Below are 57,671 nucleotides of genomic sequence, written 5' to 3'. Positions count from 1 at the left end.
GTACCTGTGCGCCTGCACACCGAACACGGTGCTGTCCGCGCTGAAGCCTTTGCCGGCGGACATGGCGGCTCCGGATTCGTGGCTTCCCTACCTGCAGTGGACGGAATCGCGGTCCTTGCCCCTGGAACCGACGCCCCCACCCGCATCCCAGTGATGCTGTTTTAAAGAAAGAAAGACTCAACATGAAATTTACCCATCTCAATGCTGCTGGCCAGGCCTACATGGTTGACGTTACGGAGAAGCAGCCAACCGTTCGGAATGCAACCGCGCAAGGTGAAGTCGCTTGCTCGCCTGAGGTGATGAAGGCACTGCGTGAAGGCACCGTACCGAAAGGCGACGTGTTAGCCGTTGCACGCGTCGCAGGCATTTCGGCTGCGAAGCGCGTGCCGGACTTGCTGCCACTCGCCCACACGATTGGCGTACACGGTTGCGCGGTAGACGTGGAGTTACGCGAAGACCACGTTTTCATCGAGGCCACCGTTCGCACGGCGGACCGCACCGGTGTCGAGATGGAGGCGCTGACCGCTGTCAGCGTTGCGGCACTTGCCATCGTGGACATGGTCAAGGGTGTCGACCGCTCGGCATTTGTGCGCCGGATGGGAATCGTGGCCAAGTCTGGTGGCCGCTCTGGCGACTGGTCGCGCGAGCTTCCCGAGGCATAGCATGCGAGGTGTGCGAGACGTGCAACACGAGTGGAAGGATGTCGGCATCATTGTTCTCGCTGGGGGACGCTCGACACGAATGGGCGCCGATAAAGCCCAGGTGAAAGTGAATGGCACCCGCCTCGTTGATGCGGTGTGCGCCCGCATTCCTGATGATGTGCCGCGCATCGTCGTCAGTCCGAAACCGCTGGGAATGCCTACGGTGAGTGAGGATCCGCCGTTCGGGGGTCCCGTCGCAGGGATTGCTGCAGGGCTCTCGCGTATCGACGCCCCCTTCGTCGCTATCGTCTCCGTCGACGCACCACGATCCCCTGAACTGATCCCGGTACTCTCTCGAGCCGCTCGCGACGGTGCGGACGTTGCGGTCGTTGAAGCTGCGGATGGGTATCTGCAACCGTTATGTGCGGTGTGGAACCGGGCCTCCTTAGTAGCTGCACTCGACGCTGCGGGCTCACGCGACATTCCCGCGAAGCGCCTCTTCGACGCGGTTGAGCACATAGTACGAGTCCAGGGCACTGGCGCTGAGCGCGACTACGATACGCGGTTGGAACTCGACGAGCTTGGGGACGTCGAGTTTCCCGCTACCGAGTAGCGTCTGGTTAGCGAACCCACTCTGTCAGACTCGGCCACAGCGCAAGGATGACACCGAGGGTGTCTCGCACGCCACCGTGCGAACTCGGGGCGTTGACGATGAGGCTTGCACCAGGCTCCCGGGAAGTGAGACCAATGAGGCCTCGGCAAAGTCCGGCGCGCGGTGAATGCTCCAGCCCGTCGATCAGTACTTGGGTTTCGATGCCGTGGAGCCGTGTGGAGATGAACTCTTCGCTTACTTCAGGGGTGAGGTTTCGGGGCCCCAGTCCGGTACCACCACAGGTGAGGATGAGCGAGTTCCCGCCTTCCACCGCTTGTGCCATTGCATTGCGGAGCGCTTCGTCGCCTTCTGGAATAATCACGGGTTGTGCGACCTGAAATCCAGCTTCAGTGAGCAACCGACTAGCTTCGGGGGACGCTTTGTCTTTTCGCTCACCCCCAAAAACCCGGTCAGAAACGACGATAACTACCGCTGTAGGGTCCGTTGTTTTTTCCATGAAGTGTTCCTTCCCTGCACAAACACCAGCATCTGTACAAATCACCGAATTACGACACACACATGTTGCGTAATTATACACGGCTTTTGTCGTGGATAAGTTGATAGTATCAGTTCAACGCCACTATCCTTAAACGTAGTTGCGGGTTTTTCGAATACTTTTATTTACCCGGAGCACATAGACCTTTATCGCATTTTTTGAAGAGGATTTCACCCCATGTCCAAGCTCGACACCTCCCAACGGGTACTCACCGGTTGGGACACTGAAGATCCAGAAAAGTGGGACGCCGGAATCGCATGGCGCACACTTTGGATCACCACAATTTCGATGTTCTTCGGGTTCGTCACCTGGTACATCGTTGCGGCGGTCGCGCCGCGCCTCAATGAGATCGGGTTCGACCTCACTGCTGCACAGCTTTACTGGCTTACTGCAGTCCCAGGACTGGCGGCTGGTATCTTCCGCCTGATTTGGATGTTCTTGCCACCAGTTCTTGGTACCCGAAAGCTCATTACGCTTTCGACAGCACTCTTCCTCATCCCACTGGTCGGCTGGTATTTTGCGGTCCAGAGTCCTGAGACTTCATTCGCGACGCTCATGATCCTGTCCTTTATGACAGGTATCGGCAGCGGTATCTTCTCAGGCTTTATGCCGTCGACGGGGTACTTCTTCCCGAAGGCAAAGTCCGGTACGGCGCTCGGCCTCCAGGCAGGCCTGGGCAACCTCGGCATGTCGTTCGTGCTGTTGCTGGCACCTTGGCTCATCGGCACCACGATGATCGGCACGATCGAGGCTTCGGATGGTTCAGGTACCGCGATCAACGTGCATAACGTTCCGGCCTTCTTCGTCCCTTGGGTCATCATCATGGTCATCGTGTCCTGGCTGATGCTGAAGGACGTTCCGGTGAAGGCAAACTTCCGCCAGCAGATCGATATTTTCGGAAACAAGAACACTTGGATCCTCACCATCATTTACGTGATGACGTTCGGCGCCATCGCCGGATTCGGCGCTCAGCTCGCACTGTTGATGAAGAACTCCTTCGGCGACAACGCGACGAAGCTGCTCGGTTGGGCATTCATGTACGCCCTGCTCGGGGCCCTGGTTCGCGCTCTGTGGGGCCCACTGTGCGACAAGTACGGCGGTGCAATCTGGACGTTCGTTGCTGGTGTTGGCATGACGGTCACCACTGCAATTGCCGCAATTTTCCTTGCCCGTGGTGGTGACGCCGCGGCACCGTTCTTCTACACCATGCTGGCCATGTCTGTCTTCGCTGGCATCGGCAACGCTGGCACTTTCAAGCAGATGCCAATGATTCTGCCGAAGCGCCAGGCAGGCGGTGTTATCGGGTTTACCGGCGCGATCGGAGCATTCGGGCCGTTCATCGTTGGTGTGCTGCTCACGCTGATGAGTGCGCCCACGTTCTTCTGGGGCTGCGTAGTTTTCTTCACCTTCGCTACGGCACTCGCATGGATCTACTACGCCCGCCCGAACGCACCGTTCCCTGGCTAACAGCCATTTCATTCACGACCCCGTTTTCTCACTTTCATTCAAGGAGATTGTGAACCATGACTGATGCGACACAGTCCAACCCGCTGTTTAAACTTGGTGGGTTCGTTCGCAAAGGCGACGTCACGCCTTCCGGCCAGCAAATTTTCCTCGAAGGTGGCCGCCAAGCCGACGTGTTCTACCGCAACCGTTGGTCCTTCGACAAGATGGTGCGCTCCACACACGGTGTGAACTGCACCGGTTCCTGTTCCTGGAAGGTCTACGTCAAAGATGGCGTCATCACCTGGGAATCCCAGGCCGTTGACTACCCCACCACTGGCCCTGACTTCCCAGAGTACGAACCTCGAGGGTGCCCACGTGGCGCATCCTTTTCCTGGTACACCTACTCGCCTACGCGCATCCGCTACCCGTACGTGCGCAGCGCATTGCTGGAGATGTACCGCCACGAAAAGAAGCAGCACGACGGCGACCCGGTACTCGCCTGGCGTGCGATCCAGGAAGACCCAGTCAAGCGTCGCGCCTACGTCGGTGCCCGCGGCAAGGGTGGCCTGGTGCGCGTTGCTTACGAAGAAGCCGTCGAGATCGCCGCTGCAGCACACGTCTACACCATCAAGCAGTGGGGCCCGGACCGCATTGCAGGTTTCACAGTGATTCCTGCGATGAGCCAGGTCTCGTACTCTGCTGGTACCCGTTTCTTGGGGCTGATTGGCGGCGCGATGCTGTCCTTCTACGACTGGTATGCAGACCTTCCCCCTGCCTCCCCGCAGACATTCGGCGATCAGACTGACGTGCCAGAGTCCGGTGACTGGTTCAACTCTTCTTACCTGATGATGTGGGGCTCGAACATCCCGGTGACCCGCACCCCGGACTCCCACTTCATGACCGAAGTGCGCTACAAGGGCACCAAGATCGTCGTGGTCTCCCCGGACTACAACGATGCCGCGAAGTTCGCCGACGAGTGGATGCGTATGTCGCCCGGTACCGACGGCGCACTCGCCTTCGCAATGGGCCACGTCATTTTGAGCAAGTTCCACGTTGCTCAGCAACCGCAGTACTTCATGGACTACATGCTCAAGTACACGGATGCACCGTTCCTGGTGGAGCTCGATCAGCTCGAGGACGGCACGTTCGCTCCCGGAAAGTTCCTTACTGCAGACAAGCTTGAGGACGCCACCCTGGCCAATAGCGATAACGCCCAGTACCGCCTGCTCAACATTGAAGCCGACGGCACCGTTGTCGACCCTGGCGGTACCATCGCAGACCACTACAAGACCGATCCCGGTAAGTGGAATCTCCGCCATGACAACGCCAACCCTGTGATGTCGATGGCGGACACCGACTCCTACGGCACCGCCGAAGTGTGCTTCCCACGCTTCGATATGGACGCTTCTCGCGAGGCTTTGGACTCGGACGGCCCGATCGGCGCTGGTGTCTACCGCCGCGGTGTCCCAGTCCGCGAGGTCGGAGGCCGCACCGTTACCACCGTGTACGACATCATGCTGGCACACTACGGCGTGAACCGTCCGTCGCTGCAGCTGCCAGGCTCCTGGCCGGCCGACTTTAACGACGCCTCCGAGGTCGGCACGCCCGCATGGGCAGAAGAGCTGTCCAATGTTCCTGTTGCGCAGATCGAACGAATCGCCACCGAGTTTGCACAAAACGCGTTGGACTCGAAGGGCCGTTCCCAAATCATCATGGGCGCGGGCGTGAACCACTACGTCCACGCGGACTCTATCTACCGCACTTTCCTTGCGCTGACTTCCATGTGTGGCACCCAGGGTGTCAACGGCGGCGGTTGGGCGCACTACGTGGGCCAGGAGAAGCTGCGTCCTCAGTCGGGTTGGAGCCAGTACGCGTTCGCGAATGACTGGAACCGTCCACCACGGCACATGATCACCACCGGTTTCTACTACCTGACTACGTCCCAGTGGCGTTACGACAACTCGAAGGCCTCAAGGATGGCCTCGCCGCTGGCACGTAAGGGCGCGTCGGAAGATAAGTACCTGTCGGAGACACTGGTCGAGGCCATGAAACGTGGTTGGATGCCGTCGTACCCGCAGTTCAACCGCAACCCACTGCTGCTTGCTGAGCAGGCGAAGGAAGCGGGCATGGACGTGAAGGACTACGTCGTCGACCAGTTGGAGTCGGGCCAGATGGAGTTCGCTGCGGAGGATCCGGATGCTCCGGAGAACTGGCCTCGCATCCTGCTGAACTGGCGCACGAACCTGATGGGATCGTCGGCGAAGGGCACCGAGTACTTCCTGCGCCACATGTTGGGCGTTGATTCGGATGTCTCCGCGGAGGAGCTGGCCGAGGGTGAGCGCCCGAAGTCGATTCGCTGGCGCGAAGAGGCACCGATGGGCAAGCTCGATCTGATGATGACTACGGACTTCCGTAACACCTCAACCACCCTGGTGTCAGACATCGTCTTCCCTGCGGCTACCTGGTACGAGAAGAACGACTTGTCCACGACGGACATGCACCCGTTCATCCACACCTTTAACGCTGCGATCAACCCGCCGTGGGAGGCTCGAAGCGACTGGGAGATCTTCCGCGATATGTCCGACGCTGTTTCCCGCATGGCCGGCAAGTGGCTGGGAGTGCAGACGGACGTCGTCACTGCGCCTATCTCTCACGACGCTCCGGATGAGATCAACCCGAACATGGCAAACGGCGTGGTGCCCGATGTCAAGGAAGTCGGCATGGTTCCGGGCCAAACGATGGCAAAGTTGGTTCCAGTTGAGCGTGATTACACCAAGATCTTCGAGAAGTGGATGTCTTTCGGCCCACTGACCGAGAAGGCTGGCACGAATGTACACGGCACGCCGTTTAACGTCGAAAAGCAGGTTGGTGAGCTCTTCGGCATGAACGGCGTCGCTGAAACTGCCTCTGCGGGTGACCGGCCTGCACTGAACTCCGCCGTGAAGGCAGCACAGGCGATCCTTCACCTTTCGGGTGTGTCCAACGGTGAGGTTGCGCGCAACGGCTTCGAGAATCTGGGCAAGATGCTCGGCTCGGACACAAGCGAGTTCTGGGAAGGCACCGAGGACGCCCAGATCGTCTGGGACAAGGTCAAGGAACGCCCGCAAGAAGTCATTACCTCTCCTGAGTGGTCCGGCGACAAGCGTGATGGACGCCGCTACACCGCGTTCTCCCTGAACCTGGCGATGGATAAGCCTTGGAACACGCTCTCCGGTCGTATGCACTACTTCATCGACCACGACTGGTTCATCGACTACGGCGAGCAGCTTCCTGTGTTCAAGCCACCGCTTGACCGCATGCGTCTCAACGGCGAGACTCGCCCAGGCGAGGTCCTCAAGGGTGAGGACGGCAACCCGGAGATCACGGTGCGCTACCTCACCCCACACAACAAGTGGTCGATCCACTCCCAGTACTTCGACAACCTCCACGTCCTCTCCATCTCCCGCGGTGGGCAGGTTGTGTGGATGTCTGACACGGATGCACAGAAGATCGGTGTCAAGGACAATGAGTGGGTTGAGCTCTACAACCGCAACGGCGTTGTCTCGGCGCGTGCTGTGGTCACCCACCGTATTCCGGAGGGGACGGTCATCATGAACCACGCGCAGGAACGCACAGTGGGCACACCGCTGAACGAGCGCTCCGGCCGACGTGGCGGCACGCACAACTCGCTGACCCGCATCACCATTAAGCCACTGCATGTGGCTGGTGGCTACGGTCACTTGACTTACGGATTCAACTACATTGGCCCAACCGGCAACAACCGCGACGAGGTTACCCGCATCCGTCGTCGCTCCCAGGAGGTGCAGTACTAATGCGAGTAATGGCGCAAATTGCCATGGTCATGAACCTGGATAAGTGCATCGGATGCCATACGTGTTCGGTGACCTGTAAGCAGGCATGGACCAACCGTGAAGGCACGGAGTACATCTGGTTCAACAACGTTGAAACCCGTCCCGGCGTGGGCTACCCGCGCTCGTGGGAGGACCAGGACAAGTGGAAGGGCGGCTGGAAGCTTGACGGCAGCGGCAAGCTCAAGCCACGCCAGGGTGGGCGTATCAAGCGTCTGGCCACTATTTTCCACAACCCGAACATGCCGACGATCGAGGACTACTACGAGCCGTGGACCTATGAGTACGAGAAGCTCATTAGCGCCCCGGCTGGGCAGAAGACGCAGCCGACTGCGCGTCCGAAGTCGCAGATCACCGGCAAGCCAATCGACACAATCTCCTGGTCTTCGAACTGGGATGACAACCTTGGTGGCTCGACTGCGACCATGGACGAGGACCGCGTCCTGGAGAAGATGAACCTGGAGGTCAAGAAGGAAATTGAAGAGTCCTTCATGTTCTACCTTCCGCGCATCTGCGAGCACTGCCTGAACCCAACGTGTGTGTCTTCCTGCCCGTCGGGCGCGATGTACAAGCGCACGGAGGACGGCATCGTCCTGGTCGACCAGGACAGCTGCCGTGGCTGGCGCATGTGCGTCTCGGGCTGCCCTTACAAGAAGGTGTACTTCAACCACAAGACAGGCAAGGCCGAAAAATGTACGTTGTGCTACCCGCGTATTGAGGTTGGCCAGCCGACGGTGTGCTCGGAAACCTGCGTGGGCCGCCTGCGCTACCTTGGTGTGCTGCTCTACGACGCGGACCGTGTTGCCGAAGCGGCGTCGACACCCGATGAGAAGGATCTGTTTGAGGCACAGAAGTCGCTCTTCCTCGATCCACGCGACCCTGAGGTCGTCCGCGCGGCGACCGAAGAGGGCATCCCGCACTCTTGGATCGAGGCGGCGCAGAACTCCCCGATCTACGATCTGATTTTCACGTACGGTGTGGCGCTGCCGCTACATCCAGAGTTCCGCACGCTGCCGATGGTGTGGTACATCCCGTCGCTGTCGCCGATCGTCGATCAGGTGACCAAGACTGGTGCTGACGGCGAAGACCACAAGGTACTGCTCAGCGCGATCTCCAACATGCGTATCCCGCTCGAGTACCAGGCTGGCCTGTTCACTGCGGGTGACACCGTCCCAGTCGAGCTTTCGCTGCGTAGGCTCGCCGCGATGCGTTCCTACATGCGCGACATCAACCTGGGCCAGCCGACGAACGAGGCGATTGCAAGCGCAGTCGGTATGACTGGCAAAGACCTGGAAGCGATGTATCGCCTGCTGGCGATCGCCAAGTACGACGACCGCTACGTCATCCCGACCACCTCGCCGGAGACCCCGCGTGGTGTTGCCTCACTGGATCCGTTTGGCGGCGTCGACCCTGCCAGTGGCGACCTGATGGCCAACCTGGGCATGGGTGCGCCGAGCGCCTGCCACGAAGAGGCCGACAACGCGCAGCCTGGCAAGGTGTCACTCATGTCGTGGACCGGCGACCGCCCTGACGCGATGTTCCCCACCGCGTTGAAGACTCGCGAGCCGAAGACTGCAAGCGAGAACTACCGCCCTGCTGCTCCGGAAGCATCGACTCCAACGCCGAACCCGGTTGAGGAAGGACCGAGTGCTGACGGCAACATCGCGCGACGCGAGGGTGAGCAGTAATGAGCACCCGAACCCAAATCGGGGTTGTACCCGAGGAACTAGTGGCACCAGTGGCGTGCGATACGCAGCAGCGTCAGATCGCAGCGATGGCGCTCAGCCTCACGTTGCGGTACCCAGAAGAGGAGTTCTTCTCCACGTTGGAGACCATCGAGGAACAGCTCGGGCTGCTTCCAGGCCCTATTGCTGCGGAAATCGCGGAGTTCATCGGCAGGGCACGTAGCCTCGGACTTCTGCCACTCCAGGAGCACTACGTCGAGACCTTCGACCAGCGGCGTCGCTGCGCGCTGCACCTCTCCTACTACTCGGTTGGTGATACCCGCCAGCGCGGTGCCGCGATTTTGGCGTTTCGTCAACAGTTGGAAGGTCTAGGGATGGAAGAGATCTCGGAGGAGCTGCCGGACCACCTTTGCGTCGTCCTGGAAGCGCTTGCGTTCGCTGACTCCGACTCCCAACAGCACGCGTTAGAGATGATTGCCGCGCACCGAGACGGCCTCGAGGTGCTGCGTCACGCTCTGGTCGGACTGGGTAGCCCGTACGCTCACTTGCTCACGGCTGTGTGCATGTTGCTGCCCAGCATCGACGAGGAAACAATTGATCGCTACATCAACCTGATTCGCCAGGGCCCTCCTGCGGAGATGGTCGGTATTGAAACTACTCCCCTGCCGTTTCCAACGGCTTCTCCCAACCACAGTTAAAGGACTGAACTCACTATGACTGGTATTGAAGAATTCCTGTGGGTGGCCTTTCCCTGGTTGGCCATCGCTGCGTTTGTCATCGGCATTATCTGGCGCTGGCGCTATGACCAGATGGGCTGGACTACCCACTCGTCACAGATTTACGAATCGAAGTTGCTGCGGCTCTCCTCGCCACTGTTCCACTGGGGCATGGTCTTCGTGGTCATTGGCCACCTCATGGGTCTAGCGATTCCGAAGACTTGGACCCGAGGCATGGGTATCAGCGACCATGCCTACCACCTCATCGCAACGATTCCTGGCACGATTGCGGGTATCGCCGTGGTGTTGGGGTTGCTCGGCTTGCTCTACCGTCGTGTGGTCAACCGTTCGGTGTTCTTATCGACGGCCACCTCCGACAAGTTCATGTATGTGTTCTTGACAATCGCGATCTGCTCCGGCTTTATCGCGACTGTCTCGACGCAGGTCTTCGGTGTGCCCGGCGGATACGATTACCGCGAAACGATTTCGCCGTGGCTGCGCCAGCTGCTGATTTTCAACCCGATGCCGGACCTGATGGTGCAGGCTCCGTGGCAGTTTAAGGTCCACGTGCTTGCTGGCTTCACGTTGATCGCCTGCTGGCCGTTTACCCGACTTGTCCACGCGTTCTCGGCCCCGGTCGGCTACTCCACCAGGCCGTACGTGGTCTACCGCTCGCGCGGTGAAGAGGTCCAGGGCCGCCGCTCTGAGGCCCAGTGGGAGCCGATCCGCTCGAACGGACGTCAATTGAAGCGCTAGTGCTTCAACCCGCTCGCCAGTGCTGCCCCCGGAGCTCTTCTTCCGGGGGCATTCTTCGTGTCTACCCCTTTTTTAAGATAATTTATATTCATATTCAAACCACTACTCGAAGGAGTTCTCATGCGCTCTACTCGCCTTGCCACATTGTTCGTGGCTGCCCTGGCCGCGACCGGTCTGACCGCCTGCGCCGGTGGCACCGATTCCGAAAGCGCCGCCTCAAAAGCACCGACCGCTGAGGCACCCAGCGACCTCATCGTGATGGGCGCGGCTTCCACGCGCGTACTCAACGAGGACCTTTCGGAAATGTCGGAGAACAACCTCGAGTTCGTCAACGCCGGCTCCTCTGACCTGGTGCAGCAACTGAAGGAGGGCGCACCTGGTGACGTGTTGATCACAGCTGACCAGAAGAATATGGACAAAGCTGTCGAGGCGGGCGTCGCAAAGGATCCGAAAGTCGTGGCGACGAACTCGATGGTGCTCGTGGTGCCGAAAGGCAACCCAGCGGGCATCAAGAGCGTCGAGGATGTCCAAAAAGAGGATGTGAACCTGGTTGTGTGTGATGCGCAGGTCCCATGTGGCTCGGTGACCAACGAGCTTGTCGCGGCGAACAATCTCACCATCAACCCTGTATCTCTGGAACACAGCGTCTCCGACACCCTGGGCAAGGTTGTCTCCGGCGAGGCCGACGCTGGCTTCGTGTACCGCACCGACGCTGCTGCAGCTGGTGATGGCGTTGAGGTTCTCAATATCCCTCACGCTAATGAGAAGCCGAACTCCCTCGTCGCCGCTGTAACCACCAACACCACCGACGAGGCTGCCGCGCAGAATCTCTTCGAACTGCTTGCAAGCCCAGAAATGGCCGTGGTGTGGGAGAAGTACGGCTTCACCCCTGCTGTGCAACAGTAACCACCGGGTAGAGTCCGTATTCATGCAGCAATCAACGCTTCGCCAGGCCCCACGCCAGACACCAATGTTGGTGTGGGGCCTGGCGCTTCTTGCACTCGCCGCCATTGTGCTGCCGATCCTGGCGCTTGGTGCACGTGTGCCATGGGACCAGCTCGGTGAGATCCTTGCCTCCGCATCGACACAGCAGTTGCTCCGCGTCACGCTGCGCTCCGCTGTCCTGGCGTGCGTCATCACACTCCTGCTGGGCACACCGCTTGCGCTATGGATGCAACACTTGCGACGAGGTGCAGGCCTTGCGCGAGTACTCGTGCTACTTCCGCTAGCGATGCCGCCGGTCGTCGGTGGTTTAGCGCTCAGCGCGTTTCTCGGACGCCGAGGCTTAGCTGCGCCGCTGTTGGACGCGCTGCATATTCAGTTCGCGTTCGCGTTTCCGGGTGTCGTCGCTGCACATGTGTTCATTGCGCTGCCGTTCGTTGTCATCACACTTGACGCGGCGCTGCGGCAACTCGATCCGGAGATTACATACTCGGCCGCAGGCGTGGGGCTGAGCCCCTCGACGATTACTCGCAAGATAATCCTGCCTGCAATCGCGCCCTCACTCGTCTCTGCGGCCGGGCTGGCGTTTGCGCGCTCGCTCGGCGAGTTCGGCACCACTTTGACCTTCGCCGGCTCTATGCCTGGCACAACGCGCACCATGCCGTTGGGTATCTATATTGCCCGCGAAGTGGATCAAGACGTCGCGTATGGGCTATCAGCCATCCTCATCGCACTGGCGGTGCTCACACTTGCCGCATCGACGCTGCCGACGGTCTTCCTCTCGCGTACGCGCTCCCGTGAAGTCGCTCGCGCCACCCACGAGGTGGACACGGAACGGCTGCGCCTACTGACAAGCCCCGAGGACGGGGGCGTACCCGTCGTCATCGGTGAAACAACGTTCCCTGCGAACGCCACGACGGCGCTCATAGGCTTGAACGGCTCGGGGAAGACCACTCTGGTCGGCAGGATTGCAGGGCGCCTCGGCGGTTTGCGCACTTTGATCGGCGACCGCGTGGTTGATGCGGGCACGTCGTCGAGCAAGCTTGTCCCGGCGCACAAACGCGGAGTTGTGTTGCTTACCCAGAACCCCGGTCTGCCACCTACGTCGACCCCACTGAAGGCTGTCGCGATGGTCACTGGCAGCAAACAGCGCGCACTTGAGCTGCTGACCTCAGCGGGCCTGTGCGACCTTGCCGACGTCCCCGTCCGTGCTCTCTCTGGCGGTCAAGCATCGCAGGTGTCGCTAGTACGAGCGCTTGCCCCGCGCCCGCGCGTGCTAATTCTTGACGAACCACTCGCTGCGATCGACGTGAACTCTGCGCATCACTGGCGCCAGGTACTGCGGGCTACGGCGCACGACCGCACCACGATCGTGATTACGCACAACCCATTGGACGTGGCCAACCTTGCGGAATACGTCGCGGTAATGGACCGAGGCAACGTCATCAGCCTGCGGCCGACGGCCGAGGAGCTCAAAGTTCCGGCGACACAGTTTTCTGCACGGCTCGCTGGTGTGAACTGGTTGCCCGCTAGCGTGAACTGGATTCCAGCGCACATGGTGGGTGCCGCGCACCAAGGTTCCGTTGCGCGCGTGGCAACCACAGTCGGTGAGCTCACCGGTGTCGCCTCAGAGCAGTGCGAGCAGCATGAGCATGCCGTCGCAGTCTTCGCGCCGCAGGACGTCTCGCTGCACGTCCCAGCCGGAGCAGCGCCGGGAGATTACAACTCGCTGGAGGCCACCGTGGCCACAGTCGATGTCAGTACCTCAGGTGGCCTCACTGTGGAGCTCGACGTCCACGGTGCGGTTGTGGCGCTCCCGGTCCAGCGTCAGGAGGCACTCGATGCGGGCATTGAGCCCGGCGCATCTGTGACGTGCTACGTCAAAACGGATGACATCGCCATCTACCCAAAGCCGACGGATTAGCCCCCAGCGAACGGTGGCAAGACATCAACGCGCTCAGCGGACTCGAGCGAGTCAGTCTGCTGGGCGCGTTTTCCGTCGATCAGGAAGGTGCAGCGCGCCAGGATGTCTGCGAGCGTTTGGCCTGCGTCGGTGGTGCCGTTGTGGCGCGAAGCGGCGTCGGCAAGCAGTTCCTGCAGTGTGGCAAAGTTCCCAACTTCTTCCTGTGCGACGCCTGTGGCCGCGCGTGCGGCGGCAAAGTAGTGAATTTGCATGTCGTCCATGGTAGCGAACTGGTGGTGGCGCGTAGAGTAGGCGCCATGACACGAACTACTGAGGAGCACCTGAGTGCGGTGCGCGAGGCCGTCGGCCCTCGGCTTTCGGAGCGCATCAGCGTCGTTGAAGCTGGCAAGCAGCAGCGTGTGCTCGCGGCCGATGTTGTTGCCGTGCGCGAGCAACCGACCTTCGATAACTCGCAAATGGACGGGTACGCGTTGACACAGGTGGAAGCGCACACGGCGACGATCGGCCCGACGATTGCCGCAGGCGCTGACCCCGACGAACTGTATCCAGAAGGCCTGCAGGGCGTTGTGGCGCCGATCATGACCGGCGCGAAGCTTCCTCGTGGCACGGTAGCAGTCGTCCCAGTTGAGCGTTGCACCCCGCCGACGTTCGGGGCAACTGGTGAACCTGTCAAGATCCCTGAGGTCAAGCGTGGTCAGTTCATGCGCCTTGCGGGCAGCGATATCCAGCCCGGGGCTTGCATTGCGCATCGCGGTGATGGAGTGACACCGGCGCTTGTTGGCGCCGCGATCAGCCAGGGAATCGAGACCGTTGAGGTCGAGCGCACTGCGCGCATCTTAGTGATCACGGGTGGCGCTGAGGTCTCCCCGAGCGACCAGGCCACAGGCCCCGCGACAATTCCGGACTCGAACGGTCCGATGCTTGAGGCGCTAGCCGCGCGCCATGGCATCGAGGTTGTAGCGCGCCTGCTGACCAACGACGATCCTGAGGCACTCGAGCGAGAGGTCGCAGCAGCGGTCGAGGAGTACCAACCGGATGCGATTGTGACCTCAGGCGGGATCAGCCACGGCAAGTTCGAGGTCATCCGTCAGGTGTTTACGGATGGCTGGTACGGACATGTCGCTCAGCAGCCCGGCGGGCCACAAGGCATCTCTGCGTTTCACGGTGTGCCTGTGTTGAGCCTGCCAGGCAACCCGATTTCCACCATCGTGTCATTCGTCCTGTACGTCGCACCAGTGTTGGGTCGCGCGCCAGCTCCCGTACGCGTTGCTATAGATACAGAGGTAGTTGGAATCGTCGGCAAGGATCAGTTCCTGCGCGGTGAAATTCGAGAGGGTCTTGCGCATCCGTACCACGGTACAAGCTCGCACCTGCTGACCCAGGGTGCCACCGCGACCTGTCTGATCCGCATTCCCGCCGCGGCTACGGTTCCCGCGGGTACACCAGTCATGGTCTATCCGCTGTAGATTGTGCCTATGAATACCAATCAACGTACTGCACGGGTTATCGTGGCTTCTACGCGAGCAGCCGCTGGTGTCTACGAGGACAAGTCAGGTCCGATCGCGGTCGGGTTCCTGCGGGAAGCGGGGTTCGACACCCCCGACGCCACCGTCGTGGCCGATGCCGACCTTTCGGATGCAGTCCATGAGGCACTCGCCGCTTCCCCGTCAGTACTGCTGACCTCGGGCGGAACCGGCATTACACCGGATGACCAAACGGTTGATATTGTGGAGCCTCTGTTGGACCGGCAGCTGCCAGGTATCGTGCACGCGTTCTGGGCCTATGGTCAGCAGCAAGTCGCGACGGCAGTGCTGTCGCGTGCTGTCGCCGGAGTGGCGGGTCGCACGTTTGTCATGACACTGCCAGGTTCACGCGGCGGGGTGAAGGACGGGTGTGCCGTGCTCGCTCCCCTGCTCGACCACATCACTGCACTCATAGAAGGATCACATGAGCACTAGTTCACAACCAGCCTCTACTTCGGACCCACAGTTCGTCGCCGAGCAGGTCAATACCGTCATCGGCGCACGCATTACCGAAACGCCGCTTGAGCAGTTCGCTGCGGATGCGGCCACGGCTACAATGACGCGCTCCATGGGTGCGCTCGTCCGCTTTGAGGGCGTTGTCCGCGACCATGACGGCGGGCAGGCAGTGCGTTCGCTGACGTACGAATCACACCCCAGCGCCCAAGACGAGCTCCGCGCGATTGTCGAAGACATCGCCCAACAACACCCGGTGCGAATCTGGGCCGCCCACCGAGTCGGCTCCGTGCCGATCGGCGAGATGGCGTTCCTGGTCCTCGTGGCCAGTGCGCACCGCGCCGAGGCATTCGCCGCCTGTGAAGAGGTCACCAACAGAGTGAAATCACAGGTCCCAATATGGAAAGAGCAGTCCATGGCGGACGGCGCAACGCAGTGGGTTGGTATCGATGACGCTCGATGAGCGCTACCTACGGCAAACCACACTCATCGGTGAGAGGAAGCAGCAACAACTTTTCGACGCCCACGTCGTTGTTCTTGGCGCCGGAGGCTTGGGGGCTCCGACCTTGCTGTACTTAGCCGGTGCTGGCGTCGGCACGATCACTGTCATCGACGACGACCGGGTGGATCTGTCCAACCTGCACCGGCAGGTCATCCATACCACCGCTGCCATCGGTACCGCAAAGACGGCGTCGGCAAAGGCACAGATATTGGCGTTGAACCCGGATATCAACGTCCGCACTGTATCCGACCGCCTCACGTGGGATAACGCACTGCAGCTGCTCAGTGACGCTGACATCATCGTCGACGGCACTGACAACTTCCAGACTCGCCACATCGCATCGCACGCGGCCGCGCGCTTGGGCGTGCCGCACGTGTGGGGGTCAATCCTCGGGTTTGAAGCACAGCTCACGGTGTTTTGGGCAGGCCACGGGCCAATCTACGAAGACCTCTTCCCCGCTCCACCAGCACCAGGCAGCGTGCCCTCTTGTTCCCAGGCAGGCGTGGTCGGGCCACTTGTGGGCGTTGTCGGGTCCGCGATGGCAATGGAAACAATCAAGCTCATCACCGGACTCGGTTCGCCACTAATTGGCCAGATTGGCTACTTCGACTCACTCACAGGTATGTGGGAGTACATGCAGCTTATCGCAGACCCAGAGGTCACTGAGCGCGTGCGTACGAGCGCACCTCCACAAGGACCGGCGGAAGTCACCACCATTCCGGAAGGCGCCACGATTCTCGACGTCCGCGAGCCCGAAGAGTTCGCTGACTTCCACCTTGACGGCGCCATCAATGTGCCGCTCGGCACCATTATCGATGGCTACACACCGCCAGAAGCGCAGCCCGGCACCATTGTGGTGTGCGCCCGAGGGGCGCGCTCAGCGCAAGCTGTTGCAGCGCTCGATGCGCGCGGCGTGACCGGCACAGCGAGCCTGCGTGGGGGCGTCGAACAGTTCCGCCCCCTTTCAGGCCTGTAACAGCCAGGACGGATTAAGCGCGGGTCAGCTCGCCGCGTACCGGACCCGCTACCTCGAGCTCGATGACGCGTAGTCCGGCCTCGCGGGCGTCGTCAAGCAACTCCTCGTCAACGTCCGTCGTGGTCAGAACCAGGGCGGTCGGGCCCGCACCAGAGACGAAGGCTGCGTAGCCGCGGTTGCGCAAGCGGTTGACCCACTCAGCGGTCACCGGCAGCACGTCGGCACGGTACGGCTGGTGCAGGCGGTCGCGGGTGCCCTCCCAGAGCAGCTCGGGGTGGGACTGGATGGCAACCGTCATCACCGCGGTACGCGACACGTTGAAACGCGCGTCCGTGTGCGTGACGTGGCTCGGCAACACCTGCCGCACCGCGTTGGTCGAGGCGTGGAAGTTCGGCACCAGCGCCACCGCACGAATCGAGGGATCCACGGGGACCCCGACAGCCCGGTAGACCGGATGCGATACACCATCGACAGGAATCTCGGTCCAGGAGACAACCGCCCCGCCGAGCACAGATGCGGCAGCATTATCAGGATGCCCCTCGAACGCCGAGGAAAGCTGCACAACTTCCTCTGTGGAAAGCGGGTTACCAGCCAGTGTGTTTGCCGCCACAACGCCTGCGACAGCCGCAGAGGCCGACGAACCAAGCCCACGAGACTGCGGGATGTTGTTCGTGCACACCACGCGAAGGCCTGGAACAGAAACATCAGCAGCCTTGAGGCCAGAACGAATCGCTTTGACTACGAGGTGGGAGCCGTCGCGCGGCAGGTCCTCGGCGCCTTCGCCGAAGATTTCCACCTCAAGCCCGGACTCGATGACCTCAACCTCGACAGTGTCGTAAATGGAGAGAGCGAGCCCCAACGTATCGAAGCCCGGTCCTAAGTTCGCCGACGAACCCGGCACCGTCACAGTCGCCTTTAGGCCTACTTCAATGTCTGTCGCCATGATGTGCTCCTTGTCTGTAGGTATCTCAGCTTAGGCGTCTAGGCGGATCACCGAGTTGATTTGCTGCACATCCGGGTGCTGCGAGAGGCGCTCCACGATGTCACGTAGGTCCTTCTCCAGCGCCTTGTGCGTCACCACGATCAGGTGTGCCTCATCGCCGGACTCCTCCTGGCGCACTGCGGAGAGCGACACGTTTGCCTCCGCAAACTTTCGGGTCAGCTCCGCCAGCACACCAACGCGGTCGTTGACAGTCATGTTCACGTGGTAGCGAGTCGCCACCTCGTCGAAGCCGACCACTGGGTAGTTCGCGTACGGGTTCTCCGCTGGTGCACGGCCGCCGTGCACCTTGTTGCGGGCTGCACCGACCAGGTCGCCCAGCACTGCAGACGCGGTAGGAGCGCCACCAGCACCGTTGCCGTAGAACATCAGGCGGCCAGCAGCCTCAGCTTCGACGAAGATGGCGTTGTACGACTTATCAACGCTCGCCAGCGGGTGCTCGTTCGGGATGAGCGTCGGGTGAACGCGAGCATTAACAGCAGTGGTCTTACCGTTTTCGTCGTAGAGGCGCTCACAGATCGCCAGCAGCTTAATCGTCTGGTTCGACTGCTTCGCCGCAGCAATATCCTCAGCGGTAATCTTCGTGATGCCCTCGCAGGACACATCGTCGAACGTGACTCGTGTGTGGAAGCCCATCGAGGCAAGGATCGCTGCCTTGGAAGCCGCGTCGTGCCCCTCAACGTCGGCGGTCGGATCAGCCTCTGCGTACCCCAAACGGGTCGCCTCAGCGAGTGCTTCCTCGTAGGTCGCTCCAGTCGAAGCCATCGCGTCCAAGATGAAGTTAGTCGTACCGTTCACAATGCCGGAAATGCGCTGAACCTGGTCACCGGCCAACGAACGACGCAACATACCAACAACTGGAATCGCCGCAGCAACCGCTGCCTCATAATAGAGATCGACGCCTACTTCATTCGCGGCGTCGGCAAGCTCGGAACCGTGCGCTGCAACCAGCGCCTTGTTTGCCGTAACAACGGACTTACCTGCCTTCAGAGCAGACAACACCAGTTCACGCGGGTAGTCGATGCCGCCGATGACCTCGACTACAACATCAACGTCATCGCGAGTGATCAGCGAGCGAGCGTCATCAGTCAGCTCAATGCCTTGCACCTCAGGCGCATCCTTGTGCTTTTCCACGTTGGAGACCGCAACACCGCGCACCTCAAGTGGGCCACCGATACGCTGCTCAAGATTGTCAGAAAACTCCCGAATGAGGCGAAGCACCTCACTGCCCACAGTGCCTTTCCCCAAAATAGCGACACCGACCGGCTGACCAATTCCCTTACCTGGGTAATTACCGTTACGGCTCTCTGCAGATTCGACCGACATCTCTAGATTCTCTCCTACTTCGATACTGGTACGTTCAGCTACGGCGCAGTGTACCGCTTTGTCTATTTCGCACAGAATACATTCTTATTTATATTCACGCGAGAGAATGTCTTCAACAGTTTCTCGCCGCACCATCGGCTTGATCTTTCCAGCCCGGACCGCGACCACGGCAGGGCGCCCAAATGAGTTGTAATTCGAGCTCATCGGGTAGCAATACGCTCCTGTCGCAGGCATCGCGATCAGGTCGCCGCTGACAATGTCGTCCGGCCACTGAGCATCCTCGATGAGAATATCGCCGGACTCACAGTGGGAACCCACCACACGAGTTGCCACCGGCTGGCCGCCTGTAAACCTGTTGACCACCCGGCCCTCGTAGACGGCGTCGTAAAGCGCTGGACGAATGTTGTCGCTCATGCCACCGTCAACGGAAATGTAGCGACGCGTCTTGGTGTACGAAATCTCGACGTCTTTGACCACGCCCGCGCTGTATAGCGTAATGGCGGATGGCCCGGCGATCGCACGGCCAGGCTCGACAACCACGGTCGGCGACGAGATGCCGAGTTCACCGGCAACCTCGTCGACGGCAGCCAACAGATCTTTCGCAACCGCAGCAACGTCCAATGGCGCTTCTTCCTCAAGCTGCGCGACGCCATATCCGCCGCCAAGGTCCAAGTACTCAAGCGCAACGCCGCGCTCGGTCCAAATCTGCGCATATAGCGCAAGCACACGTTCCGCGGCGAGCTTGAACCCCTCTGCATCAAAGACCTGGGAGCCTACGTGGCAGTGCAGGCCGGTCAGGCGCAGATGCTCCGCATCGATCGCGGCACACGCCGCCTGATAGGCAGAGCCAGACGCCAAGGAAATACCAAACTTTTGGTCCTCGTGGCTCGTCGCGATGAATTCGTGTGTGTGCGCGTCTACGCCTGGCTTCACGCGGATAAAGACCTCTTGGGTGGTCCCCATTTCCCCGGCAAGCTCATTGAGCTCTCGAAGCTCCTGGTGAGAATCAAGGACGACGTGCGCTACCCCGGAATCGATGCACAGCTGCAGAAAGCTGCGTGACTTGTTATTCCCGTGCACCGTAATCCGCTCTGGCGGAAAGTTTGCAGCAAGCGCAATGCGAAGCTCATTTTCGCTCGCAACATCAAGCGCGAGGCCTTCCTCGTCAACCCAGCGGGCAATGTGCGTGGTCAAGAACGCCTTCGACGCGTAGTGCACATGTGCTGGGTCACCGAACGCCTTTGCCATATCGCGACACCGCGAGCGGAAGTCGTCCTCATCCACCACCATGACGGGCGTACCGTACTCTTCGGCAATCTCTGGAAGGGGCACGCCAGCGATAGTCACGACCCCGTCTTCTTCTCGTCTGGTGTTGCGTGGCCATACGTGCGCGGGAAGCGCATCAAACGCTGCGGTCATGTACTTCCTCCTACATCCGTTCCGGCGCGCTCACGCCGATCATGCCGAGTGCGTTTGCAAGTACCTGGCGCGCTGCCATCGCCAGTGCAAAGCGCGCGGTATGCAACGGCTCAACTTCTTCGCCAGGCTTCGGCAGGATCTGGCAGGCGTCGTAAAACTTGTGGAAGGAGCTAGCTAGTTCCTCCGCGTAGCGCGCGATTCGGTGCGGTTCGCGCAGCTGCGCGGCGGTGCTCACCACCTCCGGGAACTCACCCAGGGTACGAATGAGGTCGCCCTCCTTTTCATGCTCAAGCAACGCAACGTCCGCGCCGTCGGTAGTGACGCCAGCTTCCTTCGCCTTGCGAGCGATGGAGCACAGACGCGCGTGACCGTACTGCACGTAGTACACGGGATTGTCGGAGGACTGCTTAGTCCACAGGTCAAGGTCAATGTCCAACGTGGAATCCACAGAGGAGCGCACGAGCGAGTAGCGAGCCCCGTCAACGCCAATAGCGTCCACGAGGTCGTTGAGAGTGATGATCGTCCCGGCGCGCTTCGACATCTTGACTGGCTGGCCATCACGCACAAGGTTGACCATCTGACCAATGAGCACCTCGACAGCCTCAGGGTCATAGCCAAGAGCCTGCGCTGCGGCGCGGAGGCGCGCAATGTAGCCGTGGTGGTCCGCGCCAAGCATGTAGATCGCCAGTGTGTGACCGCGGTCAAACTTGTCTGCCACGTACGCGATGTCGCCCGCGATGTAGGCGGCGTCGCCATCGGACTTCAGCACGACACGGTCCTTGTCGTCGCCAAACTGGGAAGAGCGCAACCACCAGGCGCCCTCGTTTTCGTACAGGTTGCCGTTGTCTTTGAGCGTTGCAATCGCCTTATCGACGGCCCCACTCTCAAACAGCGAGTTTTCGTGGAAGAACACGTCGAAGTCCACGCCGAACTCGTGTAGGGACTCCTTGATCTGAGCGAACATCATTTCCACGCCTGCGGCACGGAACGTTTCCTGCACGTCTTCGGGGCTGCCATCAAGCGCATTCGGCTGCTTCGCCACAATGTCGGCGGCGATGTCATTGATGTAGGAGCCGCCGTAGCCGTCCTCTGGAGTCGGCTCGCCCTTTGCCGCTGCTACTAGCGAACGTGCGAAGCGGTCAATTTGGCCACCGTGATCGTTGAAGTAGTACTCGCGGGTCACCTCGGCGCCGCTCGCTTCTAGCACGCGGCCTAGCGAGTCGCCCACAGCTGCCCAGCGGGTCCCGCCAAGGTGGATCGGGCCGGTTGGGTTCGCCGAGACGAATTCGAGGTTGATGCGCTGGCCGTCAAGAAGAGATGATTTGCCGAAGGTCTCGCCTGCCGCCAGGATGTCCGCAACCAGCTGTCCCTGCGCGTCCGTGGCGAGGCGCAGGTTCAAGAACCCTGGGCCTGCGACGTCAGCTTCTGCGATTGCGGGGGTTTCCAGGAGGACGTCGGCAAGCCACTGCGCAAGCTCGCGCGGGTTCGTACCGGCTTTCTTCGCCACCTGCAGTGCGATATTCGTAGCGTAATCGCCGTGCTCAGGGTTGCGCGGGCGCTCGACGGTCACTGCATCGGGCACGACGGATGCGTCGAGATTGTGGTCGGAAAGCACCTTGACGGTCGCTTCATGAACTGTTGTAGCGAGATCAGCTGGAGTCATGGGCAAACAGTCTAATTCACGTGCCGGACATTCTCCCTATTCCCCCATAAATGCCGCGCGACCCCCATTTGACTACCCCCACCATAGGTACTGAAAACGCTACTAGCTTGAACTTCTACAGACCTCATCCATTTGTGTGACCTAGCATACTTTTTGGTTTTCTCATTGCAGATGTCACCACAGTACTTTGGGGAGGTATTTTGTGCAGCCCTCTGACTCCAAGGAGTGTCTCAGTGGACAAGTTTCAAATTATTACCGACGCAGTAGGGGGAAGCCTCGGGCTTTCTGCGCTCGTTTCCACGATTCCCCTTCTCACATTTTTCTTCATGCTGCTCGCGGTCAAGGCCCGCGCGCACACATCCGGCGCAGTAGCGCTGGTCGCAGCTATTGCAGTCGCCGTCTTCGGCTTCAACATGCCAACCGAGATGGCACTTGCGACTGCACTACGCGGCGGATTGTTCGGACTCTTCCCAATCGTGTGGGTGATCTTGACCGCGATCTGGTTTTACCAAATTACGGTTGCATCGCGTCGCTTTGAAGATCTTCGCCTGGTCTTTGACAAGATGGGCAGCGGCGACGTCCGCATCCAAGCAATGCTCATTGCATTCTGCTTCGGTGGCCTACTCGAGGCCCTCGCTGGATTCGGCGCACCCGTCGCGATTACCGCGACGATGATCCTGGCGCTCGGCATCCCACCTTTGAAAGCCGCAACGGTAGTCCTGATTGCAAATACAGCGCCTGTGGCATTCGGCGCCGTCGCCATCCCCATTACCACCGCGGGCGAGGTCGGTGGCCGCACCCTCGAGCAAACGCAGAACATCGCCGCGATCGTTGGCCACCAGACCCCTCTGCTCGCATTCTTTGTTCCTTTCATCATCGCAGCAATTATCGACGGCTGGCGAGGCATCAAAGAAACCGCACCTATCGCGGTGACGATCGGACTGAGCTTCGGCATTGCCCAGTGGTGGACGTCGAACCACTTCGCTTACCAACTCACGGATGTCGTTGCCTGCATCGTCGCCCTTGGGGCTGCCTTCGTGGCGCTTCGTTTCTGGAAGCCTTCGACTACCGCCGCTCTCCGCGAACGCCTCGGCTTGCCTGAGTACGAGGACAATACTGAACTGCCTGGCACCCGAGTCTGGATGGCGCTGATGCCGTACGCAGTCGTGGTTGTCGTCTTCGGTCTAGCGAACCTGGGCACAACCATCCCGCAGTGGCTGAGCTCGTTCAAGATCAGCCTGACATGGCCTGTTATCGAGCGCGGACTGCTCTTCAACCAGCTGGGTGAGCCAATCAACACCGACTACACCTTCGCCTACATCAACAACCCCGGCACGCTCCTGGTCATTTCTGGCCTCATCGTCGCTATCGCCTACATGATCTTTGACGGCAACGGTCTCTACCAGCTCAACTGGGCACAGGTGGGACGTGAGTTCGTCGATACTTTCTGGCGCATGCGCTGGTCATCCACCACTATCATGTTGGTGCTCGCGTTGGCCTACGTCATGAACTACTCGGGCCAGACCGTTTCGATCGGCGAGTTTTTCGCCAACATGGGCGGTGTATTCGCATTCGCTGCCCCAGTGCTTGGTTGGGTCGGCGTGGCAGTAACAGGCTCCGACACCTCCGCCAACGCGCTGTTCGCTAACCTCCAAGTCACCGCTGCAAATAAGTTGGGCCTCAACCCAGACCTGATGCTGGCGGCGAATACGACCGGTGGTGTCGTCGGCAAGATGATTTCGCCGCAGTCGCTCGCTATTGCCGCAACCGCTGTGAATATGGAGGGTAAAGAATCTGAACTCTTTAAGAAGGTCGCTGGCTTCTCGGCAGCATTCTTGGTAGCAGTGTGCGTAATTGTGTTCCTGCAAACCAACATACTGAGTTTTCTAGCCCCAACTGTTGTACCGTAGACGTATTACCATTATCTGTATCGTTCACGACCAACAAAGGAGTCCACATTGCGAGTAGCACTGTTTTCTACTTGTATCGGTGACGCCCTGTTCCCTGACGCACACAAGGCTTCAGCGCTTGTTCTCTCTCGTCTGGGCTACGAAGTAGTCTTTCCTGAGGGCCAAACCTGCTGTGGCCAGATGCACGTCAACACGGGCTACCAGGAACAAGCTGTGCCGATCATCCAGACATACGCCGATGCGTTTGCCGACCCTTCCATCGACTATGTCGTGGCCCCCTCCGGCTCCTGCGCAGGCGCAGTTCGCGAACAGCACGTGCGCCTCGCCGAACGATACGGCAACAAAGCACTTGTCGACGGCGCTACGCAAGCAGCGAATAAAACCTACGAGCTCACCGAGTTCATCGTGGACGTCGCTGGCGTGACCAACCTCGGCGCGTTCTTCCCGCACAGGGTGACCTACCACGAGTCTTGCCACTCTCGCCGCTTCCTGAAGGTCGGCGACCGCCCCTACAAGTTGCTAGAGGCCGTCGAAGGCATCGAGCTTGTGGACCTGCCGAACGTCGAGGAATGCTGCGGATTCGGCGGCACGTTCTCGGTAAAGCTGCCCGAGGTTTCCGCTGCGATGGTCTCCGACAAGGTACGCCACATTAAGGACTCGAAGGCAGAGTTTGTCACCGCCGGCGACTCGTCGTGCTTGATGAACATTGCTGGCGCGATGAGCCGCCAGCACAACGGCATCCGCGCCCTGCACATTGCAGAGATCCTCGCATCCACGAAGGAACACCCGTGGACGCCTACGACCGCTGCGTACTCGAAGGAGAAAATGCTGTGAAAGTTGCACTCGGCAAACCAACGATGCCCCCAGTGGCGCACGGCCCGAACCACCTGCGTGGCTCGGAGCGCTTCGGACAGGCTGCACACCATGAGCTCGATAACGTTACGAAGCGTCGCAACCTCAACTACGCCACCACCGCAATTCGCGTAAAGCGTCAAAACGTTGTCGACGAGCTCGACGATTGGCAGGAACTGCGCACCGCTGGCTCCACTATCAAGCAAGATGTTGCGGCCCGCATGCCCGAGCTGCTCGAGGAGTTCGAGCGCAACGTCACTGCTCGCGGTGGCCACGTTCACTGGGCACGCGACGCCCAGGAAGCCAACGACATCATCGCTTCGCTCATTGAGGAGACAGGCGAGACTGAAGTCGTCAAGATTAAGTCGATGGCGACGCAGGAAATCGCGCTCAACGAGGAGCTGGAAAAGCGCGGCATCCACGCACAGGAAACCGACCTTGCGGAGCTCATCGTTCAGCTCGGCGAAGACTTCCCATCACACATCCTGGTGCCAGCGATCCACCGCAACCGCGAAGAAATCCGAAACATCTTCGTGGATAAGATGCCCAACACCGACGACTCTCTGACGAACAATCCGGCAGAGTTGGCCGAAGCCTCTCGCATTTTCCTCCGCGAGCAGTTCATGAAGGCCAAGGTGGCCATCTCTGGTGTCAACTTCGGTATCGCTGAGACCGGCACGGTCTCCATCGTCGAATCCGAGGGCAACGGTCGCATGTGTCTGACGCTGCCGGAGACACTGATCTCCGTCATGGGTATCGAGAAGTTGCTGCCGAAGTTCGAGGACTTGGGCGCGTTCTTGCAGTTGCTCCCGCGCTCCTCCACCGGCGAGCGTATGAACCCGTACACCTCACTGTGGTCAGGTGTGACGGAGGGCGATGGCCCGCAGAACTTCCACATCGTTCTCCTGGACAACGGTCGTACCCACGCGATGTCGAACGAGATCGGCCGCGAAGCACTGAAGTGCATTCGCTGCTCCGCATGCCTCAACGTGTGCCCGGTCTACGAGCGTGCTGGTGGTCACTCCTACGGCTCGACATACCCTGGCCCAATCGGCGCGATTATCACGCCGCAGCTGACCGGCATGGAGTCCGCCGAGGACCCGAACGCGTCGCTACCGTTCGCATCTTCCCTGTGTGGGCGCTGCAACGAAGTGTGCCCAGTGAAGATCCCGATCACAGACATCCTGCTTGAGCTTCGCCACCAAAAGGTAAAGGAGCACAAGCCTTTCCTGGAATCCACGGCCTTCGGCGCTATTTCCCTGCTGTGGGGCAAGCCTGCACTGTGGAACGCCGCAATGCACGTTGTAGCGCTGGGTCGCGTACTTGGCGGTTTCAAGGGCGAGATTTCCTCGATGCCAGGTTTCGTGGCCGGCTGGACCGACTACCGCGACGTAGCAGTTCCGCCGAAGAAGTCGTTCCGCCAGTGGTGGAATACGGACGAGGCGAAGGACCTCCTCGCTGAGGCCCGTCGCGAAGGGATCCCAGCTAACGTCAGGAAGGATGGCTAACAATGTCAAGCACCCGAAATGAAAGCGCGAAGCGCGAGATTCTTGACCGCATCCGCACTGCACAGAAGCTCTCCCATACCCCAGAGCACGTCGAACCTGTGCGCGAGTACCGCACCACCAGCGACCACACTCCCGAGCAGCTGCGCGAGATTCTCATCGATCGTCTCCTGGACTACAAGGCCACAGTTGTAGAGACAACGGAGGAGACCCTTGCCGCAGACATCGCCGATATTCTGGCGAAGCGCGAGGCAACCGAGATTGTTTACGCCCCGGGTCTCGACACCGCGCTGTTCGAAGAGTTTGCTGGCAGCGCCCGCCCAGACGACCCATCGAGCGATCCGCGTGAGCTCGGCACTATCGGTGCCGCAGTAACGGATTCCCACGTCACTTCAGCACAGACCGGTTCGATCGTGCTCGAAGCTGGCGAGCTGTGCGGCCGCCGTGCACTGTCACTGGTCCCCGATCGCCATGTGGTCATCGTCCGTCCAGAGTCAGTGGTCTACGGCGTGCCGGAAATGATCGCTCGCATCGATCCGGAAAAACCCGCTACCATGATTTCTGGTGGTTCAGCGACCTCAGATATCGAGCTTGTTCGTGTCGAGGGCGTCCACGGGCCCCGCGACCTGATCGTGATGGTTGTGAAGTAGAAACACACCGTCGACATTCCCTACCGATCAGCGCATCGGTAGGGATTTGTCTTTTCGCACCCCAACGGAAGGAATGCAATGCGCACCACAGCTTCAGTAATTGCGGCGCTCGGACTGCTTGGCATGGCCGTCGTAACGCCTGCTACTGCGCAGCCAGCACCGGCTGTGCAGTGGACCAAATGCCCGAAAGAAGTCAAAGATTCAACAGCGCAGTGCGGACACATCGACGTCCCCATGCGCTACAACCAGCCGAACGGCAAAAAGATTCAAATTGGATTCGTACGAGTCCCAGCGAAAACCCAAGCGCGCCGAGGCGCACTGTTTACCAACCCCGGTGGCCCAGGTGGCGACGCCTACGCTTACGCAGCCGGCAACATTCTTGATTTCCCGAAAGAACTCAACAACGAGTGGGACATCATCGGTGTGCAACCCCGTGGCCTGCCCGGCTCGACTGCACTTGAGTGCGCAATTCCCGATGTGAACGATCCTGGCCAGATAGCCAAGCTCACTGCTGACAGTCTCTTCAACGCAGGAGGTTTCAACCGTTCGGCCTGCCAAGGCGACAAGCCTGGCTACCCCGAAACCATCACCACGGAGAACACCGCGCGCGATTGGGAGGAAGTTCGACGCGCGCTGGGCTACCAGCAGATTTCCATCCTCGGTGTCTCCTACGGCACGTACCTTGGTTCCGTATACGCGACGCTATTCCCCCAGCACACCGACAAGGTTGTGCTTGACTCCGCAATGGATCCAACCCGTTCCTGGAACGGCATTGCCGCCGACCAACAAGCAGCGTACGAGAAGGCGCTCAACGAATACTTCGCGTGGGTAGCACTCAACGACGCCAAGTATCACATGGGCAACACTCCCCTGAAGGCGTACCAGTACTGGTCGCGCAAGGTAAGCGCGCAAGCGGGAACTAATCCCACCGTCACTCCCCCGCCTGCACGCGTTGGCGATCTGCCAGCGGGCCTGGAGTTCGCCGGACAGGCTGGCGCGGACGCCATGACAGCAGTCGGGAAAACCCGTGTCGAAGGTGAAGGCGTCATCAGCCGCATGCTGAACCCTGGTGCTGTACAAGCTAAGTCGCCGCTCCTGCAGGAGACCCGCGCTATGCTTCCAACCCCAAAGATGTGGGACTACCTGGCACGGTCCACAAACGGCACCCTGACCGCTGAAGAATCGAAGCAGCCGTCCAAGGAAGAGATTCAGCAGGCGGTGGATCAGATGATGGCGGTCGAGCAGCTGCAGGCTGCCCAGTGGTGCAATGAGAACGTTGTCCCCGGCGACCCAACGCTGCTCCCCTCATTTGCATGGTCACAGCTCACGGGAGACCCGTTTACGTTCTTCAACGCTTCACGCGGCTCAGGGTGGTACTGCAACGGCGCCGGCGCAGTCACCGGAATCGCGCCACTCAACGGGGCGGCATTAAAGACTCGCCCATTGCAGCTGTCCGCGACCCGTGACCCCCAGACGCCGTACTCAGGCCACGGACAACTCGCCCGCAGAATGGGAACCCAGGTAGTCACGATTCACGGCCCGGGCCACGCGCACTTCGGCACCGGCAATAAAGTTGTCGACGCCACCGTCATCAACTACCTGCGCACCGGCAAGGCCGATCGCACTGATGCACCAGGCTACTGGGAGGCCCAATAGCAGCTACTTTCCGCAGTCTTAGGCCAGTTATGTGCCCAGCATATCTGGTGCTAAGATTGCGTCATTGCTTGTGAATAAGCAGTGAGTCTCCGTAGCTCAGCGGATGAGAGCATCGGTTTCCGGTACCGAAGGTCGCAGGTTCGAATCCTGTCGGGGACACAATTTTTCAACCCCCGCTACCTGGTGAAATTCCTGGTAGCGGGGGTTTGTTGGTTTTGACTGATTTTACCTGAAATCGTCTCCCCTACGCTTTCAGAACGCAATTTCGTGCTAAAACTCCGGGGGAATCACAATCCAGGCCACTATATACAGGATGAACAAAGGCACAAACGCCGTGCAGAGCCCAATCAACACCGTGCCGATTCGTACAATCGCAGGGTCGAGTCCAAAGTACTCCGCGATGCCGCCACAGACCCCGCCGATGTATTTGTCCACCATGGAACGCTGTAGCCGCTTCGGTGCCGGGTTCGGTTGGTAGTGAGGTTGGTTCGTCGGATAAGACATGGCGCCTCGCTTTCCTAGAGTCGTTACTTGTTATGCCCAGGGCCGGTTTGCGCACCGAGTACACCCTGAAAAAATCTGGTCAAAGCTGGGATGTCGGCGTCATCAAGGTGGTCGAACACCAGGCGTCGCACGCTTTCAACGTGGCCCGGGGCTGCAGCCTCGAGTCGCTGTAGACCGTCCTCGGTGAGCGCTACCAAGACGCCACGGGCGTCTCCCGGGCTCTTCTGCTTTGATACCAAACCGCGCTTCTCCATGCGGGTGACCTGGTGCGATGTTCGGGATCGGTCCCACTCCAGTGCACCGCATAAGTCACGCAAGCGCATCGTGTACCCATCCACTTCTGAAAGGCTGACCAGCACAGAGAACTCCGAAGTCGACAAGTTTGAGTCTGCCTGGAGTGTGTCGTCGAGCGCGCGCGAAATTTTGCGCGCAGTGGCAAGCATGAGCCGCCACAGGTCTTGCTCGGCATCGCTGAGCCAGTGGGGTGCGTCAGACATGCACCCCACTGTAGTAGATCAACCAAACAGTTTCATAGCATTAATTAATTGGTTTTTAGCTGCTCAATCTCGTATCGGTTGCTACTGGCAACGCCGTCGTACCGGTTGGGGTAACACGTCAGCACAATCACTTGAGCATGCTTGCCCACCCTGTTAAACAGCGCGTTCATCAGTTGCAGCCGGTGGGGGTCCGTCGCGCCGAGTGCATCGTCTATCACCACAGGTACCGGTGCTGTTCCATCACGGGCGACAAGCTCCGCAATGGCAAAACGGGTCAGCAAGGCGAGCTGCTCCTGTGCGCCACCAGAAAGCTCCTCGATCGGCAGAGACACACCAGCAACGTTGCGGCGGGTGATTTGCAGTTGGTCGTCGAGCTCGAATTCCACATCTCTGCCAAACAGCGCCCCCGCGTAGCCCTCCAGCGCAGCAGCGAACGGCGCCGCGTAGCGCGCATTCGCCTCTTCACGGTAGCGCTGTAGCGTGTCATACAAGAGCTTGGTTGCCTCAGCACGGCGGGTGGTTCGGCGGTACTCAGACTCAGCTGCGTCCAACATCGCTTCGGCTCGGTCGACCTTTTCCGCAATACCAGTCGCCATTTCAAAAAAGCTTTTCAGCTCGGCCACGCGCCTATCGGCGGCATTGTAGCGGTCTTGCAAGTTCACGACGCGGGTTTGCGCGCTTTCGAGCAGCGCCTGTGCCATGTCCACGTTGGCCTCGTTTGCCGCCGTGGTGACCTCTTCAAGTTTTGTGCGCGCAGCGCTCAGTCCAGCCTCAGCAGTTGCTTGTGCCTCGCCCAAGTCTTCCGACGTTGTATGTTCCTGCTCTGTTCGCAACTCTTCATCGGCGTTACGTACTGCTTCCTCGTGCGTTGCGAGTTTGGTCTCCAGTACAAGCAGTGCTTGGCGGGCCTTTCGCTCCCGGTGCGGCTCCAGCGCAGCCACCGCCACTTCCGCGTCATGCTGGGCATTCTGTAAAGCAGCCTCTGCAGCAGCGGCCTCGTGCTCAGCAGCATCGAGTTCCTTTAAAGCTACGCCCTCCCCCAAGGCCTCAGCGTGCTCTGCGTGTAGTTTCTGCAGCTTTAGGTGGCGTTCCTGTAGCGCAGATAGGTCTCTGCCTGCGAGGATGTCTTCCCTGCGTCGCTTGGCTTCCTCCACGCGTTGAGCAAACGTCCGATGCTCATCGCGCTTCGCTCGCGCCTCCGCAACGTCAGCACAACCAAGGTCCGCGAGTAACTCCTCAAGCGCGCGCTCCGCATCTTCCACCACGCTGTACTGGTTCGCGCCGCTGGCGCCAGCGCTGTAGGTCAGATGGAACTCACCGAATTCAAAGGTGGTGGCGTCGAAAAGCTCGATAGTGCGCTCGCCTTTGACGTGTGTGGGGGCATCGTCGTGCACGAAGGTGGCGTCATCGGCGCGCACGGTCAGTTTCGCGGTCGAGGCTGCACGGATGGTGCGCTGTACCTTTACCTCACTCGCAGCTTCTTCCACTCGAGTCACATCGGCGTCGGTGACGGGACGACTAGGGGCCTCAGCAACGAGTTTTTGATACTCGGCTTGCGCACCGTCAACCTGGTCAAGCACTGCCTGCAGATCTGAGAGTTCCTGTTGGCACAGCGAGTACTCACGCAGAGCGCTGGCACGGCGTGCCTCCTCGCGTGCATTCGTCAGTGCAGCTTGACGCCGCTCCACGGTTTCGGTGAGTGTCGCAATGGTAGCTTCCTCTTCATCACTGGCTTGCTGGGCGGCGCCCTTCTCCTGCTCGAGCGCTGCCTGCTGCTCACCCAACAGTGCGACGCGCTGCTCCAACTTCTTCCTGTTTTCCACATCCTGCGCTGCGCGCTGTGCCGTGAGCTCTGCGTATTTCACAGCTGCTTGCGCAGCCTGAAGTTTTGCGGCAACCTCTTCGGCGCGCTTCGCCTCGGCTTGACTGGACTCAAGATCTCGCTGTGCTTCCGGCAGCTCATCCTGGATCTGCTGCATTTGCTGCTGCAAGCGCTCAACTTCTACGACTTCATTGTCAAACTTCCGCTTTTCCTGCAACAGCGATTCGTACTGTTGCTGCGCTTCTTCTGCTGCTTTACGCAGTTTTTCGTACTCACCACGCGGCCGACCAGTCGATGTGAAGTACGCTGCGTAGTCGTCGCTGATGCGCTGCATGAGCGCAGTGTCATCGTAGGCGGCTTCCTCTGCGCTGCGTCCAGCGTCCCCATCAAGGGTCCGCACAACACTTGGGATGCCCGCTGCGCTGATCCCTGCCGCGAACTGTCCCTGGCGCAGGAAGAGCGTCGAAGCGAGCTCCTGGTCAAGGTTTTCCGCGAGGATCCGTGCAAGCTCATCGTCAGCCTCACGCCCGGTGTATTGGCGCAGCTGCGGTCTGGTGATGTTGAGCTCCGAGTACTTCCCTTTCCCCCACTGTTTGGCAATGGTGAAGCTGTAATCGCCAACCGTCGTCTCAAGCCGCACTGCAGGCGAAACGTCCCTCCCGATCGGAGTGAGCACGCCAATCTTCTTGCCTCCGGCAGTGTGGCGTTCGTTGAGCACTGTCGTCAGCGCGTCAAGGATGGTGGATTTGCCTGCTTCGTTATTGCCATGGATCACGATCACACCGGTATCTGGCAGGTCACGGAGCTCTAACCGCTGAATACCACGGAAGTTTTCAATGGTGATCGAATGGATGCGCATTTAGTTCACTTCCTTGGAGAATCGGAACAGAAGGTTCACAGCGTCACGTGCTGTCGCAGAGCCTTTAGCATCATCATGCGCGGATGCCTGGGAAATCAGGTCCCGCATCGCCTCGGCCGCGTACCCGCTCAGCGGAAGGTTTTCGAGCTCTTCATCGCTGGGCGCCAAGTGCAGGCTCATGAGCCGGTCACGCTCGTACAACGCAGCGAACACCGGCTCAAGCCGCCCGATCGCCTGCTCAAAGGTCGCCATCGCCGCAAGGCCAAGCGTGCCGCGGACGGAATACTTCACCACAGTGCGGTCCTTGTGCTCGTAGCGTTCAAGCTGCTCCACTATCTTTTCGACGTCCCCTTCCTCACTGACCTCCCAGTCCAGTGCCTCAAATGTCCACGCTCCCGTCGCAACCGGCTCGACGTTCACAGTGCAGTCTTCCGCGGAGGACTTCGTAATCTCGACGACGAGCGCGTTACCGGAATCAACCTCGCCGCCACCACCAGGACCACCGATAGCAAAGTCGTGGAAATCGGTTGTTTCCGGGCTGCCCGAGAACCACACGCGCCCACTCGTGCCGAGTGACTGCGTGGAGTGCGTATCCCCCAACGCGACGTAATCGATCACCCCCGAGGCCAGCTTCTCCTCCAGCAAATCCAGATCGATGAGCGCTTCGGCCTGTTCTTTGCCGTAGCCGTCTACTTGGCCGTGGCCAACGAGGACTCGAATCGTATCCGTCGGCTCCAAGTCACGTACGGCACGGGCACAGAGGTCCTCAGAGGCGTATCGGGCTTTGAGAGGCGCGCCGACAAGCTCAACGCCAGGGACGACCTCTACGGGATCGAAGGAATCGAGCACGAGCACATTCTCAAGGTCATCGGTGGCGTGGAAAATGGAGTCCGCCACCAGCGGGTCGTGGTTGCCCGGGAGCAAGTACACCGGCACTGGCAGGCGCTTCAGCACCTCGAGTGCTCGACCAAGCGTCTCTCGCTCGAGCGCGTTGTGCTCAAACACATCGCCGGCGATCACAATACAGGCTGCATCATGCTCCGTGGCTACTTGGCCGAGACGTTCAACGGCGCGCAAGCGGGCGTCGTCAAACCTCGATTGGGCTTCGGAGCGCAGAAACTTCCGAGTCATGCCAAGCTGCAGGTCAGAGGAGTGGATAAATCGAAACGTGTTCACATACTCACTACTACCAAACGGCTCGGACATTAGTCATCGGTTTCAGTCAACGCATAGAACAGATCTTCGATATCGGAGACAGCCCGCAGCTGGTCGATGTTGGTAAAGGAAATTGTCTGCATCGCCTTGTGCAACATCGTGATGTCAGAGTCTTCGATCATCGGAGCGACTTTCGGGGTAGGCAAATCAGGTAACGCGCCGCCTTCCCAAAAGTCCGGCTGTGGGCGCGGTGCAGACACCGTGACTTCGCCCGGCGCGTCAGGCTGCGCTGCCTCGTGCTGCACAGTCGGTGGCGCCATGCCGGTCAGTCGCGCAATCGAACTATCCCGGAGTTGGAGAATGAATTCGTGGTGTTCGCTCATGCGCTGTGCTGCCTGATACCCCACTGCGACAATGTGTTTGCAGGCTACGACGGGATCGGGGCAGCTACAGTGCAGCCGAAACTCCTCAGGACCGTTGGCAATCAAGGTATCCAACGCCTCATCGGTATAGACGCCATTGCGCGCTTTCATCAATGCCGCGGAGTCGTGCGCAATGTCGGACAGCAGCCCGCCGATGTCAGCAGCGGTGCGCCGTGGTAGCTCAATGACGGTGTGAAATGGTTCGATTTGTGAGCCGGTCACAACCGCATCGATCCCACTAAGCCGCGGGTAGAGCTCGGCGACGTGGCCGCCGTTGGCGTACGCAATGCCCCGCTTGATGCGACCAGCATCGCTGTATCGCACGACTGCTTCCCAGATCCTGCGGCCTGCGGCATTCCACGTCGCAGGAACGTCTTTGTACCGCGATCGAGTCTCAGAAGCTTGCTTCGCCTGCTTCTGTTCCGGGGAGCGCCGACGTGCGCCGAAGTTTGCATAAATAACGTTGTCTTCGCGTGGTCGCTGGGTGCTCATAGGTTGCGCTCGCCTCCGTTTCCTCGGTAGCTCATCAGCTGTGCCAGATCGTCAGCGTCGAGTTCCGTAATCCAGCCTTCGCCCTCGCCAATCACCGCACCTGCCAGGTGCATCTTGCCATCCAAGATGTCTTGGATCGATTCCTCCATGGTTCCGCGCGTAATCATCTTGTACACCGTGACGTCTTTCTTCTGGCCAATGCGGAACGCACGGTCCGTCGCCTGGTTTTCCACGGCGGGATTCCACCAGCGGTCAAGGTGGATCACCATCGATGCAGCAGTCAGGTTGAGTCCGGTACCACCTGCTTTGAGGCTCAGCAGCATCGCGCGCGGCCCGTTCGGCTCCTGGAAACGCGCAACCATTGCGTCTCGCGCGCTCTTTCCTACCCCACCGTGGAGGAACGGAATGATCTCGCCGAGGTAGTCGCTCAGGTATGGCCGCAGGATATCGCCGAATGCTTTGTACTGGGTAAAGATCAACACTCGTTGGTCGGTTCGCACTGCTTCATTGAGCAGCTCCACAAGGCGGGCGACCTTGCCGGACCTGTGGTGGCCGTCGGCAAGTACTGGCGATCCATCGCCCAGGAAGTGAGCCGGGTGGTTGCAGATCTGCTTGATGCGAGTGATCGTGGCAAGCACGAGACCTTTACGCGCCATACCCTTGCGTTCCTGCAGTTCGCGCTGCATGCGGTCAACAAGCGCTGTGTAGAGCGCCGCTTGCTCCGCAGTCATGTCCACTGTCAGTACATGCTCAGCCTTGTCCGGCAGGTCGTCGATAATCGCGGTGTCTGTCTTCAGCCTGCGCAGGATAAACGGTGCGGTGAGGCGCTGCAGGCGCTCCCCCATCTCGTCTGCGAGGCCCTCGTCCCGGCGCGACTCAATTGCCCGAGCGAAGTGGTTGCGGAAGAAGGACTGCGAGCCGAGGATGCCGGGGTTCACAAAGTCGAGGAGGCTGCGCAGCTCGGAGAGCTTGTTTTCAATCGGGGTGCCTGTCAGCGCGATACGGTGGCGAGCTGGCAGCGCTCGCACGCTTTTCGACGCCCTCGTCCCCGCATTCTTAATCGCCTGAGCTTCGTCGAGCACCACATGGTCCCATTCGATCAAAGACAAGTCGATCACATCGCGCGATGCGATCCCATAGGAGGTGATGGTGATGTCATGCTTCTTGAGAGCCTCGCGCAGTTCCTCTCCCTTGTACCGGGCACTGCCGTGGTGGACATATATAGAAAGGTGTGGCACGAACTTCGCAGCTTCGCGTGCCCAGTTGCCCACCACGGAGGTCGGCGCAACAACGAGGGTTGGTCCGGTGCGCTGCCCGCGTTCCTCTTCGACGGCAAGCAGGGTGAGCAGCTGGAGCGTCTTACCGAGCCCCATGTCATCGGCAAGCACGGCACCTAGGTGGTTGCGGGACATGTAGTAGAGCCAATCCACGCCACGACGCTGGTACTCGCGGAGCTCAGCATGCACAGTTCTTGGGATGTCGACGCGCTCCGGCGCCGGGCGGTCCATTCCGCCGACCAGAGACGTAAACCAACGGGAACCAGTGAACTCAAGCGGCGAGTCTGGCCCACTCTCCAGCGCAAGCTGACGCAGCTCCTCCGCGGTTACCGCACCGTGTTCCTCTGACGCTTCGAGTTTCTGGTACTCCTCCTCGAGCTGGTCGGCGCGGGCAGCGAGCGCTTCGGCGTCATCTGCTCCCGCATCAGCTGCGAGCTGCGCAGTCGTCCGGGCTTCTTCTGCTTCACGCTTGGCCCGCGCAAGCGCCGTCCCGTGGAGTTTCTCCATGTACCGCTTCGTGCGCTCGAGGTGCCGTGTATCGGCGAGCACCCACTCGCCACGCAACTTGATCAGCCCAGACTTCGACTCGACGAGCCGCTGCATTTCGTCATCCGTCAGTTCAGTGCCGCCGATGCTGACGCGCCAGTCGTAATTGACCAGCTGGCCGAAGCCAAGCCGGGTCACCGCTGTTGCGTCGTACGGGTTCTTCGCTTCCGAAAGGTGCAGCTTCGATGTTGTCTCCGCAGTTGTCCAGGCGCGTGGCAGCATCACCGCGTAGTTCGCAAGCCGAAGCTTGCTCACCTCAGTCTCCACGAATTGCACAATCTCTTCCGCGGACAGGTACACGTCCCAGTCGCCATCGAGCGCAGAGCCCGGCGTTGTCGCGGCACGCCGGTGCGTCGATGGATCAATCAGGTCGGAGACCCTGATGGCGTCGCGAAGCACGGAGTGGAGCTGCTGCACCGTATAGGCGTCATACTCCGACAGCCGGATGGGCCGTGGCGATTCATCGCCGGAGCGCACGTTCACCCGGATCGGCCACTGTGTGAGCGCCTCATCGCCCCCATCTTCTGCGTCTGCGGGCTGCTCCACGATGAACACCAGTTGGAAATTTGTCGCAGTGATTGAGCCGTTCCACTGGCTCATCTGTCGCGAAAACGCGCTAGAGCCTCGCCGTAGCGGCGTCCCGTTAAGCAGCGACTGTACAAAATCGTGCCACGGAAACGGGCGCTCACCACGCAGCATAGGGGAGTTACGCAGCTGGGCAGACGCGATCCAGTGCACAAATGTGCGCGAGCAGTCTTCGTCGAGCCGTCGGTTGTTCTCCGTAAGTACTCCCGGCGCAGCCGCAATCATATCCGCGAGCCAACCGCGTTCCTCCACCCCGGTGCCGAGCTGCCACTGCGCGAACCACTGAAAGTCCTGAGACGGCACGTGAATCGATACCCTGCCAGCCTGTACAAACCGCTCAAGCCCGAGAAACATCTGGATGAGCCACAAAAGATCCGGGGCTACCGACGCCCGCTGTTGCTCCGTGAGCCCTTCCGGTGCCGGAACGTCTGGGTCCAGGAGGAAGGACATTGCTCGTAGAAACTGTACTGCCTCATCGGGGGCGAATGCTGCCGTCGGCACCCGGAGCCGCAATAGTTTGCCTTTCGGCGTGCGCAACATGACCTTGCCGCGGTGGCGGAACTTGACCCCTTCGAGCAGTGTGTGGACTGGTTCGGGGAAGGTCCCCTTCGGCACTTCGTCGAGTGTGATGATTTTATGGCCAGCCACCTGCTCGACCCAGACCTGCAAACCAGAATCTGGCAGCCACAGCCCGTGAAGAAGGAATTTTGGCAAGCCCACCCTTATACCATCCTTGATTTCGCTACATCGACTACGGTTCTAACGGTAATCTTTAAAACTCTACTCGCTTATTTTTTCTATTGCTTTAGGGAGGCAAACATGGCCGATAGCTTCTGGCTTGTCCTTGCCATTGTGTTGTATTTCGGTGTCATGGTTGCCATCGGGTTTTATTCGTGGATCCAGACGAGCAAGTATGACGACTACGTTCTTGGCGACCGTGGACTGCACCCATTCGTAGCAGGCCTATCCGCGGGCGCATCAGATATGTCGGGCTGGCTGCTGATGGGGCTGCCGGGCGCATTGTTCGTTTCCGGCATGAGCGAGCTGTGGATCGTTATTGGACTCTTGGCCGGGTCGTGGGCGAACTGGAAGTTTGTCGCACCACGCCTCCGCGCTTATACGGAAGTATCAAATAACTCGATTACCTTGCCGTCCTTCTTCGAGAACCGCACCCGTGACTCCTCACACGTCCTGCGGTTCGTCGCCGCCGTGATCATTATTTTCTTCTTCACGTTCTACGTTTCGTCAGGCATGGTCTCGGGTGGCCGTTACTTCGAATCCACTTTCCACGGTGACTACCTCACAGGCGTACTCATCGTCGGTTCGATTACTGTGCTGTACACGTTCATCGGCGGCTTCCTCGCTGTGAGCTATACCGACGTTGTCCAAGGGGTCTTGATGTTCTTGGCGCTGGTCACGGTGCCACTGATGGCACTGATCTCGCTCGATACCCCCTCTGATGTCTTCTCGTTCGCTTCCCACAACGCCTACGGCCCGTGGGAGGCCGGCAACCCGGACTACTTCAACATGATCGCCGGTGTCTCGTTGGCAACCATCATCGGCAACTTGGCGTGGGGCTTCGGCTACCTGGGACAGCCACATATTGTTACCCGCTTCATGGCGCTGCGCTCCCCGGCTGAGGCAGCCAGCGCACGCCGGACCGGAATCAGCTGGGTCACCATCTGCTTTGCAGGTGCGGTGTTCACCGCGCTCGTATCGACGGTCTTCTTCGCCGAAACACCGCACAGTGTCACTGACCAAAGCGGCTTCGAAACCATCTTCTTGGACCTAGCCCGCATCCTCTTCCACCCACTCATTGCAGGTATCGTCCTTACAGCGGTGCTCGCGGCGATTATGTCCACAATGTCCTCCCAACTATTGATCACCTCCTCCGCGCTTATTGAGGACATCTATCGGGCCGTGACGAAGCAGCGTCCGAGCCAGACTGCCCTGCTGGTGCTTTCGCGCACGATGGTGGTCTTGGTTGCAGCGGTCGCGATGGTACTGGCGATCAACCCATCGGACACGATCCTGGGCCTGGTCGCGTTCGCGTGGGCAGGCTTCGGCGCAAGCTTCGGCCCCGTTGTAATTGCATCGTTGTACTGGCGTCGTCTCACCGCCCCGGGCGCCATCGCTGGCATGATCGTCGGTGCAATCACGGTCTTCGTGTGGGGCTCCTCCGACACGCTGTCCGGCATCATCTACGAAATCGTTCCGGGTATCGCATTCGCGACGATCGCGCTTGTCGCTGTCTCCTTGCTGACCAAGCCGAAGCAGGGCGTCGAAGACGAGTTTGACCGTGCTCTTGCAGTGACGAACTTTGCGCTCACCACTCCGGACGCAACGTTCGCTGACGCGCTCAAGGCGACTGCGGGAACCGAAGGGGCCTCCCACGCGTCTAACTAGACGTGCGTGTTTACCTCACTCTGCTACTTATCCTGACCATCGCGTACGCCCCGTTTCCAACGGGGTTTTCGCGTATCGACGCCCCCACGACCCGCCAACGCGTTACTATCATCGGCTACGAGCGGGACAACTTCGGACCAGGCTGGCAGCGCCATGCCACCGGATGTACGACTCGCGAGCATGCCATGGCGTACGCGTTTGAGCAGCCTAATTGCAACGTTCCCCACCGGCAGTGGGAGCCGGTTGACGTTATCGATCCGTACACCCGCGAACGCATCAGACCTAAGGATGTGGAGCTCGACCACCTCTTCCCCCTCTCCGCAGCATGGGACATGGGTGCTTTCGCCTGGAGCGACGAGCAGCGACTCCGGTTCGCGAATGACCCCCACAACCTCATCGTGACCTCGAGCAAGGCGAACCAACAAAAGTCAGACATGCTACCGAGCGAGTGGATGCCTCCATCGATCCCGCAGCAATGCGCATACGCACGGCAGCTGGCACGCGTTGCAAACATGTACGACCTGCGCGTAACCACCAATGACCTTCGCACAATGCGCCGTGCATGCAAGGGATGGCGAGGCGTCGCCGCCCACCTCATTGGAATTGGTATGTTCCCTACCACCAATTCGCCTAGGTGATGGTGGACGTATCAAGTACAGTGGTTGCCTATGACTACTCTGTTAACTTTCCTTCACGTCGCAGCCGCCATCTTGCTGCTGGGCCCGATCGTCGTATCCACCTCGATGTTCCCGCGCCAGGCCGCCGAGGCACAGGCGGGCGATGCGGCCGCTGCCGGTCGCGCGTCGATCCTGTACCGCATCTCGCGCACTTACGGCATCGCGTCATCACTCGTTCCGCTGCTCGGTGTCGCCATCCTCTTCGGCGACTGGGCTGCGTACAAGACGAACTACTTCCTGCACACCTCTATCGTGTTGGCAGTCATCGCCTGGGCACTGCTGCTTTTCGTGGTCATCCCGACCCAGCGCAAGATGGTAGGTACACTCGGTGAGCTGGAGCCAGCCGAGGCCGACCCAGCCGATGTCACCGCGAACTTTGAAAAGTCGAAAGCTAAGGCTTCCGCGTTCGCTGGTGTCTTTAACCTTTTGTGGTTCATCGTGTTGGTGCTGATGTTTTTGCCAGCACCAACTATGTAGTCACTAAAACTTTATCGACGACGCCAGGCTAAGCAGCGCCAACACGATCGGAACAACGATCGCGGCAATCTCACCCGGTGTCATATCGCTGGAGCTTTCGGACTTCGACGAGGAGTCCCGCTCCGAACTCTTATCAGAGGACAGCAGCCGGTCGTAGAGACCGGCTTCATTTATGCCAGCAGCTCCAAAAACCAGGTCCGACGCCTCGGACTGACTCACCCTCTTCCCCTCAACAATCGGGGCGGCCCACAGCCAATCCTTTCCGTTAATCTTGATGCCATTTATGCTGGCGAAACCTGCGTTGCCGAATGCTGGGCCGGCTGACAAGACCCCTGCAAACTTCTTTGTCCCGTCCTGTTCCTCGACCCAAATCGGTCCACCGGAGTCGCCTGACTGGGGTGAGCCCACCGTCGCAGAAAACCCTCCCCCACCACGCGCAGCGCGATGGAACTTCCCGCACGTAACGTCGTTCGTGCCCATGTGAGATGTTTCCCCATGGAAGCACGTTTTCACGCCACGCTTGATCGAAGTGATGTCGGCCTTTGCGTCACCGGAGTAGATGTTTTCGCCCATCGACACGCCCCGGTCCCACTCGATCCAGGCAAAGTCATTCGAAAATGAATGATCGTATCCAGGTGAGAGATGCAGCGTCCCGATGCTCTCCGTAGTGGGACGATCAGTTTTCCTGTCGTATAACGCGATACGAGCCCCATCGTGTCCACAGTGCGCAGCGGTGTAACTGACACCAGCTTCATGATCGTTAAATCCCAGCGTGCACAGACCACTACCGGTATAGATAGCATCACCCTGGGTCGGCTGGATTGGTGCCGCGGTAGCGCTTGGCACGAGGACTGCAGTCGAGCATGCTGCGACGGCCAGCGAAGATATGAATTTCCTTGTCAACATACTTCTATACTGGCACAGTTCTGCAGGAATGCTAATGAGCTAGCTGTAATTCACTACGCCTGGTAGGAACCCTGCGAGTGCACTGAACCCGTCAGTCACAGCGCCACGAACCGCATCAGCAGCCGGGCCAACGGCCGAGCCCGAAGCCGGCATCATGAGGTTCTGCGCATACAGGCCCAACAAGCGTGACTCAGCGACGCGAGGCCCATCAGTAGCGTGCACGCCAACGACCAGGTCGCGCGAGCCCAGCAGCGGTACCTTTTGTGCAACCCACTGCGAAGAAACAACGCCAACAAATCCGCGGCCCGGAATCCACAGCGGGCCACCGGAGTCGCCGGGACGGGTCATCGGCGCTTCGACGAAGAACGTATTTCCTTCTGCTCCGCCGAAGCGACCGCACGTGGGGGCGCCCGTCGGCCGGTTCGAGGTTTGCCCGAAGTAGCACACGCGCTCACCGACGGCGATTGTGTTTGGGTTTACCCACGCGTCACCGGAGAACCGGTTGCCACCGATCTGCACCGGCGCGTCCCACTGGATAGCGGCCCAGTCATTGCCAAGGCGGCCGTCGTACGCCTTCGAACGATACAGGGTGCCGAGCTGTGGCGAAGCAACCCTCGCGTTGTGGTCCACGATGCGCACACGCGCACCGTCCGGTCCACAGTGCGCCGCAACCAGGCTTCGCCTGCGAGACGGTTCATTAAATCCGACGGTGCAGTAACCGCCGCCTTCAACCATCACGGCTCCGCCCTGCTCTACGCGCTGCAGGTTCTGTGCCTGCGCAGTCGGCAAGTTCGTTACGACGCCCACTCCGAGCGCAAGCGCCCACCCCAGCGTGAGCAAACGGCGATTCAACTTCATGCCTGTGCAGTCTACTGCACAACCAAGCAATGAAAAACGCACCCGTCGAGTAGTCATTACTCAGCAGGTGCGCTCAGGATCAAGGGCGCTTAGTCCCAGCTGCGGTCATGCCCGCGGCCACCGCGGCGATCGTCACGGTCGTAACCGCCACGTCCCCGCCCGCGGCCACCGCGGCGATCATCGCGGTCGTAACCGCCACGCCCGCGCCCGCGTCCACCGCGGCGATCATCGCGGTCGTATCCACCGCGCCCGCGCCCGCCGCGTCCGCGCGGAGGTGCACCGTGATCACGCTGAATATTGATCAGCTGACCGGAAATACGGGTATCCGTCAAACGATCAAGGACCGCGCTGTCCAGGTTCTTCGGCAGCTCAACCAGGGTGAAGTCCCCACCGATAGTGATGCGACCAAAGTCCTTGGAGCTCAAGCCCCCCTCGTTGGCGAGCGCACCAACGATTGCACCCGGGCGAACATGCTGGCGCTTGCCAACATCCAGGCGGTAGGTGTCGAAGTTCTCCGAATCGTGGTCGAAGCGGCTGCGGCCTCCACGACGGTCATCACGGTCACGCCCGCGGCCACGGCGGTCGTCGCGATCCCACCGATCACGGTCCCGCCGATCGCGACGGTCCTTCGGCGGCTCCTTCATCAGGAACTCGTCACCCGCCAAAGCCTGCGTTGCCAAAGCAGCGGCGATGTCGTCCATCGGCACGTTGTTGGCTGCGGAGTATTCGCGGACCATGGACCTAAACACCTGCACCTCGCTCGCCTCGAGCGACTCGGTGATGGAGTCCATAAACTTCGTCTTGCGGCTCTCGTTGACCTCGTCGACCGTCGGCAGATCCATCTCTTCGATGGTCGCGTTGGTTACGCGCTCAATGGAGCGCAGCATGCGACGCTCACGTGGAGTGACAAAGAGGATCGCCTCACCTGTACGGCCTGCACGCCCGGTGCGGCCAATGCGGTGCACGTATGACTCGGTGTCATTCGGGATGTCGTAGTTCAACACGTGGCTGATGCGCTCAACGTCCAGGCCACGAGCAGCGACATCGGTAGCGACCAGGATGTCAAGGCGGCCGTCGCGAAGCTGATCAACGGTACGCTCACGCTGCTGCTGAGCGATGTCACCGTTGATCGCAGCTGCGGAGAACCCGCGGGCACGCAACTTCTCAGCCAGCTCCTCAGTCTCCTGCTTCGTACGCACGAAGACAATCATTGCCTCAAACTCAGTGACTTCAAGGATTCGGGTGATCGCATCGAGCTTGTTGCGGTGCGCCGTGAACAGGTAACGCTGGGTGATGTTCGTATTGGTGCGCGTCTTCGACTTCACCGTGACTTCAGTCGGGTTGTCGAGGTACTGCTTCGAGATACGGCGAATAGCGTTCGGCATCGTCGCAGAGAACAGCGCAACCTGCTTCTCTTCCGGTGTGTCCTCCAAGATGCGTTCCACGTCTTCCTGGAAGCCCATGTTCAGCATCTCGTCTGCCTCATCGAGGACAAGGAAGCGCAGGTTGGAAATGTCCAACGAACCCTTCTCCAAGTGATCGATGACGCGGCCCGGAGTACCCACGATGATCTGGGCACCGCGGCGCAGACCGGACAACTGGATACCGTATGCCTGGCCACCGTAAATCGGAAGCACGGAGATCCCGCCAAGGTGGTCTGCAAACGACTGGAAGGAGTCTGATACCTGCAGCGCAAGCTCACGTGTAGGCGCGAGGATCAGTGCCTGCGGGTAGCGCTCCTTGCGGTTGATCCGCGAAAGGATCGGCAGCGCAAACGCGGCCGTCTTACCGGTACCCGTTTGCGCGAGGCCGACAACGTCGCGGCCTTCCATCAACAGTGGAATGGTTTCAGCCTGAATCGCGGATGGCTGCTCAAAGCCAACCTTCTTCACGGCATCCACGACTTCTTCAGGCAGATTCAGGTTCTCGAACCCGTTCACTGGCTCTTCAGCGGTCTCGTCTGCCTCTGTGGCCTCGTCCGCCTCGCTCCCAGCGAGGTCCGCCACGTCGCCACCGACGATGTCGGCAAGGCTCAAAATCTGCTCAGTCTCATTAGTTTCGGCATTGGCTGCGTCTTGCGCAGCGCCGGTTTCCTCAGAAACTCCCGCATCCCTGGTGTCCTCACGTGCAGCATCCGCTGCGACATCCTGCGGGTTTTCCTGATTTTCCGACACATTCATATCCGGCTCTTTCTCGCCGCCGGTGGCGTTTTCGGAAGTGATCATTGTTTCCCCACAGTACGCCACCCTGCAGTGATTTTCCTATTCGCCACTGGCAATGTCATCCGCGCCACGAGTCCGCCACCAACTTCAGCGCTTCGCGCCTCGAGCTCCAACTCCCCGTGGTGCGCACGCGCAATCGTATCAACCAGCGCCAGCCCTAGTCCGTGCCCCGGACGCGCACCAGCAACGCGCGCATTCGCCCTGCTAAATGGCTCTACGAGCTGGCTGACTGTGGCAGGGTCCAACACGTCCCCATCATTGACGACGCCCACTTCGACCCCATCACCGGATCCAGTCCGGCAAACACGCACCTGCACAGTCCCGTCCACGCCGTGGATACGAGCATTCTCGATGAGGTTTTGGATCGCGTGGCGCAATAGCACGACATCGCCGAGGACGTGAATGTCTGGCTCGATGGTGGCGTCGATACCTTCGTCGCTCGAGGCGACAGTGGTAATGAGCTCTGAGATGTCAATGTCGCGCGCCTCGAGTACTTTGGCCTCGGCCTGGCTGAAGTTCAGCAGCGACGTGACCATCTCCGCAGACGACGCATTCACGGTGCGGATGTCGCGGATGGCGTCGCGTAGCTCCTCTGCAGGTGCATTCGGGTCTAGTAGCGCGACATCTGCGATGGTCTGAATGGTAGCGATCGGGGTTTTCAGCTCATGGGACGCGTTTGATGCAAAGCGTTGCCGTGCCGCGATGGAGTGCGCGAGGGACTCCAGCATCGAGTCGAGTGCGTGCGCGAGGTCAGCGACATCGTCAGCGGGGCCTTCGTAGTCGAACCGCTGATCAAGATCGCCGGCAGAGACCAGACGTGCAGTCGCCGCGATGGTACGTACGGGTTTGAGCAACACACCCGCGACGAACCAACCGATGGCGCCGGCGAGCGCCGTCAGCACGCACAGCGCGACGAGCGAGGCGCCGAGCATCACGTTGAGCACCTCGTGTGAGATGGGCACGGAGCCATCAATAAATGCTCCGTCACTGCCGGGAACGCCCCCGACGCCCTCGATGACAGCTTGCACAGGTACCGGAGTCAGGCGCAGATAGAGGTACACCACCGCGGTCAGGCTCAGCCCTGCGGTAAAAACCGTTGCCACGAACAACCACGACGTACGCGCACGAAGTGAAAGCCTCATTGGTACGGCTCCTCCGCAACGTAGTAGCCAGCGCCGGGCATTGTTTGCACAATCCAAGGCTGCCCCAGCTTGCGCCGCAAGTGCGAGATAGTGACCCGAATCGAATTGGAGAACGGGTCCGCGTTCGCGTCCCATGCCTCTTCTAAGAGCTGCTCCGCGGAAATAACGTGCCCCTGTGCTCGCATCAGTGTTTCAAGCACCGCGAACTCTTTCGGCGACAACGCAATCGACGCGCCACTTCGGCGGACTTGGTGAGTGCCACGATCGAGGATGACGTCGCCGCAAGTGAGCGTCGAGGTTATTTCGGGTGCGGCTCGTCGCAACAAGGCTTTGACGCGAGCCAGCAACTCGGGCAGCTCGAACGGCTTAGTCAGATAGTCGTCCGCCCCAATCTCGAAGCCTTCGAGACGATCCTCAAGTGTTGCGGACGCCGTGAGCATCAGCACCCGCGTGTTTGGGTACAGCTCACGGACGGTTGCACAGACGTCGTCGCCGTGAACTTCGGGGATATCTCGGTCGAGCACGATCACATCTATCGGTTGTGATTCCAGGCGGTCGAGCGCGGAGCGGCCGTCGTAACGCACATCAACGAGCATGTCCTCACGGCGCAGTGCTTTGCCTAACGCATCGGCGAGCAGCGTCTCGTCCTCAACGACCAAAATCTTCGGCGGTGCAGCCACAACAGCCCCTTCCACGTTGGAGTTCTTGTATTCTGCTGTGATTCTAATTGGGGCTTCTTACGGGGCCGCAATGTTAACGCTCTCGCAACATCGCCCTGCATAGCGTGAGGAGCATGTCAAAGACTTCCACACCGGACCTGCGAGTTCACGGTATTGATTACGCGCGAGCCGTAGCACTCGCAGCCATGATCTTCGCGCACCTCACCCATCCTGCTGGCGTCACGGGTCAGTTGCTCTACGGCTTCCCCGCGGCAACGTTCGCGTTCCTGGCTGGCATCTCGATGGAACTGATGGCCCGGCGCGCCCAAGCGGTAGGCGGCGAGGCTGTCGCGCGCTGTCGCCATGGCTTTTATGTTCGTGGGACGCTACTGATTGTGCTGCATGCGCTCCTCGTGCCGTTCGCTGGCGACATCGAGGTTGTGCTCCTCGTCTTTGGCATCTGCTACCTCTGCTTAGCGACGCTTCCCCACTGGCCAACTGCGCGTTTGGGCCTGCTGCTTACGGGGTTGCTCTTTGCTTCGGCTGCAACGACGGCGCTCGGGACGGTTGTTGCGCTACCGGCCGCAGTCTTCGGTGCCCCCTACCCGGTCTTTTCGTGGGCAGCACTCATGGTTGCGGGCATGGTGTCGTGGCGTGTCATCCTCCACCACCCATGGCGTCGTTGGGTCGCAGTCATTGTCGCGGCGGCGGTGCTGCCTGCGGTGATTGCGGCTCGGCTGCACCTCAACACGGCAGGTGCTGGCCTATTCATCGCCGCGATCGATCCGAATGGGCACACCGGGGGACTCATTTCAGTGATCAGTGAGTGCGCCGTCGCGGTTGGTATCACGGCACTGTGCCTCATCATCACGCAGTTCGTGCCTTTCGGTTGCGACATGGGCCGGATGCCACTGACCGTGTACTGCGTCCACGTCATCACTGCGAACGGACACAGTGGGGTGATCTTCGCAGCAGCCACAGTGATAGTCGCATTCGCGTTCGCTGTACTGTGGCGCAGTTTCTTTACTCGTGGCCCTCTCGAGGCAGCGATGCGCGCCATCGTGGCCCGCGCAACCCGTACCGATCTCCCTCCTCTCAAGCAATAAAGAAAAGGAATACTTCACCATGAAACTGAACACTTCGACTCGTATCCTCAGCTCCTGCACTGCTGTTGCACTCGTGGCACTCCCGGCAGCACCTGCTTTTGCAATGCAGTCCGATACGTTCGCAGAGCCATCAGCCGAGTCCAACGCAGTAGTCTCCGTCCGCACCGCCGACGACGATCCAGACACTGGCGTGTGCACCGGCACCGCAATTGCGTCGCATTGGGTGATTACCGCGCGCCACTGCATGGACCACCTTCCAAAAGCCGGTGGGTCCGTGCGTACCGGCCAGGGCGATGACCAGAAGTTTTTTGACGTCGATAAGTGGATGACCACCCCGAAAGGCGACATCGCGCTGCTACACACCAGCGAAGACCTCGGTCTTGACTCCTACCCCGAGCTTTCCGACGACATTCCGGCCGCAGGCAGCGATGCCAAGTTCTACGGCTGGTCCTCTGACGGCTCTGGCGCCGGGCGCACCCTTCCGTACGCAGAGGCGACCGTCGACGGCCCGACCCCGTTGATTCTATTCGAAGGCACGGACGGCGTCGAAGCCACCATGAAAAACGGGGCGGCAACCCAGCCCGGCGATTCCGGCGGCGCACTCTTTAGCGAGGGCAAAGTAGCAGCCATCGCGTCCGCGTCGCTATTCATGGAGGCCGACAACCCAGACTCCGCCGAAGAGGGCGTGAGCCCAAAGGTTGCCTTCGCTCCTGTTGCTTCGCAGACAGACTGGATCCGCGAGCAGATCTCCGCAACGGATGACTCCGCCGAAGCAACTAACGACGACAGCACCGAAGGTTCACAAACCTGGTTGCTCATCGCAGCAGGCGCCATCGCTGCAGTTGCCCTGATCGTCGCCCGCCCACGGAAGCGTGGTGATGACAACGCAAAGTAGCGCGGGCTGCGAAGGCGATAGAACTCACAGAAAAACCTGTGAATAATTTACAGACCAGCGTAATTAAACGTTATGATGTCTGCCATGACTTCCCGCTCGTCGAAGCCCAAGGGGCTTACACACCGCCATATTCACTTCATCGCCCTCGGCTCAGCAATCGGTACCGGCCTCTTTTACGGCTCGGCCGGTGCGATCCAAGCCGCCGGGCCGTCAGTACTGCTCGTGTACCTGCTCGGAGGGGCCGTCGTTTACTTCATGTTGCGCGCCCTGGGCGAGATGAGTGTGCAGCACCCAGTTCGCGGGTCCTTCGCGGTGTACACCAGGGAGCATCTTGGTGGCCTGGGCGGGTACATCACCGGGTGGATGTTCGCCTTTGAGATGATGATTGTCTGCCTCGCAGACTTGACTGCGATTGGCATTTATATGAAGTTTTGGTTCCCGGACACCCCAGCGTGGGTGTGGATTACCACAACGCTTCTGATTATCGGCGCGGCCAACCTCGCATCCGTGCGCTGGTTCGGTGAGCTGGAGTTCGCATTTACCCTCATCAAGGTCGTTGCCGTTGTCGCCATGATCGTTGGTGGCGCTTCAATCCTCGCGTTCGGGCTTGGCACGAGCCCGGAAACCACCGGCATTTCTAACCTTTGGAACGATGGCGGCTTCTTCCCGAACGGTCTCGAAGGCATGATCGCCGCGTTCATCCTCGTACTTTTCGCTTTCGGCGGTACTGAAATTATCGGCGTTGCTGGTACTGAAGCCGACGACCCAGACCGCTCGATCCCGAAGGCTGTCAACACCGTGCCGCTGCGCATCCTACTGTTCTATGTGCTGGCCATCCTGGTGATTTTGATGCTCAACCCATGGCGAGCGATGACCGGCGAAGAAAGCCCATTCGTGCAAATCTTTGACACACTTGGCGTGAACTGGGCCGCTGCACTGCTCAACTTGGTGGTCATCACTGCTGCCCTTTCTGCAATTAATGCAGACCTGTTCGGCACTGGGCGCGTTCTTACTGGCCTGGCGAAGGAAGGCCTAGCCCCGAAGATCATGAAGCGCACCATCCGCGACATCCCAGTAATGACGACCATTACCCTGTTGCTCGTACTCATCATCGGCGTTGTCCTCAACGCACGCTACCCGAACATCTTCGAGACCATCGCAGCGCTGGCCACTTTCGCAACCGTGTTTGTCTGGCTGATGATTCTGCTGGCACACGTCGCCTCTCGCCGAAACATGTCCGTTGCAGAGCGCGAAAACCTGAGCTTCCCGGTACCGTTCTGGCCATATGGCCAGTGGTTCGCGATCGCATTCATCTTGTTCACCTTCGGCATCATGGTCTGGCTGCCGCAGTATCACATGGCGCTCGCCGTAGGCGTTGCATTCGTGGTCATCATGACTGTGCTCTACTTTGTCACCGGGCGCCCAAAGGCAGTTGCGGCAGCGCACGTTACTTACGAGATGAAGTAGCACATATTTTCGAATAAAAATATCCATTGTCTGCTGTGCACGCTATCCTATGCCTACACATTCCAAGTTTTAGCCAGAAGGAGACGCGATGCGCCTGTCTACGGTTACTTCCGAGCCCACGTTGACCTCTATCGAGATCTGCGCTGGCGCTGGAGGCCAAGCACTTGGGCTCGAGCAAGCAGGTTTCCAGCATCTAGCCGTGGTGGAAATCGACAACTGGGCAGCAGAGACACTGCGAGCCAATCGCGGCTGTGACCATCCCCATCCGTGGCCAGTACACGAAATGGATGTACATGACTTCGACGGCACCGTATGGCGCGATCAGGTCGATCTCTTTGCAGGTGGCGTTCCGTGTCCGCCCTTTTCCATCGCGGGAAAACAGCTCGGCGCAGACGACGAGCGTGATCTGTTCCCGCAAGCCCTACGACTGGTAGGAGAAATCAATCCAAAAGCCGTCATGCTGGAGAACGTCCGAGGCCTTGGCCAAAAGCGGTTTGATTCCTACCGCAATGAAATTGTCAGTGAGCTCGATCGGATGGGTTACACCACCTACTGGTCACTGTTTCAATCGGCAGACTTCGGTGTCCCCCAACTGCGCCCACGGTTTATTTTGGTAGCCCTGAAACACGAGTTTGCCGAGTACTTCGAATGGCCGACCCCGAATATGCATCACACATCCGTTGGTAGCGCACTTCGCCACCTAATGGGAGAAAATGGCTGGCCGGGAGCGGACGCATGGGCAGATCGAGCCGATACGGTAGCACCGACGCTCGTTGGCGGATCAAAGAAGCACGGTGGACCAGACGTTGGCCCGACTCGAGCAAAGGCAGCATGGAAGAAGCTCGGCATCCGAGGAACTTCGATCGCAGACAGCGCACCAGGCCCCGACTTCCCTGTCGATGACCCGGACAACCTTCCCCGCCTTACTGTGCGGATGGGCGGCGTTATCCAAGGGTTCCCTGAAGATTGGGATTGGCAAGGTGGCAAGACCGCCCAATGGCGCCAAGTCGGCAATGCATTTCCGCCACCGGTTGCGGCTGCAATCGGAACCGCAATCAAGGACGCACTACTTTCCTGCAATGCCGTAACGAAAGCCCCCGAGGTGGCCCCACAACTGGCGCTTCAAACGCACGCATAGGATCTGCCCATGACACACAACCTTGATGGCGATTTTTCCCATGAACTCGCCGAGCTCTTCCGTAACGAGTTTCCCGACGGCGAAGCAATGGGAAGAATATTTCGACAAACTTTCGACCAGGCCTATGACGGCCAGCACACGGGCCGGTTCGACCCAGCGCAGCTGAGCAAGACAGAACTTGCCCACATTGGATCGTTGGTTGAAATTAACATTCGCCGAGGGTTTGACGGCACTATCACGGACGGCGACAAGATGGATTTCAAGATCCTCGGCCATGAAGTTGACTGTAAATACTCCAAAAACCCCTACGGCTGGATGATCCCGATGGAAGCAGTTGGCCACCACGCCATGCTCTGCCACGCAAATGAGGTTACTTCCACTTTCCGAGTAGGCTTCGTCAAAATCACCGACGACATCCTCACCGCAGGTGGAAACCGTGACCGCAAGCGAACCATCATGGCAGCAGCACGCAACAAAATTGCGTGGGCCTGGTTCGATCACCCGTACCCGAATAACGTGCTCCTCCATGCGGATGAGGAAACTGTCGCCAAAATTATGGAATTGCCTTCTGGGCAACAGCGCCTCGACATGTTGTTTCGCTCAATCCAGCAGGTGCTCATTCCGCGCGGCATCATTTACACTGTCGCTCAGCAGAAAGACCCAATGAAGCGCATTCGATACAACGGCGGATCAAGGTCACGCCTCCAGGAGGAAGGCATCTTGATCCTTGGGGACTACCGGCGCCACCAAGCTATCGCAGAGGCCCTCTGCCTTCCGATTTGCAAGAATGGCGATAGCCTCGCCGTACGAGTAACTCCAGCTGAACCGCATTTTGTTGGTCCTGCAGTAGATATCGAAGGTCAAACTTGGCGAATCGCCACGGGCGCCGACCCACTCCATCGTGCGCCACGCCTCCCCTTTTAATACCCCAAAGCTATCAATGCCCGGTTGTGCCCGCCTATTTCCGTTATCTTGGTTACATATTTCGATTGGTATTCCCATTGTGGCGGAAAATCTGCAATGATGGGTAGCGGAACATAGTTTTACTGGATTCAGGAGAGATCACATGACTATCACCAATCCGTCTACCCCGTCGAACAACATCACACCAGGCAACAAGATTGTCCTGATCGGTGCTGGTGATGTCGGCGTCGCGTTCGCATACGCCATTCTCAACCAGGGCATTTGCGACCACCTCGCAATTATCGACCTGAACGAGAAGAAGACGTGGGGTGAGGTCGAGGACCTCAACCACGCAATGCCGTACTCAGGCCACAACACCAAGATCACGGTCGGCACCTACGAGGACTGCCGCGACGCAGCGCTCATCGTCAACTGTGCAGGTGTTGCACAGCGCGACGGCGAAACCCGCCTTGAGCTCGTGGGCCGCAATGTGAAGATCTTCGAGTCCATCAACAAGGAAGTGATGGCCAACGGCTTCAACGGCATCTACCTGGTTGCAACCAACCCTGTCGATGTCCTGACCTACGCCACCTGGAAGCAGACCGGTCTTTCCTCCGCACAGGTCGTGGGTTCCGGCACCATCCTGGACACCGCACGCTGGCGCTGCAACCTCGGCAAGTACTTCGGTGTTTCCGCAAGCTCTGTCCACTCCTACATCATCGGTGAGCACGGCGACACCGAGCTGCCTGTCGTGGCATCCGGCTCCGTCGCTGGCGTTTCGCTACGTCGTCGTCTGGAGAAGGAAGCAGAAACCGATCCGAAGATCTACGAGCGCATCGACGAGATGTTCGTCGCAACCCGCGATGCCGCCTACAAGATCATCGAAGCCAAGGGCTCCACGTCCTTCGGTATCGGTGCTGGCCTTGCCCGCATCACCCGCGCAATCCTGATGAACGAGGACGTCGTACTGCCAGTCTCTGCTCTCCTTGAAGGCCAGTACGGTCAGGAAGACATCTACATCGGCACCCCGGCTGTTATCAACCGCAACGGTGTCCGCGAGGTTGTCGAGCTGCACCTTGAAGATAGCGAGAAGGAAAAGTTCGATCACTCCGCCAACACCCTTCGTGGCGTGATGGTCGAAGCTGGCCTCACCGAAGCGTAAGCTCTGCTTTTCCTTCCCGCAGCGCCCACTGGTCACACTCCGGTGGGCGCTTTGTTTTGCGCTAGTCCTCCGCCCGCAGGTGCCTTGTTGTCTCCAGCGCTCCGTCGCCGCGTGCGAGCGCATCGTAGGTGGCGCAACAGGCGTCGAAAAGCTTGACGACGTCCCCTGCGTCCACACCCGTGGTGTCGAGAAGGAACGCGTTCGGGTCATCGTCTTTTTCTGCTGGCGCGAGTGTCGCCCATTGTCCATCAGCTTCGATATCACCTAGCGCGACTTGTGCGGCGAACAGAGCACCGCTGCCAACCCTGTCAGCCCCGATTTCCCCCAGCGGAGGGCACTTTCGCGTATCCACCGGAGTTAGCGTGTCTAGCGCTGTACAAACGGTGATCGCCACCGGGGTGTCCTGCAGCACCACATCGGAGGCTTCTCGGTCGAGTAGAAGGCTGGATTCAGACACAACGATGTGCTCAAGTGCGTCGAAGTACTCGGGGTAGCGCCGTGAAAACTCGGCGAGGTTTGTCAACGGGCCCGTGCAAATCAAGCATAGGTCCCGTGTACCTCGTGCGCACGCGTCGGCCCACAACAGGTCCCAGTCATTCGCGACGTAGCGATCTGGGACTTGGGCGTCACCCAGGCCAGCATCGCGCGTCGGTTGGTGTTTTGGCACGTCACAACCTGCTGCGACCGCAACAGCGGGCAGGCCGCAGCGTGCCAGCACCCACGCAGCATGCTGGGCACATTGCGCAGCTGAGGCGCTACCGCTTGAGGTTGTCACGCACTCCAATTCAGCCTGCCCACGATGGTGCGCAGCAACGACATATGCCAACGCAAGCGTGTCCTCGACCCCTGGGATGCAGTCAACAATTATTCGCACCGTGCTCCTTTACGCAGTGGACCTGTGCAGAGATTCCTTACTGTACATTGCCCAGAGCAATAGAGCGACCAGAGCAACTACTCCGCAGGCGCCAAACGCGATAGCAAAGCCGAACACCTCCGCCAGAAAGCCGATCACAATCGGTGCCGCAATCTGGCCGGAGTCCTGCACCATCTGATAGGTAGAAATCACTTTGCCACCCGAGCGGTCGTTGCCGATGATGTCAGCTAGCGTCGCCTGCGAGGCAGGACTCATCAGCCCACCGCCAACACCCGCGCACACTGAGACCAGCAACAGCACCCACACAGTCGTGGCAAGTCCGAGTGTGCCCGTGAATATTGCGGAGACCGCAAGACCTGCGAGAATGCAAGGACGACGTCCGATTCGGTCAGCCAGCCGACCAGAAAACTGCAGCGTGACGCCCGTGCCCAGCGCGAACGCAGTCAACGCAAGTCCGGATGCCGCGCCACCATTTGCAAATATCGCCGCAGCGAACAGCGGAAGGACCGAAACGCGCGCACCGAAGTTCACAAAACCATTTGTAAAGGCGACGGCGAGCAACGCACGGTACGTGGGTTGCTTCCAGGCTCGGCGCAGTGGCATTGGCGGCCGCTGTATTTTCGGCGCCTCTGGCTTGTGTTGCCGAGACGTAGCAACCCACACGATAGTTGCCGCAAGAGCGACACCAACACCGTAGACTGCGAACGGAATTCGGTATCCAAGGAAACTGAGGCCAGCGCCGATGATTGGCCCGAAGATGTTGCCAAGCAAGAATGACGATGCATAAAGTGCATTCGCTCGCCCGCGGATGCCAGGAGGAATCACGCGAACGATGAAGGCCTGTGCGGAGAGCGTAAACATCGTGGATCCGAAGCCGGCGATAAAGCGCAACGCCAAAATATGCCAGTACGCCTGAGCAAACGCCACGGCAAAGGTTGCAGTCGCAACAATGCTTAGCCCGGTGAGGTACACCGGCCGTGATCCGAGCTTATCCACCAGCGCGCCCGCGCCTGGCGCGCCCAGCAAGCGAGCTGCTGCGAACGCGGAGATCACCGCTGCAGCGGCCGCCATGGACACGTTGAAGCTGGCGGCGAACTGTGGCAACACCGGGGCGATGAACCCGTAGCCGAGCGCAATGATAAACGCTGCGGTGCACAGCACCCATATCACTGATGGCAGCTTTGGTGACGCGCCGCCCTTATATGTTTGTTCCGTCATACCAGCGACAACACTAGTCTTTCTTCGCGTTCGCGTCCCATTACGCAATAACATTAGCACTGTTGTTCGAATACATGGCCAATTTCGCTACTCCATGTCTAGCTGCTCTCGTACGCTTCGAAGCATGTTCTACGAATCAACGATTGCTCAAGAAATTATTCATCGCTTTGACGACACCGTCCAAGCCCTCAGCGCCACAGTCAAGCACCCTCGCTCTCTTGCACGACCAACTGGCTCGTGGCGCCCGCCGGTCATCGCATTGCCGCGAGTCATAGACAAGCAACACATCAACCTTGCGCTTACGCGGCGGAGAGTCGGCCCGCGGGCTCAGGCGATGGTGCAAGGTTACGGAGCGTCTGCACGTCCCGCGTACATCATCGAAGCACGATTCACCGCCCAGTCGGGTGCGCCGGTCAACCCCGCGGTAGCTGAGGGTTGGATGCGCGCGCTCTACCCCGACGCGACGGAGGACATGCTTCATCTTCTGCCACACCCATACGCGGCAACGTATGTCTGGCTAGTCGACGGCCACTTCGATCCCGTCCGCTCTCCTTCATCCCTGTTCGCTGGACTGAACGTAGCGTAACCGGTTGGCTACTGCCCTGGTTCGTCGTCAAGCGGAAGCATCTGACTCTCCCAGTCTTCAGCCTGGTCAGCAACCAGATTCAAGACATCAAAAAGCCTGTCGATGTCGGTGAAGCTACCCAAGTTAAGTTCTTCGGGATCTGCTTCCTCATCGTCTCCAGGAACCACAAACTGCACGTGGGCAGTGGCTGTGGCGTCGATAACTTCGACCTCCACGTGGACTTCAGCCTCTGTACCAACTTCTGCGAAGACGAGTTGATGGTTTTCGGCGTCCGGAAAGAATTCAAGCCCGGCGATACGTTCATCTGCAGCCTCGAGCAGGCTGCGGAACACGGTAACCACCTCGTCAGTGGCTATATGCTCAGCGACAGCGGACACAGCATCTTCGGCAGAAAATATAACTGCGACCAATGCTGCTTCAAAGTCCTCATCGTCTTCATCAACGTCAGCAGCCGCGATATACACGTTCGCCGCTGGCAGTTGCTCGTCGATAACAACGAACTGGATCTCAATCTCGGGGGTGATAGGAACAAACATCGTGTCGTCGTGCACACGAGACTCAATACCTTCACGGTCTAGAGCCGCGGCAATGTCTTCTAAAAAGCTCACGAAGAATCCTCTACTCTTCCTCATCGTGGTTGTCACCGGCGGACGATGCCAAGCCTACTGTTCTGGCCCCATGATGCGCATCCACGCTTCGCGGCCCTGCCAGCTACGCATGTCAAAAGCCTCCCATGCCCGGCGTTTGTGACGTTTTGGGTCGTACACGATTGACGGATGTTCGTTGATGATTGCGGTCGCGCGCCCGGGGTGGTCGTCGCCACGAAAATCGTAGCGGGGCCAGTTCGGCCCTGGTTCGCCAGTATGAAAGAACGACCCCCAGTTGCGCTGCATCACTTCAACTACTGCTTCAAACGCAACGGTGGAGCCAAATCGGTCGATCTTCGATGAGCGTGTACCTTCCCGATCGCCAAACACCGCCATCAGGTCGGCTGTGTGCATTGCCCCCAACCCGAGCCGCCGCATTGTCGCCGATGCATATTCAAAGCGGTACATCCAAGTCGGAGCCACCTTACGGTGCTCCCCTGCAGCGATCACCGACGGTCCCCAGAACACGGCGTCAGCGAGAAACTCGGCGAAGTCCGTACGCTGGCTCACGTCGCTATACGCCTGGATGACCGCTGTCGCGTTCTTCGCGTCATATGCCTCGAGCAAGCGGCGTGCTGCACGCTGACGGGCTTTCGTCCGCTGATACAGAGCCTTTGCAAAGCTGGCCTCATCCGCATTGGTCCCGATGATCAACGGCACCGACGCCTGTTGCCCGGCGCGGAACATGTCCAGCGGGTGAGCTGGCAGCGTGGTGCCATCGACCGTCGGCATGAAGCTTAAGTTTAGTTCGCGCAGCTCACGGCCAGTAAACAGCATGGACTGACCCACTCTAACCAGTTCCTCGGCAGGTACCTCCCGGAGGTGCTCGAGGGTAGATAGTCGCGATAGCCCCATGCCGTCAAGAAGTGTCGACGTCCACATCGCGGCCTGCGCTTTCGTATGAACGGAAGAAAGCGGAGTGGACTGGGCGATTGCCCGGTGAAACAACCCCCGAGCCGCCGGAGCGCACATCATATGGATTACAGAAGCTGCCCCGGCTGACTCACCCATGATGGTTACGTTGTTCGGGTCCCCTCCGAAGGCCGCGATGTTTTCGTGCACCCACTGCAGCGCGAGGATCTGGTCCAAAATGGCGGGGTTGGCAGCGCAGTCCTCGCCGATACTGCGCAGATCCAAGTACCCAAGCACCCCGAGGCGAAAGTTTAAGGAGACATAGACGATATCGGTGGCATTAGCCAGAAAGTGCCCCTGGAGTATTTTCTCATGACTCGATCCGCTTACGAACGATCCACCATGAAAATAGATGACGACGGGGAGTACGTCGTCCGTATCAGGCCGAACGATGTCTGCGTGTAGGCAGTCCTCGGTGCCGATTACTGTGTCTTTCCACCCGAAATTCGTCTGCATCGCAGGTGGCCGATAGTTGGTTGTGGTGCGCACACCTGACCACGAAGGCGCAGGCTGTGGGGCCCGAAATCGGTTCTCACCGCCCATATCTGCACCGTAGGGTACCCCGCGCCAAGTGCGAACCCCGGTTTGTGGATCAATAGTGCCAGCAACGATTCCCGAGGTGGTCTGCACCTGGAGGTGCTCCTGCGGATTGTTGCTGTTGAGATGCATGCCTTTTAGCCTAGCCCGGAATTTTGTCTATTCTCGTGGAGTTTCTA

Annotated in this window: 49 protein-coding genes, 1 tRNA gene and 1 pseudogene (1 of these 51 cut by a window edge); 30 read left to right on the top strand and 21 right to left on the bottom strand. The window is 59.7% G+C overall.

Annotated elements, in window-relative coordinates:
• The 3 genes in view from QP802_RS03645 to mobA are tightly spaced (at most 17 nt apart) and all read left to right on the top strand, a layout consistent with a single transcriptional unit that may run on beyond the window.
• Positions 1–165: the 3' end of a molybdopterin molybdotransferase MoeA gene (locus QP802_RS03645; protein ID WP_284817624.1), read on the top strand. The gene continues 1,068 nt to the left of window position 1, outside the view; the window shows 165 of its 1,233 coding nt (coding positions 1,069–1,233); its start codon lies off the left edge, out of view; it ends in the stop codon at positions 163–165.
• A gap of 17 nt (positions 166–182) precedes the next feature.
• Positions 183–662, top strand: coding sequence for a cyclic pyranopterin monophosphate synthase MoaC (gene moaC, locus QP802_RS03640; RefSeq protein WP_070976335.1), 480 nt, complete (start codon positions 183–185; stop codon positions 660–662).
• Positions 663–672: 10 nt separating this feature from the next.
• The gene (gene mobA, locus QP802_RS03635) at positions 673–1,254 is read left to right on the top strand and encodes a molybdenum cofactor guanylyltransferase (protein WP_284817623.1); all 582 of its coding nucleotides are present in this window, start codon (positions 673–675) and stop codon (positions 1,252–1,254) included.
• A gap of 7 nt (positions 1,255–1,261) precedes the next feature.
• Here mobA and QP802_RS03630 read toward each other — a convergent pair whose 3' ends face one another.
• Complete coding sequence (locus tag QP802_RS03630) at positions 1,262–1,750, bottom strand: molybdopterin-binding protein (protein ID WP_284817622.1); 489 nt, start codon at positions 1,748–1,750, stop codon at positions 1,262–1,264.
• A 216-nt stretch (positions 1,751–1,966) separates the two neighbouring features.
• On the opposite strand from QP802_RS03630, the gene QP802_RS03625 reads away from it, so the two are divergent.
• The 7 genes and pseudogenes from QP802_RS03625 to QP802_RS03595 all read left to right on the top strand — a co-directional run bounded on the left by QP802_RS03625 (position 1,967) and on the right by QP802_RS03595 (position 13,106).
• The gene (locus QP802_RS03625) at positions 1,967–3,256 is read left to right on the top strand and encodes an MFS transporter (RefSeq protein ID WP_070976330.1); all 1,290 of its coding nucleotides are present in this window, start codon (positions 1,967–1,969) and stop codon (positions 3,254–3,256) included.
• Between the two features lie 56 nt (positions 3,257–3,312).
• Positions 3,313–7,047 carry a nitrate reductase subunit alpha gene (locus QP802_RS03620; RefSeq protein WP_284817621.1) on the top strand — a complete coding sequence of 1,245 codons (3,735 nt, stop codon included), beginning with the start codon at positions 3,313–3,315 and terminating at the stop codon, positions 7,045–7,047.
• A pseudogene (narH, locus tag QP802_RS03615) lies at positions 7,047–8,627 on the top strand (nitrate reductase subunit beta); the annotation flags it as partial. The gene QP802_RS03620 and the pseudogene narH, both read left to right, overlap by 1 nt.
• A 143-nt stretch (positions 8,628–8,770) precedes the next feature.
• Positions 8,771–9,466, top strand: a complete 696-nt coding sequence (gene narJ, locus QP802_RS03610; protein ID WP_256007784.1) for a nitrate reductase molybdenum cofactor assembly chaperone — start codon at positions 8,771–8,773, stop codon at positions 9,464–9,466.
• A gap of 15 nt (positions 9,467–9,481) precedes the next feature.
• On the top strand, positions 9,482–10,240 hold the full coding sequence (narI, locus tag QP802_RS03605; protein ID WP_070362631.1) for a respiratory nitrate reductase subunit gamma: 759 nt from the start codon (positions 9,482–9,484) through the stop codon (positions 10,238–10,240).
• Between the two features lie 120 nt (positions 10,241–10,360).
• The gene (gene modA / locus QP802_RS03600; protein WP_284817619.1) at positions 10,361–11,146 is read left to right on the top strand and encodes a molybdate ABC transporter substrate-binding protein; all 786 of its coding nucleotides are present in this window, start codon (positions 10,361–10,363) and stop codon (positions 11,144–11,146) included.
• Positions 11,147–11,168: 22 nt separating this feature from the next.
• Positions 11,169–13,106: an ATP-binding cassette domain-containing protein gene (locus QP802_RS03595; protein WP_284817618.1), complete on the top strand. Its 1,938-nt coding sequence runs from the start codon at positions 11,169–11,171 to the stop codon at positions 13,104–13,106.
• Here QP802_RS03595 and QP802_RS03590 read toward each other — a convergent pair.
• A complete protein-coding gene (locus tag QP802_RS03590) occupies positions 13,103–13,357 on the bottom strand; it encodes a MoaD/ThiS family protein (RefSeq protein WP_070363540.1) in 255 nt (84 codons plus the stop codon). The two genes, QP802_RS03595 and QP802_RS03590, sit on opposite strands and share 4 nt — an antisense overlap.
• A 45-nt stretch (positions 13,358–13,402) precedes the next feature.
• Here QP802_RS03590 and QP802_RS03585 point away from each other — a divergent pair, with 45 nt between their 5' ends.
• The 4 genes from QP802_RS03585 to QP802_RS03570 are packed head-to-tail and all read left to right on the top strand — an operon-like array spanning position 13,403 to position 16,560.
• Positions 13,403–14,572 carry a molybdopterin molybdotransferase MoeA gene (locus QP802_RS03585; protein WP_284817617.1) on the top strand — a complete coding sequence of 390 codons (1,170 nt, stop codon included), beginning with the start codon at positions 13,403–13,405 and terminating at the stop codon, positions 14,570–14,572.
• A 9-nt stretch (positions 14,573–14,581) separates the two neighbouring features.
• A complete protein-coding gene (locus tag QP802_RS03580; protein ID WP_070976320.1) occupies positions 14,582–15,064 on the top strand; it encodes a MogA/MoaB family molybdenum cofactor biosynthesis protein in 483 nt (160 codons plus the stop codon).
• Entirely contained in the window at positions 15,054–15,545 is a 492-nt protein-coding gene (locus QP802_RS03575) for a molybdenum cofactor biosynthesis protein MoaE (RefSeq protein WP_070362636.1), read from the top strand. The genes QP802_RS03580 and QP802_RS03575 overlap by 11 nt, the downstream gene beginning before the upstream one ends.
• Positions 15,532–16,560, top strand: coding sequence for a ThiF family adenylyltransferase (locus tag QP802_RS03570; RefSeq protein ID WP_284817616.1), 1,029 nt, complete (start codon positions 15,532–15,534; stop codon positions 16,558–16,560). Before QP802_RS03575 ends, QP802_RS03570 begins: the two co-directional genes overlap by 14 nt.
• A 13-nt stretch (positions 16,561–16,573) precedes the next feature.
• Here QP802_RS03570 and thrB read toward each other — a convergent pair whose 3' ends face one another.
• The 4 genes from thrB to argS all read right to left on the bottom strand — a co-directional run bounded on the left by thrB (position 16,574) and on the right by argS (position 21,968).
• A complete protein-coding gene (gene thrB, locus QP802_RS03565) occupies positions 16,574–17,503 on the bottom strand; it encodes a homoserine kinase (protein WP_070362638.1) in 930 nt (309 codons plus the stop codon).
• Between the two features lie 30 nt (positions 17,504–17,533).
• On the bottom strand, positions 17,534–18,886 hold the full coding sequence (locus QP802_RS03560; protein ID WP_070362639.1) for a homoserine dehydrogenase: 1,353 nt from the start codon (positions 18,884–18,886) through the stop codon (positions 17,534–17,536).
• 84 nt (positions 18,887–18,970) lie between these two features.
• Positions 18,971–20,305 (bottom strand): diaminopimelate decarboxylase, encoded by a 1,335-nt coding sequence (lysA, locus tag QP802_RS03555; RefSeq protein WP_284817615.1) that lies wholly within the window; start codon positions 20,303–20,305, stop codon positions 18,971–18,973.
• A 10-nt stretch (positions 20,306–20,315) separates the two neighbouring features.
• Positions 20,316–21,968: an arginine--tRNA ligase gene (gene argS, locus QP802_RS03550; protein WP_070362641.1), complete on the bottom strand. Its 1,653-nt coding sequence runs from the start codon at positions 21,966–21,968 to the stop codon at positions 20,316–20,318.
• Between the two features lie 233 nt (positions 21,969–22,201).
• Here argS and QP802_RS03545 point away from each other — a divergent pair, with 233 nt between their 5' ends.
• From QP802_RS03545 to QP802_RS03520, 6 genes are all read left to right on the top strand, one after another.
• Positions 22,202–23,878, top strand: a complete 1,677-nt coding sequence (locus QP802_RS03545; protein ID WP_284817614.1) for an L-lactate permease — start codon at positions 22,202–22,204, stop codon at positions 23,876–23,878.
• Between the two features lie 48 nt (positions 23,879–23,926).
• On the top strand, positions 23,927–24,712 hold the full coding sequence (locus QP802_RS03540) for a (Fe-S)-binding protein (protein WP_252931796.1): 786 nt from the start codon (positions 23,927–23,929) through the stop codon (positions 24,710–24,712).
• On the top strand, positions 24,709–26,238 hold the full coding sequence (locus tag QP802_RS03535; RefSeq protein WP_284817613.1) for a lactate utilization protein B: 1,530 nt from the start codon (positions 24,709–24,711) through the stop codon (positions 26,236–26,238). Before QP802_RS03540 ends, QP802_RS03535 begins: the two co-directional genes overlap by 4 nt.
• A 2-nt stretch (positions 26,239–26,240) precedes the next feature.
• Positions 26,241–26,885 (top strand): LutC/YkgG family protein, encoded by a 645-nt coding sequence (locus QP802_RS03530; protein ID WP_070479493.1) that lies wholly within the window; start codon positions 26,241–26,243, stop codon positions 26,883–26,885.
• A 78-nt stretch (positions 26,886–26,963) separates the two neighbouring features.
• Positions 26,964–28,541 carry an alpha/beta fold hydrolase gene (locus QP802_RS03525; protein WP_070479492.1) on the top strand — a complete coding sequence of 526 codons (1,578 nt, stop codon included), beginning with the start codon at positions 26,964–26,966 and terminating at the stop codon, positions 28,539–28,541.
• An 85-nt stretch (positions 28,542–28,626) separates the two neighbouring features.
• Positions 28,627–28,700, top strand: a tRNA-Arg gene (locus QP802_RS03520).
• Between the two features lie 111 nt (positions 28,701–28,811).
• On the opposite strand, the gene QP802_RS03515 is transcribed toward QP802_RS03520, so the two are convergent.
• The 6 genes from QP802_RS03515 to QP802_RS03490 are packed head-to-tail and all read right to left on the bottom strand — an operon-like array spanning position 28,812 to position 37,414.
• Positions 28,812–29,045 carry a PspC domain-containing protein gene (locus QP802_RS03515; protein WP_070362646.1) on the bottom strand — a complete coding sequence of 78 codons (234 nt, stop codon included), beginning with the start codon at positions 29,043–29,045 and terminating at the stop codon, positions 28,812–28,814.
• 23 nt (positions 29,046–29,068) lie between these two features.
• The gene (locus tag QP802_RS03510; protein ID WP_070362647.1) at positions 29,069–29,542 is read right to left on the bottom strand and encodes a MarR family winged helix-turn-helix transcriptional regulator; all 474 of its coding nucleotides are present in this window, start codon (positions 29,540–29,542) and stop codon (positions 29,069–29,071) included.
• A gap of 44 nt (positions 29,543–29,586) precedes the next feature.
• Positions 29,587–32,223 carry an AAA family ATPase gene (locus QP802_RS03505; protein WP_284817612.1) on the bottom strand — a complete coding sequence of 879 codons (2,637 nt, stop codon included), beginning with the start codon at positions 32,221–32,223 and terminating at the stop codon, positions 29,587–29,589.
• Positions 32,224–33,429 (bottom strand): metallophosphoesterase family protein, encoded by a 1,206-nt coding sequence (locus tag QP802_RS03500; RefSeq protein WP_284817611.1) that lies wholly within the window; start codon positions 33,427–33,429, stop codon positions 32,224–32,226.
• Positions 33,429–34,292: a hypothetical protein gene (locus QP802_RS03495; RefSeq protein WP_284817610.1), complete on the bottom strand. Its 864-nt coding sequence runs from the start codon at positions 34,290–34,292 to the stop codon at positions 33,429–33,431. The genes QP802_RS03500 and QP802_RS03495 overlap by 1 nt, the downstream gene beginning before the upstream one ends.
• Positions 34,289–37,414, bottom strand: coding sequence for a DEAD/DEAH box helicase (locus QP802_RS03490; RefSeq protein WP_284817609.1), 3,126 nt, complete (start codon positions 37,412–37,414; stop codon positions 34,289–34,291). Before QP802_RS03490 ends, QP802_RS03495 begins: the two co-directional genes overlap by 4 nt.
• Positions 37,415–37,519: 105 nt before the next feature.
• Here QP802_RS03490 and putP point away from each other — a divergent pair, with 105 nt between their 5' ends.
• From putP to QP802_RS03475, 3 genes are read left to right on the top strand one after another with little or no spacing between them, the layout of a single operon-like run.
• Entirely contained in the window at positions 37,520–39,106 is a 1,587-nt protein-coding gene (putP, locus tag QP802_RS03485) for a sodium/proline symporter PutP (RefSeq protein WP_284817608.1), read from the top strand.
• Positions 39,107–39,108: 2 nt separating this feature from the next.
• Positions 39,109–39,744, top strand: coding sequence for an HNH endonuclease family protein (locus QP802_RS03480; protein ID WP_070976274.1), 636 nt, complete (start codon positions 39,109–39,111; stop codon positions 39,742–39,744).
• Positions 39,745–39,774: 30 nt separating this feature from the next.
• The gene (locus tag QP802_RS03475; RefSeq protein WP_070362653.1) at positions 39,775–40,260 is read left to right on the top strand and encodes a DUF2269 family protein; all 486 of its coding nucleotides are present in this window, start codon (positions 39,775–39,777) and stop codon (positions 40,258–40,260) included.
• Between the two features lie 3 nt (positions 40,261–40,263).
• Here QP802_RS03475 and QP802_RS03470 read toward each other — a convergent pair whose 3' ends face one another.
• From QP802_RS03470 to QP802_RS03450, 5 genes are all read right to left on the bottom strand, one after another.
• Positions 40,264–41,166 (bottom strand): trypsin-like serine protease, encoded by a 903-nt coding sequence (locus QP802_RS03470; RefSeq protein ID WP_284817607.1) that lies wholly within the window; start codon positions 41,164–41,166, stop codon positions 40,264–40,266.
• A gap of 39 nt (positions 41,167–41,205) precedes the next feature.
• Positions 41,206–42,024 (bottom strand): trypsin-like serine protease, encoded by an 819-nt coding sequence (locus tag QP802_RS03465; RefSeq protein WP_070362655.1) that lies wholly within the window; start codon positions 42,022–42,024, stop codon positions 41,206–41,208.
• Positions 42,025–42,113: 89 nt separating this feature from the next.
• Entirely contained in the window at positions 42,114–44,249 is a 2,136-nt protein-coding gene (locus QP802_RS03460) for a DEAD/DEAH box helicase (protein WP_284817606.1), read from the bottom strand.
• The gene (locus QP802_RS03455) at positions 44,246–45,388 is read right to left on the bottom strand and encodes a HAMP domain-containing sensor histidine kinase (RefSeq protein ID WP_284817605.1); all 1,143 of its coding nucleotides are present in this window, start codon (positions 45,386–45,388) and stop codon (positions 44,246–44,248) included. Before QP802_RS03455 ends, QP802_RS03460 begins: the two co-directional genes overlap by 4 nt.
• The gene (locus QP802_RS03450) at positions 45,385–46,068 is read right to left on the bottom strand and encodes a response regulator transcription factor (protein ID WP_284817604.1); all 684 of its coding nucleotides are present in this window, start codon (positions 46,066–46,068) and stop codon (positions 45,385–45,387) included. Before QP802_RS03450 ends, QP802_RS03455 begins: the two co-directional genes overlap by 4 nt.
• A 113-nt stretch (positions 46,069–46,181) precedes the next feature.
• Between QP802_RS03450 and QP802_RS03445 the strand changes: the two genes are divergently transcribed.
• The 6 genes from QP802_RS03445 to QP802_RS03420 all read left to right on the top strand — a co-directional run bounded on the left by QP802_RS03445 (position 46,182) and on the right by QP802_RS03420 (position 52,718).
• Complete coding sequence (locus QP802_RS03445) at positions 46,182–47,153, top strand: DUF418 domain-containing protein (RefSeq protein ID WP_284817603.1); 972 nt, start codon at positions 46,182–46,184, stop codon at positions 47,151–47,153.
• A 19-nt stretch (positions 47,154–47,172) separates the two neighbouring features.
• Positions 47,173–48,048, top strand: coding sequence for a trypsin-like serine protease (locus QP802_RS03440; RefSeq protein ID WP_284817602.1), 876 nt, complete (start codon positions 47,173–47,175; stop codon positions 48,046–48,048).
• Between the two features lie 84 nt (positions 48,049–48,132).
• Positions 48,133–49,515 carry an amino acid permease gene (locus QP802_RS03435; RefSeq protein WP_284817601.1) on the top strand — a complete coding sequence of 461 codons (1,383 nt, stop codon included), beginning with the start codon at positions 48,133–48,135 and terminating at the stop codon, positions 49,513–49,515.
• An 88-nt stretch (positions 49,516–49,603) separates the two neighbouring features.
• On the top strand, positions 49,604–50,653 hold the full coding sequence (locus tag QP802_RS03430; RefSeq protein WP_284817600.1) for a DNA cytosine methyltransferase: 1,050 nt from the start codon (positions 49,604–49,606) through the stop codon (positions 50,651–50,653).
• Between the two features lie 9 nt (positions 50,654–50,662).
• Entirely contained in the window at positions 50,663–51,577 is a 915-nt protein-coding gene (locus QP802_RS03425; protein WP_256041825.1) for a NaeI family type II restriction endonuclease, read from the top strand.
• 142 nt (positions 51,578–51,719) lie between these two features.
• Complete coding sequence (locus QP802_RS03420; RefSeq protein WP_070362663.1) at positions 51,720–52,718, top strand: L-lactate dehydrogenase; 999 nt, start codon at positions 51,720–51,722, stop codon at positions 52,716–52,718.
• Between the two features lie 61 nt (positions 52,719–52,779).
• Here the strand turns inward: QP802_RS03420 and QP802_RS03415 are convergent, their stop codons facing one another.
• Both QP802_RS03415 and QP802_RS03410 read right to left on the bottom strand, forming a co-directional pair.
• Positions 52,780–53,592 (bottom strand): nucleoside hydrolase, encoded by an 813-nt coding sequence (locus QP802_RS03415; RefSeq protein ID WP_284817599.1) that lies wholly within the window; start codon positions 53,590–53,592, stop codon positions 52,780–52,782.
• 9 nt (positions 53,593–53,601) lie between these two features.
• Complete coding sequence (locus tag QP802_RS03410) at positions 53,602–54,810, bottom strand: MFS transporter (RefSeq protein WP_070479463.1); 1,209 nt, start codon at positions 54,808–54,810, stop codon at positions 53,602–53,604.
• Positions 54,811–54,934: 124 nt separating this feature from the next.
• Here QP802_RS03410 and QP802_RS03405 point away from each other — a divergent pair, with 124 nt between their 5' ends.
• Positions 54,935–55,396 carry a hypothetical protein gene (locus tag QP802_RS03405; RefSeq protein ID WP_070362666.1) on the top strand — a complete coding sequence of 154 codons (462 nt, stop codon included), beginning with the start codon at positions 54,935–54,937 and terminating at the stop codon, positions 55,394–55,396.
• Positions 55,397–55,404: 8 nt separating this feature from the next.
• Here the strand turns inward: QP802_RS03405 and QP802_RS03400 are convergent, their stop codons facing one another.
• Both QP802_RS03400 and QP802_RS03395 read right to left on the bottom strand, forming a co-directional pair.
• Positions 55,405–56,004, bottom strand: coding sequence for a hypothetical protein (locus QP802_RS03400; protein ID WP_070362667.1), 600 nt, complete (start codon positions 56,002–56,004; stop codon positions 55,405–55,407).
• Between the two features lie 54 nt (positions 56,005–56,058).
• On the bottom strand, positions 56,059–57,624 hold the full coding sequence (locus QP802_RS03395; protein ID WP_284817598.1) for a carboxylesterase/lipase family protein: 1,566 nt from the start codon (positions 57,622–57,624) through the stop codon (positions 56,059–56,061).
• Positions 57,625–57,671 lie beyond the last annotated feature (47 nt).

It is taken from the genome of Corynebacterium sp. UMB10119B, from assembly GCF_030228125.1.
Classification (GTDB): Bacteria; Actinomycetota; Actinomycetes; order Mycobacteriales; family Mycobacteriaceae; genus Corynebacterium; species Corynebacterium pseudogenitalium.
The sequence above is the reverse complement of the archived record's forward strand: the minus strand, read 5'-3'. Positions and strand labels throughout refer to the sequence as shown.

Coding starts and splice junctions, on each gene's coding strand:
- QP802_RS03560 (WP_070362639.1), bottom strand. CDS start 18,886: ATGTCGGTCGAATCTGCAGAGAGCCGTAACGGTAATTACCCAGGTAAG.
- QP802_RS03530 (WP_070479493.1), top strand. CDS start 26,241: ATGTCAAGCACCCGAAATGAAAGCGCGAAGCGCGAGATTCTTGACCGC.
- QP802_RS03395 (WP_284817598.1), bottom strand. CDS start 57,624: ATGCATCTCAACAGCAACAATCCGCAGGAGCACCTCCAGGTGCAGACC.
- QP802_RS03515 (WP_070362646.1), bottom strand. CDS start 29,045: ATGTCTTATCCGACGAACCAACCTCACTACCAACCGAACCCGGCACCG.
- QP802_RS03590 (WP_070363540.1), bottom strand. CDS start 13,357: ATGCAAATTCACTACTTTGCCGCCGCACGCGCGGCCACAGGCGTCGCA.
- narJ (WP_256007784.1), top strand. CDS start 8,771: ATGAGCACCCGAACCCAAATCGGGGTTGTACCCGAGGAACTAGTGGCA.
- QP802_RS03575 (WP_070362636.1), top strand. CDS start 15,054: ATGAGCACTAGTTCACAACCAGCCTCTACTTCGGACCCACAGTTCGTC.
- modA (WP_284817619.1), top strand. CDS start 10,361: ATGCGCTCTACTCGCCTTGCCACATTGTTCGTGGCTGCCCTGGCCGCG.
- QP802_RS03510 (WP_070362647.1), bottom strand. CDS start 29,542: ATGTCTGACGCACCCCACTGGCTCAGCGATGCCGAGCAAGACCTGTGG.
- QP802_RS03430 (WP_284817600.1), top strand. CDS start 49,604: ATGCGCCTGTCTACGGTTACTTCCGAGCCCACGTTGACCTCTATCGAG.
- QP802_RS03410 (WP_070479463.1), bottom strand. CDS start 54,810: ATGACGGAACAAACATATAAGGGCGGCGCGTCACCAAAGCTGCCATCA.
- narI (WP_070362631.1), top strand. CDS start 9,482: ATGACTGGTATTGAAGAATTCCTGTGGGTGGCCTTTCCCTGGTTGGCC.
- QP802_RS03455 (WP_284817605.1), bottom strand. CDS start 45,388: ATGAGGCTTTCACTTCGTGCGCGTACGTCGTGGTTGTTCGTGGCAACG.
- QP802_RS03425 (WP_256041825.1), top strand. CDS start 50,663: ATGACACACAACCTTGATGGCGATTTTTCCCATGAACTCGCCGAGCTC.
- QP802_RS03460 (WP_284817606.1), bottom strand. CDS start 44,249: ATGATCACTTCCGAAAACGCCACCGGCGGCGAGAAAGAGCCGGATATG.
- QP802_RS03525 (WP_070479492.1), top strand. CDS start 26,964: ATGCGCACCACAGCTTCAGTAATTGCGGCGCTCGGACTGCTTGGCATG.
- QP802_RS03495 (WP_284817610.1), bottom strand. CDS start 34,292: ATGAGCACCCAGCGACCACGCGAAGACAACGTTATTTATGCAAACTTC.
- putP (WP_284817608.1), top strand. CDS start 37,520: ATGGCCGATAGCTTCTGGCTTGTCCTTGCCATTGTGTTGTATTTCGGT.
- QP802_RS03620 (WP_284817621.1), top strand. CDS start 3,313: ATGACTGATGCGACACAGTCCAACCCGCTGTTTAAACTTGGTGGGTTC.
- QP802_RS03420 (WP_070362663.1), top strand. CDS start 51,720: ATGACTATCACCAATCCGTCTACCCCGTCGAACAACATCACACCAGGC.
- QP802_RS03475 (WP_070362653.1), top strand. CDS start 39,775: ATGACTACTCTGTTAACTTTCCTTCACGTCGCAGCCGCCATCTTGCTG.
- moaC (WP_070976335.1), top strand. CDS start 183: ATGAAATTTACCCATCTCAATGCTGCTGGCCAGGCCTACATGGTTGAC.
- argS (WP_070362641.1), bottom strand. CDS start 21,968: ATGACTCCAGCTGATCTCGCTACAACAGTTCATGAAGCGACCGTCAAG.
- QP802_RS03435 (WP_284817601.1), top strand. CDS start 48,133: ATGACTTCCCGCTCGTCGAAGCCCAAGGGGCTTACACACCGCCATATT.
- thrB (WP_070362638.1), bottom strand. CDS start 17,503: ATGGCGACAGACATTGAAGTAGGCCTAAAGGCGACTGTGACGGTGCCG.
- QP802_RS03570 (WP_284817616.1), top strand. CDS start 15,532: ATGACGCTCGATGAGCGCTACCTACGGCAAACCACACTCATCGGTGAG.
- QP802_RS03595 (WP_284817618.1), top strand. CDS start 11,169: ATGCAGCAATCAACGCTTCGCCAGGCCCCACGCCAGACACCAATGTTG.
- QP802_RS03500 (WP_284817611.1), bottom strand. CDS start 33,429: ATGTCCGAGCCGTTTGGTAGTAGTGAGTATGTGAACACGTTTCGATTT.
- QP802_RS03465 (WP_070362655.1), bottom strand. CDS start 42,024: ATGAAGTTGAATCGCCGTTTGCTCACGCTGGGGTGGGCGCTTGCGCTC.
- QP802_RS03580 (WP_070976320.1), top strand. CDS start 14,582: ATGAATACCAATCAACGTACTGCACGGGTTATCGTGGCTTCTACGCGA.
- QP802_RS03470 (WP_284817607.1), bottom strand. CDS start 41,166: ATGTTGACAAGGAAATTCATATCTTCGCTGGCCGTCGCAGCATGCTCG.
- QP802_RS03440 (WP_284817602.1), top strand. CDS start 47,173: ATGAAACTGAACACTTCGACTCGTATCCTCAGCTCCTGCACTGCTGTT.
- QP802_RS03625 (WP_070976330.1), top strand. CDS start 1,967: ATGTCCAAGCTCGACACCTCCCAACGGGTACTCACCGGTTGGGACACT.
- QP802_RS03405 (WP_070362666.1), top strand. CDS start 54,935: ATGTTCTACGAATCAACGATTGCTCAAGAAATTATTCATCGCTTTGAC.
- QP802_RS03630 (WP_284817622.1), bottom strand. CDS start 1,750: ATGGAAAAAACAACGGACCCTACAGCGGTAGTTATCGTCGTTTCTGAC.
- QP802_RS03585 (WP_284817617.1), top strand. CDS start 13,403: ATGACACGAACTACTGAGGAGCACCTGAGTGCGGTGCGCGAGGCCGTC.
- QP802_RS03445 (WP_284817603.1), top strand. CDS start 46,182: ATGTCAAAGACTTCCACACCGGACCTGCGAGTTCACGGTATTGATTAC.
- QP802_RS03505 (WP_284817612.1), bottom strand. CDS start 32,223: ATGCGCATCCATTCGATCACCATTGAAAACTTCCGTGGTATTCAGCGG.
- lysA (WP_284817615.1), bottom strand. CDS start 20,305: ATGACCGCAGCGTTTGATGCGCTTCCCGCGCACGTATGGCCACGCAAC.